Origin of the sequence: Paenibacillus sp. F411 (assembly GCF_017582705.1) — a bacterium.
Classification (GTDB): Bacteria; Bacillota; Bacilli; order Paenibacillales; family Paenibacillaceae; genus Paenibacillus_AQ; species Paenibacillus_AQ algicola.
Window position 1 is genome coordinate 1 of the sequence record NZ_JAGFIP010000023.1, and the last position, 57,671, is coordinate 57,671.

Sequence of the window (57,671 nt, forward strand, 5' to 3'; positions counted from 1 at the left end):
ACCCGAATTTCTTCTTAAAGCCCGCTGTTTTCAAGTGCTGCAGCACTTTTAGTTCTTTGAATGCCGATTTGATTTCATTAGGAAGTTGATTCTGATGGACGTTTTGCTCTATCATGTAGAGGACACCTCTTCTGTATGGTAGTGATTGCTCGACACTCTCACTTTACCAAATGAAGTGGTGTTTTTCTATTTTGCAACGATTATATTGAATACGCGATTTCTTCAGTTACACCATGCATTTAAGACGATTTTCGCTCTGCGAAAGTTGAGTTATTAATAAATAATATTTTAAAACCTTGATTGGCTAAATGGTCAAGCCCCCATGTAGTAGACACTGAATAATGGACTGTCAACAGTAAATCATACAACTTTTTTATGGGCCGCAGCTTTATACTGAACGGGCGTCATGTAACCTAGTGAACCATGAACCCGGTGTTTGTTAAACCAGTTCACATAATCATACAATTCTAGCTTTAAATGGTTAAGACTCTGGAACGACATCTGGTTAATGAATTCGGTTTTCATTACTTTGTAAGTCGCTTCAGCAACGGCGTTGTCGTAAGGACAGCCCTTCATACTGAGCGAACGACCGATGTCAAAGGTCTTTAACAACGTATCCATGACCTGGTTTTTAAACTCACTTCCACGATCCGTGTGGAAACACTGAATGTCGCTTAAATCGCCTTCTACTGTGGCAAAAGCGCGGGAAACTAGAGCAGCGTCCCTACGCGGACCTGCACTGTGCCCAATAATTTCTCTGTTAAATAAGTCGAGCAGTACACAAATGTAATGCCACTTGTGCCCGGCTTTAACATACGTCAGATCACTGACGACAAAGCGTTTTGCTTCTGTTTGATTGAACTCAAGTTTCAATACATTGGCTATGTTTGCATCATTACAAGCCGTTCTATGCGGCTTATACTGAGCCATTGTGTACGTGGACACAAGACCTTGCTCTTTCATAATCCGCTAGACTTATTTGGTAGAATTGTCCGTACAGGTAAAAATTAAAAAGGGGGCGATAGGATGCAGTTTTTGAAGATAGAATGGATACATGAGATTGCTGACGAACCGTATATTATTTATGCCGAGCTTGATGATGTAGGATATGAAAACAGAAAAATAGAGATATACAAAAATGGCAGGATTGGTTATGCTACACAATCCAGCGAATTTGGAGGCTCGATCTTGTCAGAGCAACCTTATCCAGCAGTTGAGGAGATTGCAGCAAATTCGGAGTTTATTCTAGTGCAGATAAGTAAAGAGGAATTTGAAAGTATATGGAATGAAAATGTAGAAGTGTAGATATATTAAAAAACCTTGATTGGCTATTAGCCTTTCAAGGTTTTTTCATTTTATAAGTTTTATGGTTAAACTTCCGTGTCGAGAAGATGTGTCAGGTTGGATTAAATAAAAGCAAAGAAAGCAGTTGCAAAATCGGGCACAACTTCAGTTGGCCACATGAATGAATTATAATCTCAAAATGCACAAGTTAGTCCTGCTTCAATTATTAATTATTCAGTGCCGTTCGAGATACATCACCAACCTTCGCGGAAATGACAACAGAAGTGAAGGCAAACAGCCCTGGTTTTTTACGACTAGTTAACTACGGATACACACCTGAAGGTCTCGATGCAGGACATCTGGTAAATCTGGTTGGATAATAATTGGGGTTCGACTGGAAAAGATATATATCTACTGCTAGGTCAGTATGGGTCAATAGCGGATATGTGGAAAATTAGGGATTAATCTATAAAAGACGCTTGGATCCCGTAATCTAAGCGTCTTTTATTTAAAAAAACCAGGATGAAACATTATTAACGGAGTATACGTTTAGATTACAAAGGGGGAGTTTGACTTATGAAGAAAAATATATTCGTCCCGTTCCTCATTATATCTTTGGTCGTTGCGATTTGTAACGGTTGCCAAAATAATGATCAAGTTAATTTAGAATCATCGAGTAGTACACCCAAAAAATTTGAAGCTTATTATTCCGGAGATATTACAAAAGTTGATTACATTGAAATGATTAGTGGGAGCTCTGGGGAAAAAAAGATTATCGATGATCAGGTGGAGATAAAAATGTGGATTGAAAATATTCGAGATTTAGAAATCGTTTCAGATCCAACTCAACAAGAATCAGTAGGTGTATTATTTCATGTTACTTTGTATGAAAATACAAAGAAAAAATTATATTTGACACCAACAACAATTAATCATATGCCCGTAAAACCAAATCTTGATTTAACTACACTTTTAAAAGAACTATATGCTGTGGAAAATAGTGGCCCTCAAAAGTAACCTCTTTCAGTTCCAATGGGAACCCTTAATTGTGTATCTTACTGTATCTTACTGTGTTAAATATTTAAAATTTGTAGACGTCACATACAGCGTTGTTAATTGGAGTCCACATCGTCATGACCACCCTATCTATATTCTTATCAGGCAGTATTGACATAATTTTTAGCAATCAGACTTCAGCCACTTAGTGTAGCGAGGAAGCCGGTATTCTTTACCCTGTTTTTTAGTGGTGAGATTGGATCAAACAAAGCGGTATCCTTCTTTATTACTTAATTGTGACTTTTTAGGATGGAATGCGTTTTTAATATTTAAAGGGATTATTTAGTTTAAATGTAATTGAATATATAGGGAGGTTTAAACATGGCTAAAAAAAGCATGGGGATAGCTTTAATAATCAGTTTAGCACTAATGTCTGGCTGTGAGAGCTCTACGAAGACCAAAGAAACAAATATTCAACCCAAAGATATTCAAACATATAATATGATTGTTAAAGAGGTCTACAACGATAATATTCCATTTGCACAGGATGGAATCTTTTACACAGATTCTGGAAAGATTATTGTAGGTTTAAAGGAAGAGAATGAAAATACTAAACAACTGAAAGAAAAACTTGAAACAAAGTTGAAAGATAAAGTGAAATTCATAGAGGTCGAATACTCAAGGTCAGATCTCAATCAGGCTTTAAATAAGTTGAAAACAAAATTGAAGGAAATTGATGATGCTGGTATAAAAATGACTCATATCGGAGTGGGAATTTCTGAACAAAAAGTCAATTTTGTTATTAATGAATTCGATAAACAACAGTTTAAAGACGTAAATGATGTTGAAAAATTCATTGAAAATTTAGTTACGAAACAAGAGAAAGAGATGCTTGATATTACTTACAATCCTGGCATGAAAACAGAAGTTGGAGGATAAAAATTTGCAATACATATTAAGGCTCATCCAACGTTTGCAGTGCCCAATCAGGGTTTGCTCGCTGGTACGATGCGCAATTGTAGGTTTTATCAATATGAATATATTAAAACCGCATAGTCAGGTCTGACACCGGACTACGCGGTTAGTTTGTTTAGAGCAATTTTTTTTTGCCGATGAAGACAATTCCTATATTTATTGCCAGAATAACGAAAAACGATATCCCGTAAATACCCGCTTGTACAAGCTGAGCGAGTCCATCAGGAGCACTGCTCCAGAGCCATATGAACCCTGCAAGCAGAATAACCCCGTTTAAAAGTGTAGCAGTCAATAGGGTTTTTAAGCTGCCGTGCTTAATACCTGGACTGTCAACAGTAAATCAGACAACTTTTTTAAGGGCCGCAGCTTTATACTGAACGGGTGTCATGTAACCTAGTGAACCATGAACCCGGTGTTTGTTAAACCAGTTCACATAATCATATAATTCTAGCTTTAGATGGTGGAGACTCTGGAACGACATCTGGTTAATGAATTCGGTTTTTATTACTTTGTAAGTCGCTTCAGCAACGGCGTTGTCGTAAGGACAGCCCTTCATGCTGAGCGAACGACCGATGTCAAAGGTCTTTAACAACGTATCCATGGCCTGGTTTTTAAACTCACTTCCACGATCCGTGTGGAACCACTGAATGTCGCTCAAATCGCCTTCTACTGTGGCAAAGGCGCGGGAATCTAGAGCAGCGTCCTTACGCGGACCTGCACTGTGCCCAATAATTTCTCTGTTGAATAAGTCGACCAGTACACAAATGTAATGCCACTTGTGCCCGACTTTAACATACGTCAGATCGCTGACGACAAAGCGTTTTGCTTCTGCTTGGTTGAACTCACGTTTCAATACATTGGCTGTGTTTGCATCATTACAAGCCGTTCTATGCGGCTTATACTGAGCAATCGTGTACGTGGACACAAGACCTTGCTCTTTCATAATCCGCCCAATACGGCGTCTGGAAACCGTGTATCCTTGCTCCTGGAGTTTCGTTTTAATCTTCCGTGTCCCATAGACTTTGCGGTTGCTTTGAAAGATCGCTACGATCGCTTTCGTAAGGATGCTCTCGTCTTCGCTTTCTTTCTCGCTTACTTCATAGTAAAAGGTGCTTTTAGCGATTTGTAGGACGTTACACATTGCTGATACCGATTATTTATCACTATTTTGTTTAATGATGTTTACTTTCGTCCCATGATCAGCGCGGCTTGCTTTAAAATGTCATTCTCCATTCGAAGTTGCTTCAGTTCTTTTCGAAGCGCAATAAGTTCATTCTCTTCAGCGCTTCTATTGTCTTTTTCAGAAAATGAGCCTGAGGTTTGGGATTGTTTGATCCAGCGATCTAGCGCAGATGGGCTGAGCTCATACTCATTTGCAATGGCTGCTCTTGTTTTCCCATTTGTATATAACTGAACCATTTGTCTCTTAAATTCTGCTGTAAATGTACGTCTTTCTCTTAGCATAGTAGATCCACTCCCCATGGTGTTGTTTTCATTCTACTAGCCCTTATTTTTTCTGTCCAACTAAGTGTAGCCGATTCAAGATTGTACTGTATATTGATGAGATTATTGATATCTCAAATCCTCAAACAGCTAAAATGATTCAAGAAATTAATAGTAAAGGTGTAAAAGTTGTGAATTCGCTCGAAGAGTTAGGGGGAGTATTGAAATAATGGGGATGTCATCTTTTTTATTATTTAAACGTGGGGAAAGTAATCCAGCAAATGATTTGCTGAGAGATCTTAATAAGATATGTGTAGAAGAGAATCTTTTCTTTGATAGTGATGAAGAAAGTTTCGATAGTGATGGGGCACTAAAATACACACGAGTATATATAAGTGACTTGCCATTTAGAGAGGATTATTCAAGAACTCTTAGTTTTAGTGTGTATGATGAACCATATGAATATCAATTAGTTAGTTTTAATTGGGATGATACTAATAATGAATATTTTAAAGCAGTAGTGTCTGACGATTTTGATGATAATGAAGATCTATTATTGCGATTTTTCCACGCTATACTTAAGATCTATCCGACATCAAAAATATGGATAGAGGAAGAATGGTTTTATACCCTAGAGGACTTAGATAATATTACTAATATGCCGTACATGAGTGATTGGTGTTATAAAGATCCAAGGGAATTAGCTCAAGGTTAGCTGTGATAGCAGATGATCTGCAAAAATGAGCTTCAAATGGGGCTGCCCAGCGCCCCAAGTGTTTGGATTAATTATCTAATTAAGTGCTTAGTAAACCAATAGATTGGCAGAGGAAGGTATGGAGTTGTCAAGAAAAGTGCAGTCTGAAAACACACTCATGAAGAAATCCTGTTGCTAAGCTGCGTGTGACAGCATTCTTTCACGGTAAATCGTTGGGGGCCAGCCCCCTGGATTCGTAGTGTAGATGCGCCGTCTATTGTAGTAGGTCATAATATATCTAAAGATGATCGATTTGATCTGCGCCATCGGGTGGTGTTCGGTTTTAATCTTATACAGCTTTTCTTTCTTTAACGTAGCAAAGAAGCTTTCCATTCTTGCGTTGTCATAGCAACGCCCTGTGCCGCTCATACTCTGAATGGCGCCGTGTTTAGCCAGACACGCGCGGAATGCCTGACTTGTGAATTGACTGCCGCGATCGCTGTGAACAATCATGCCGCGCGCGTTTCTTGCCTTGCACGCGTTCTCAAATGCTTGGATGCAGAGTTCCTTGCGCATGTTGTCGTCCATGGCAAGGCCGACGATCTCTCCGTTGTAACCATCCAGCACCGCGGACAGATAGAGTTTGCCATCCGAGCAAGGAACTTCGGTGATATCCGATAGCCACTTTTGGTTCGGTGACGAGGCGCTGAAGTCTCGTTGGATCAGATTTTCGCTCTTTTGAGCTGCGGCATCCTCACGTGTAATACCGTTCGGGTGACGCTTCGCTTTCTGCAGCAGCCCATGCTTCTTCATGAGGCGATAGACGGTGCTGTAGCTGGTGTGGATGTCTATTTGCGACAGCGCCAGCAGCATGCGCCGGGCACCGTAATTTCGATTGTCTTCATGTTCACTGATGATTGCTTTCATGTTGACCAGAAGCCGTTGCTGTCTCTCCTGCATGGGTGCAGGCTTTAGGCTACGATAATAGCCTGATTCGCTGACAGCAAGCGCTTCGCACATCTCCTTGACGGTCCATCGATCCCGTCGTTCACGGATGTAAGCATAGAGCTTGCATGCTTTTACCGCTTCCGGTCTTTTGCGAAAAAACCGAGTGCGTCCTTGAGAATTTCATTCGCGCGTCGCAACTCGCCTATTTCTCTTTCTAATTCGATTTCACGTGCCGTCTTATCGGCAGATGCATAAGCGCGTCCGCTCCCAATATGCGCTCCGTCGCCGTGCAAGGTTCTTTGCTTTCTCCATCCCTGCAAGGTGTGGTAGGCTACGCCCAATTGCTCAGCGGCTTTCTTTGGTCCAATTTCATCACTTCATCTTACCGCTTCTTCTTGAATGCTTTGTCGTTGGCAGCGCATCGTACCGGGCAGTGGAGTGCTACGAGTTGTGAATTTACTCGGGGAGTTAGGGGAGCATTAATATAATGAGGATGTTATCAGTACAATAGGGCCGAACACCGTCTGCGGAATGCCTTCTGGAGCGAGTGGAAGGACCTGGCTCACATTTCGAGTGGTTAATGGAGAAAGGAAGAATTATATCATGGTAGTGGATTTTTTAAGAGATTGCAAAAGGATAATCAGATTGAAAAACTTAGAAGCCTGGGATATTACGGTGAATTCAAAGAGCTGTAGAATCATTATTATCGATAAAAACAGACCTAGTGAAGATAGTGATTATCCGTGGATTCTAAATGGCATAGGAGAAGATAGAAGAAAAAACCATATAACTGTTAATGTTATCGCCATGAGTAAGCTATCTAATGATGAAGAAAACCTGTTATATCAGGTTTCTGAACACTTGATTGAACATGTAGCATTAGCCCATTGTAATGTAAGTGTTCTTTTCAAAGTGAAAGATCCGGAACAGTCTTTAGATGAGTTTTTAGCAGAAAACGTTAATTTGAATTATCGAGAGATTCCGTTTGATAAATTTATTCATTTTAGCCAAGATTAATTTAATGCGTAATCAACATGTAGAAGCAGCATTTTTATATTTGAGTCATTTTAGAAATGATAATAAAATTGTAAGTGACTATTCTGATTGCAAATCAATTCAGAAAAAGCTGATGCCGAGATTGAATCGACGTCAGCTTTTTTACTTATCCTAGCCAAAAACTTTTAAAAAAATCATACCTCCTTCAGCAGCTTGCTATACAGAGCTTTTCAACTTGAAGCGTATAGTCATGTGCATTAAATACATGGACATATTGGTTTAATGTTATTTTTCCGATATCATTGATCGTGTGAAATACAATTACAGGATGTCCACTGGAATTATAGTAAAAATAGGGCTCCCAATTCGCCGGAGTCTCTTTGACCAGGGTCCATTCATAGAGACTCAAAGGATCCTCTGCTGTATCAAGCGGCAGAAATACATCCCTTGCCCAGGAAATCTCATGTCCTTGAGATCCCAGATTGTGCAGTTCGTGGAATACAACGGCTGCCTGCAAATAAGACAAAGGCGTCTTATCCCCATCAATGGCTTTCATAAAATCGTCTAGGACACCCACGCTTCCATTAGCTCCGTCGCTATTTTGATAAGCGTCTAATGTGTAACCCTCTTTAATGCGGAGATGCGAATACCCTTTTACAATACGCTCTATACTCACAGCACTCATAAAGCAGCTGCTATTCGGTTTTATCTTAGTTTCTGCGGGTTCAAGGTCAGTCAAAAGATTCGGTTTGACCGCATGAACAGGAAACCGCTGTATGGAAGAAACGGATACAATTTGATTGTATTGCTGAATGAGATCGTCCACCATTTTAGGACGGTGGGTGGATATAAGAGGACATGGATGATAATAGTCGTCGAACCGGGTGTGCTTTTTCCCAAAGTACGGCACATTAGCCTCAGTAATTAGACTCAGCCACTCCTGCTTTATACGCTTTAGATTGACCCACTGGTTATGTTGTTCCACTCCCCATCCTAATAGAAACCAAGGGTGAAGCTGGACTTCACTAACCGGGACAATGGACTCCATGATATCATATTCACCGGATTGTACTAAAGATTCGAATTGATCTATAGCATGAATGGACTGGGTATTTCGCAGGTTGAACAAATTATAAATATGGAAACGTCCGGAGATTGAATCTTGCTTGCTATAGATCCCTTTTATGATAGCAATGAGCTGCTGCATGGTTGGATCCGGCGATTCAATAGATCCCGCAGCAGTTCCTGCTGTATTTAGTTGAAGCGTCAAATGCCGGTCAAGCTTAGCTGAGCCAGGATTGAGCATCAAACAGGCTCCTAGCGATTGTTCTGACTCTCCGAATTGAATATATGTCTTGGTTCTAAAGACCAAATCATTTCTTTTCTCAAAAGCTCCATACACTTTCGGCTGCTTCATAGTTAGCCCATTCCTCTCTATTCCATATCATGTAATACAGGTGTTTGCAGGGAGATATCCTCAAGGAAATCACCGATGTTCGTGTCGTGTATCACTGCATCTGCAAGGGAATCTAAGGGTGTAGGGTCATGGTTGACGATCACCAATCTAGCGCCATGCTCTTTGGCAATCTGGGGGAACAGGTTGGCAGGCGAAACGACCAGGGAAGAGCCCAAGACGATAAACAGATCAGCTTGAGCGGATTCTGATTCAGCATCAGCCAGAGACTGGTGATCCAGAGATTCGCCAAACAGTACGACAGAAGGTCGGATGAAGCCGCCGCAGCTGCAGTAAATTTGTTCATTGATGTAATATTCGGCGGGATATTTGGCCTTGCAGATCCGGCAGTGCAGCTGCTGAATGGTTCCGTGGAGAGTAATCACATTGCGGTTTGCAGACTTCTGATGCAGAAAATCTGTATTCTGAGTGATGATCGATTTGACATGAAGCTTTTCAGCCCAGGTGTTTAAGATGGCGTATCCCTTATGAGGCTGAATGTGCTGTAATGCCTCAATACGGCTGCGGTAAAAGGAAACAAAATCGCCAGTGTCCTGCTCCATAGCTTCTACGCTTGCTAAAGACTGCGAATGAGTTCCCCGCCATAACCCTTGGCTTGATCGGAAATCGGGCACTCCACTTTCCGTACTCATCCCAGCTCCGGTAAAAATAACGGTGTACCTGGATTCCATCAACCAACGTGCAATCATCTTCTCACCTTCCTCGACGATTAATTATTGTTTTGTATATCGTGATTACACCATACGAACTGTTCAAATTTTTGAGAGGGTAGTCTGATTGAATGTGTAGTTTTAAAGCAACATGCACTATGTATACAGCTGACTCATTTTCTCAGCTTCTTCTTTCATTCTGCTGACCAGCGAGCTTGGCGATATCACTTTAGCATCGCTTCCCCAGGTAAGCAGCCAACGCAACAGACCATCGCTGACCGCGGCTTTGATCTTAATGGAGAAAGTATCGGCATCGACTTTACGGATCAGCACATCTGTTCCGAACCGGTCAATGACGACATTCACAAGCTGATTACAAAACTGGATTTCTACATACTCCTCCTTGCCAGGATACATATTAAAGGATTGCTGCAAATGTTTCGCAATATTAAATTCCGTAGCTGCAAAAAGATCTTCAGAAATAGTAAGTCCCTTTATCCGATCTACACGATAATGCTTAATCTCATCTGACTGGGAGCTTCTGGCCACAAGGTAGTAATAGTCATGGTTCCAAATTAGGGCCAGAGGGATTACCGAATAGACTTTACCTTGATGGCGGAGAACAAATTCTTTCTGCACGTTGTAATTCCCGTATTGGAAGTTAAGCGTTCTTCGCTCGTTGATGGCAGTATGGATGTGATCAATAAAGTAACGGACTTGAGCATTTTGGGCTTTTGCAGAAGGGTTTACCGTAATTTGATGATGCAGCTTTCTGGCCTGGTGTCTGCTTGCTAACGTTTTGATTTTCTTTATTAGCTTGTGGGTCTCTTCGGCGGTGATACATCTAGCGGAAGAGACAGCATCCACCAGCATTCTGAGTTCGTGGACCTCAAACTTCCTGGCCTGATGGCGGTAATAGTCAGTCTGTGCTTCCTTGGCTTCTTCAATCTGAAATCCGCTGTTGTGAAGATCGACTAGGGTGGTTTTAATCGTGTTCCTAGAGACCTTATAATCGCTTCCAAAATGGATTTTGAGCTGGTTTGCGATTTCACTCAAAGACAGTTCATGGTCTTCATCTGTGTGATCAAGCAATATATCTCTGATCTTCATAGATCGCTGGAGATTTGTGATGTCAGGCATGGGGATCAGCTCCTTTTCAATAGCTTCTCTTCTATTCTATGATATGTATAGGGCTTAAGGGTATCCTGTGTTGAATATTTTGGAAAAAATGAGGGCGATGTACCTATTTCCGGTTAATGGTAGGATGGAATGACGCGGGAGCGATTCTATGGTGATTTCCAGCAAGCTGCCCGTGAGATGAATCTGACTGTAGAGCATATGCATCAGGTTCATGTTGAACTAAAACGTGCGGTGATCAAGTTCAGAACCTTGGATAACAGCATGGACCCAAGTGCTGTAGACTCGGGAACGCTCGCGAATTTTGGGGGGACATCAGCGGCGGGGAGAGATGGGTCGACAACAGCAGGAACTAAGGGCTCGGATCATACCCTGCTGTTTACAGATAAAGACGGTCAGACCGTCGCGGAATTTAGCAGCAGCTCGAAAGTGGAGAACCTGATCGGTGAGTATCAGGAAGATGAGGAAGGTAACGTTACGTTTGCTGGGCAGAATGGGTCCCAACTTTCCGTTAACACCGATAATTTGGACCATCTGCTGGAGCAGTATAAGGATGAGAAGGAGTTTATCACAAGACCTGAGGTTCTCTATGCTCCTCGGACTGGCACAGCCGATTTTTTACAGTATGCCGTGGACAAAGGCTATGACCCCATCACGTTCGAGCCCATGGATGAGACACCGAATCCCCATGCCCAGAATGTGGTGAACTTTAATCGGATGCGCAATGTGGTCAGCGATCAGCTGCACAACGAACCGATCCGCATCCAGATCCGGGATGCTGCAGATACCGGACTCAATGCCATTCCGGTGCTCGGCACGATAAAAGGAGCGGTGGAGCTATATACCGGTAGAAGTATGGTGACGAATGAAGAGCTGTCGACGGTGCAGAAAGGGTTTACCGTGGCCTCCATGATGCCCCTCACAGCCGCTTTCCGGCCTGTAGGTAAGATGTTTAAGGGAGCGGGTAAAAGTGTGGATGATGTGGTTGAGGGAATAGGTAATGCTCCAGTCCTGACAAGGCATTTTCAAACTGGCCAAACCCCAATAATCCGAATCCAAACCGAATAACAAAGTATTATAAAGAATTTGATGGAAACATCAGTACGCCTGATACTCCAACGGGAAGTCACAGAGTTTTTGAGCATCTAGATGACCCTACCAGAAGTTCACACTTCCCTTATGTGCCAAAAAATAAAGAATGAGTGGGTGAAAGAACGTGAGTTTATCATTGTATCATGCTTATTTACCTGAAAATCATGCGCATTTTGTTCCGGAAGAACAAGTTATGCAAGAAGGAATACAATCTTTTACAGAGTCTAATAATCGTTATAGCAACGGTGGTAGAGTGAAAATTGAAAAGACTGAAAGTTTGAGACCTGTAAACACCCCTAATTGGGTCAATTTTAAAGAAGCTATAGGTGTTGATATATCTAATCGTTTTTTCAAGTCATATTGTTTCCCGGTGTTTACGGATAAAATTCGTGTATTTGATGCTGATATTTCTATTTCTATTTATGACCAGGCATTCTACGATGATTTCAACGCTTTTGATGAGGAAGCATTAAATTTTGATACCGGAAAAAGTATTGAGTATTGGATAAAATTGTATTGGGACAGCATGATGACACTTCAAGAATACTTTTTGAAAAGACCTTATCCAAAACCAGAGATACTAGTTTTTGAGTCAATACCTAAAGAGATTATTCGAGTATGTGAAAAAAAATCATGACAATATGGATTGAACAAAGAATGCTTAATTCATAGAGCACACTTAGCCAGGATTTCGCAGACTTATTCTCACCCATCCACATACCCAGAACCTCTGTATTTCGCTTCGTCGCTATACCTTGTGGCTTAAAGTCTGAATCATAGAAAAATAGTCAGTACTGCTTGTATTACATTAATAGGAGCGGATTGACGATGTGGACTTCGTTAAGCAGCAATGAGAATAGTCATGGACATGTTTAAAGTAGCTTTGCAATTGGAAAAACCGTGGGAACTTACGCATATTGAGTTTAACGACCAAGATCAAGCGTGGTACTTGCACTTGGATTTTGAGCGAGGATCTGTTTTTGCATGTCCTCAGTGCGGAACGCAGTGTAAAGCATACGATAGCGCCATGAAGCACTGGAGGCATCTGGACTTTTGGGATTGGAAAACATATATGCACGCCAGAATGCCACGGGTGAAGTGCAACACTTGTAATAAGGTGACGCAAGTTTACGCTAAATGGGCCAGGCCTCTGTCTCACTTTACCTTGTTATTCGAAGCGTGGGCAATGCGTTTAATGGCCGAAATGCCCGTTAATGCAGCGGCCCGCGAATTGCGAGAGCACGATACTCGGATGTGGAGAATCTTTCACCACTACGTAGACAGCGCTATGTCGGAGTTGGATTTTTCAAGCGTAAGCGTATCGCTATTGATGAAACCTCCTCTAAACGCGGTCACCGTTACATCACCTTGTTTGTAGACGTAGACCGTAAGATCGTGCGTTACATTTGCTGGGCAGAATGGGTCACAACTTTCCGTTAACAACGACAATTTGGACCAGCTGCTAGAGCAGTATAAGAATCTTAAGGAATTTTTCACGAGATCAGAAATACTGTATAATCCTCGGAGGAATGCAGCCAGGGCTCGGCACAGCAAAAGGACTCATTGAACTCTTCACCGGCAAAAGTATGGTGACGAATGAAGAGCTGTCGACGGTTCAGAAAGGTTTTACCGTGGCCTCCATGATGCCTTACACAACCATTTTTGGACCGGTAGCTAAGATGTTTAAGGGATGGGGCAAGGGAGCGGACGTTGGTGAGGGAGTTGTTGCGCAGATAAGTTAAAGGGAATCCTACAAAGTTCAGACGCTATCAAATCTACTGTCACAGATATCGGTGGTGGTCAGTTCACTAGAACAGTGATTGTTGGAGAGATAATTGGTAACTCACCCTTGAAATATGGGGGTGAAGATACCGCTTGGATTAAAATTTTCACTGACAAAGCAGGTAATTTAATTACAACTTATCCTGTTCCAGCACCATGAGAATTAAGATTAGAAAAGGGTGATAGAAATGCAATACTTCGAAACAACATTGGATGATTACATTTGGGAAGATTTTAAAAGCTTAATGAGCAACCCTTTATTATTTAACAGCTACTCCGATTATTTTTCAATTTTGGTTGAGTGGATAAAAAAGTATAAGGACGATTTGGAAAATTCAGCGTATTGGAATAAGGTTGGAACTGTGATAGATGTAGATATAAAAGAATATATTTCAACAAGGCCAGAGATTTTGCTTAACCAAGAATCAAAAAGGATGTTTAGTTTGAAACCAGATACAGTAGATTCTTTTGTAATGAGGTTGGGTAACACACTGTGGGATTTGGTTAAATTTCGTTCAGGGAAAGATTGTCCTAGATGTAAAGATGATGAATTGAATTATGTTGTTGCTGAAGTTCTAAAGACAGCGGAGAAAAAATTAATTTTAGAATGTGATACATGCGGTCGGGCGTTGAATATTGATGGAACGGAATGGTCCGATGGAGTGGCTCTCATTCTTCATCCGGCAAATGAAACAGTTGTTAATAGATGTATAGATGCGAATTAGGCATGTACTATATTTTCCTTGATTGGTTTTATGCCTATCAAGGTTTCTTTTTATTGTCACTCCCCCACACATAAAATAATTTCTGCATTTTGTTTATTTTAACCGAATGCGTCTAGAGGTCAGCGATCAGTTGCACAACGAACCGATGCGTATGGCTATACGGGATACAGCAGATGCGGGGCTGAATATGGGCCTCTATGCTGCCGTTCACAGCCGCTTTCCGGCCGGTAGGTAAGATGTTTAAGGGAGCGGACATTGGCGAGGGAGTTGCTGCGCAAGCGAGTAAAAGTGTGGATGATGTGGTTGAGGGGACGAGTGTTGAATTAGCCAAGACAAATCATTAAAAAGAGTAATATTTCGGTATTTTGTTTGGTGCATTCAATCAGAACCAACTGCATCCCAATTACACACTTATTGATCGGGTAGTGATCGTACTGACGAAGTGAAGCAGGCGTCGCATCAGAGCGACGCCGCTTCCCTTACTACACAATTCTCAAGTCAAATACCTATAAAGCTTGCTATCCACAGACTGCTCCAGTACTAGGTTAAGATGCACAACAGAAATGGAGTTGCCGTTATTATCGAGCATAGACCCCTGGACCGCGCTTTGAGGATCGGGATGAGCTTTACCCAAATAATAGAACTCCGTTCCTTCCGCATCGTCCTTTTTGATGAATACATGCAAGTCGATTCCCCGCTCGTCTGCCTCAAGGATTGTTCGGACTTCTTCCGATTCCAGAGTTCGTCTGCTTCTTGTCGACCACTTCAACACCTCTGGAGAAATGAATTCCTCCTGATAGTTCGTGCTTGCTTCAACCCCTTCATGCTTATGATAGGTGACAAAGATGGGGCAGGTCTGATACTTCGTCTTGTACCCATACATGGTGGAGCTTTCATCACTCAGCCAATTGAGCAGCTTACAGGAATCCTTCCGGGAATACTTTTTATAGAGCGTAAGGTGTTCATGGCAATCATATTGCTCCGTGATATGTGAAGCGGCTTGGATGATGTCGGTAAGCATTTCCTTAAAATATTCATTGTTCTGCATGGACTGCGACAACACCGGATGAAATACAAACTGCTGCGCCTCCGTGAATACGACGACGGGGGTGTCACCATATTTCTTCCTTGTCGGCTCTGTGAAAAAGGACATGTCCAGCACACGTTTCACGGAATCCAGTGTTTGCGAATCCACAGAACATCTATGCTCACCAAGAGCGTGGACCCATTCCTGGGCTGTAACACGACACGCTGTGAGTAACTGGCTCAGCAAAACAATCTCATGCCTGCGTTTACCATTCAACACTTCCGCCGACAGCATAACCAAATACTTTTTCTCTTGATCGGTTAGCAGAGGAACTGGCTCTTTAATCTTTTGCAAAAAATGATAATAGCTCCCGTGCTCATCTGAGAAAATCAGCGGATCGATCGAGCCGTGCTCCAAGAAATCCAGGTGCGTAGGGATGCGGTTTAAACGATTTTTAAGCTGAATATATTCCTCTCTAAGGATCTTCAGCGCGGTTAAATTACTATTGCTGATGGATTGAAAGATCTGTTTCTTGGCAACTTCCTCGAAATTAATCGTCGAGATTCCGTTGATAAAGCTCGTGTCCTTCATATGACGGCGGATATTATCCTTGTTCTGCGACTTATCTCCAGAGAGCGCAATCGGAATCAGGTAGTTATTTTTATAATTTCCGATAAAATCAATGATCGTCACAAATTCCTTACCCGCATGTTTACGTAGGCCGCGTCCCAGTTGCTGAACAAATACGATGCTGGATTGTGTCTGGCGCAGCATGACCACCTGGTTAATGCACGGAATATCGATTCCTTCATTAAAGATATCCACGGTCAGGATGTAGTCCAGCTGCCCATTTTCCAAATCTGTGACACAGCGAGCCCGTTCTTCTTGACGGTCATCTCCTGTTAACGCTACGGTTCGATATCCTCGCATATTCAGCAGCTTAGAAAGCTCGAGCGCTTCTTCTTTCCGGCTGCAAAAGATAAGACCTTTTACCGTCTCGCCGGAATAACCGTAGTACTCCATCTTTTCTATTAGATAGGCTACCCGTTCATCCGAAACGAGCTGAGAGAGCATTACGGTATCGTCGATCACTTGGCCATTATATTCAAAATCGGTCACTCCAAAATAATGAAATGGACACAGCATATCTTCTTCCAGCGCTTCTTGCAGACGAATCTCATAAGCCACATTGTAGTCAAACAACTCATAGATGTTGAAGTCATCCGTCCGCTCCGGCGTAGCGGTCATCCCAAGCAGAAATGCAGGTTGAAAATAATTTATGATGTTAAGATACGAGCTGGCCCCGGCCTTGTGCACTTCGTCTATTAAAATGTAATCAAACGCTTCAGGATCGAAGCTGTTTAGATTGGAGGCTTTTGATATCGTCTGGACAGTAGCAAACAGATATTTGGCATCCGTCTCTCTGCTGCTTCCAGATAAAATGCCATAGTCTCGATCTTCACCACCAAGGATTCGCTGGTAATCGAGCATGGCTTTTTGCAAAATTTGCTCCCGGTGAACGACAAACAGCATACGTTTAGGGGCAAAGTTTCTGACGTCAAATGCGGACAAGTACGTCTTGCCTGTACCTGTTGCCGAAATTACGAGCCCTTTCTGCGCTCCGGTGGCGCGCAGATCCTGAAGATTTTTTAACGCGTTCATCTGCATCGTATTTGGCACAATAGAGCTGAACACCGTCTGCGGAATGCCTTCTGGAGCGAGCGGGAGCACCTGGCTCACATCTCGAGTGGCTTTTGTAACCTCTTCGTATAGAATCTGATAAGCATCAATCCACTGGCTGGACAAAGGGACGGATTCATCCCAGACCTTATTGAATTCACTTTGAAACTGCCCCAGGAGACCGCCATGCTTAAAAGAAGTCAGCTTCACGTTCCATTCATAGTTGGCTTTTAGGGCAGATGCTGTCAGATTGGAGCTTCCTGTAATAATGGTGGAGTATCCTTCATGGTGAAACAGATAACCCTTCGCATGAAACCCACTCAGGTCTGATAACCGGACCTCTACGTTGGTGATTTTCAGCAGCTCTTTATAGATTTTTGGCTGATTAAAGTTAAGATAGTTGGAGGTCAGAATTTTACCCGTAACCCCGCGCATGTTCAGGTCGAGCAAATGAGACTTCAGTGTAGCCAGTCCACTTTCAGTGATAAAGGCAACAGAGAACACGAAGGATTGACAGTGATCCAGTTCTTCCAGCAGTGGCGTCAGGACATAATCCTTGCTTCCTTTGTTATTCACCAGCAGCTTCGGCTTGTATTTGTCCAATGATTCCTGTTGGTGATTGATGAACGCCCAGCTTAGAGAATGGTTGAGCTGTTGAGTAGAGGTATCCATCTATGTAATCAAATCCTTTTGAATTCGGTGTACGGCAGGAATGTCTGCGGGTGCCCAATCCAAGGACATGAGCTCATCCGGATACAGCCAGGAGATGTCGACATGTTCAGTAAGCATAGGCTTTCCGTTTAGAAGGCGGCAATAAAAAGTAGACAAATGCACAATGCCAAAATCATATTCATACACGGTCGTTTCGATGTGCTCGCCAATCTCGATGCTGCAATGCATCTCTTCATCGATCTCGCGCTTCAATGCAGCCTGTGGCGTTTCGCCTTCCTCAATCTTGCCGCCGGGAAATTCCCACTTGTATGCTAAAGCTTTTGTAGCCCCGCGCTGGGCACAGAGAATTTTTCCATTCTCGATAATGACAGCTCCGACCACATGGATGTTCTTTTTCAATTCATTTCCCTCCGGTCTTGCATTCTGGTAAATACATGTAGCTTTTAGTCTATTCTATTATATTTATCGGTATTGGGGCTAGCTCGTGTGATTGAAAATTTTGGAATCGATGAGGACTTTATAACGATTTCTGGTTAATGGTAGATATAGTAAAAAGATAAGGGGTAAGGGGAAATGGATAAACAATTAAAAGATTTCCTTGGTGACTTAATTGTACTTATTCAGGAGAAATATAATGATACGTTGGATGTACCTGCAGATGAAAGTGATGAAGATAAATCTTACAGGTTGGGTTTGAATTTTGCTTATTACGATGTATTAGATTTAGTAGAGTCTCAATTATTATCACAAGGCATTGCTTCTGATTCTCTCAAGAAAATTTCACCAACACTAGGTGAAAAAATTCAAGCAGAGTCTGGACTCTGATCGGTAAAAAGGAGGAGCCTATGATCAAAATCTTGTTAGGGATCACGTCCATTATCTCATCCGTTATCGTCCTATGTGCAGGATTTATTGTTTCAGCATTAAGATCCGTTCACTATTCAGCAGGTATAAATCTTGGAGCCTTTGAGTACAGTCTGTTTAATATTAGCTTTTTGTGGATTTTAATACCCATTTTACTATTTATCCTGGGAGTATTTCTGCTCTACTTAAGCGCCAAAGATGCCGGTTAACATGCTACAATACAATTACACAACCAACCAGCAAAGGATGAATAACCCATGCCAGTATATAACAAGCTTGTCCGGGATCTGATCCCGGAGATTATACATAAGAGCGGCAAGGAATGCCGGACACGGATTTTGGATGATGAAGAGTACCAGAAAGAGCTGAACGTGAAGCTGAAGGAAGAATCAGAGGAATATTTTGCCACGTCGAAGTCAGAGGAAGCTTTAGAAGAGCTGGCAGATATGCTTGAAGTCATTCGGTCTCTGGCTGCTGTACATGGATCAAGCTGGGAGCAGCTTGAAGCGTTGAGAGAGCAGAAGGCGCAGGCCCGCGGCGGGTTTAAGGATAAGGTGTATCTCATCGATGTCGACGACAACGCTTAATGTTAAGCTGATCACGGAGAATCTGGCGGACGAGCTCATTGTCGGGATGCAGCATGCTTCCGGCATCTATATTATGACTTCTTTTGTAATGCAGTCGGGGGTTCGGTTGCTGGCTCCTCATCTGAAAAAAGCCATTGATCGCGGCGCCGAGGTCAAGCTGCTTGCCGGAGATTATTTGTTCGTAACACAGCCGGAAGGCCTGCAGGCCCTGCGTGATATTGACAGCCGGCTGGAGGCCAGATTGTGGCGGAGTATGGGAACCTCGTTTCATCCCAAAGCCTATCTTTTTGATTATGACAACGGAGAGGGTCTGCTGATCGTGGGCTCTTCGAACTTCTCGATGTCGGCCATGCGGATGGGGATGGAATGGAACCTGGCGATGAATGCCAAGGCCGAGCCGTACACTTTTCAAGTTGCATTGGACAAGTTCATGCAGAACTTTTATCACGACTCCACCCTGCCGCTGAACGACCATACGATTTCTCTATATGAGGAAGAGTATAGAGCTTACCACCGGGAGAATCCGGAGCTCATCCGCAGAATTACCGAAATGGAGGAAGAGGAGTATCGTTCGGATAGTGCCAGCAGCTCTGAGGCTGTCGTCATTCCGGACGGCGGGCAGGTACTGATTCAGCCCCGATTTGCCCAGCTGGATGCGTTGGATGCCCTGGAGCGTACTCTGGAAGAGGAATACGATAAAGCAATGGTGGTCATGGCGACAGGCCTGGGCAAAACCTACCTCGCTGGCTTTTTCGCTCAGCGGTTTCAGCGTGTGCTGTTCGTGGCGCATCGGGAGGAGATTTTGTTACAAGCGAAGCGGTCCTTTCAGCAGATCATGCCGGACAAAACCTTTGGTATCTATAACGGGCAGCTGAAAGAAGGAGACGCCAATTGTGTGTTTGCTTCTATTTATACACTTGGCATGAAGAAGCACCGGGAGGCTTTTGCTCAGAAGCATTTTGACCTGATTGTGGTGGATGAATTTCATCATGCGGCTGCCAGCTCGTATCAATCGGTGATTCAATATTTTGAACCGAAATTTCTGCTTGGCATTACGGCAACGCCGGACCGGATGGACGGTAAGGATGTGTATGCTCTTTGTGATGGAAACGTGGCGTACCAGATCCATTTTATCGAAGCGATTCGGCGGGGCTGGCTGTCTCCTTTTCAATATTACGGCGTCTATGATGATACCGATTATTCCTCCATCCGCTGGATGGGATCGCACTACGATGACGAACAGCTAACGGCTGCCCAGTTAAGAGGGAGTCTTGCGGACAAGATTTACGATTCCTGGATGGCGCATAAGCAGACGAGAACGATTGGCTTTTGTTCGTCGATCCGGCAGGCGGATTTTTTGGCGGGGTATTTTCAGGAGAAGGGCAACCCCGCCGTCAGTCTGCATTCCGGAACGGTTGGCATGACCAGAGCAGAAGCAATCCAGCGTCTTGCCGGTGGGGAGCTTGACATTATTTTTACAGTGGATTTGTTCAATGAAGGCGTGGATATTCCAAGTGTGGATACGCTGCTGTTCGTACGTCCGACGGAATCGTTAACGGTGTTCACCCAGCAGGTGGGCCGGGGCCTCAGGTTATATGAGCAGAAGACACACTGCACCATCATCGACCTGATCGGCAACTACCGGAATGCGGATGTGAAGCTGCGGCTGTTCGCGAATGACGAGGAGTTGAAAGGAACGGCTAAGGACAAGGTGATTCCTTCGGTGCCGGCCGGATGCGAGATCCAGCTGGAGACTGGGGTCATCAACCTGCTGGATGAATTAAGCCGCAAAAAGCTGCCTCACCGGGAACGTCTGCACCGCTCTTTTCTGGATCTTCAAGCGGAGCTTGGGCGGATCCCGACCTATCTGGAGCTTCACCTCTACGGCCGTGCCAACAGCTGGGAGTACCGGAATGAATTTAGTTCTTATGTTGGCTTTCTTCTATGGGCGGAGTGCCTGAGTGAGCAGGAAGAAGAAGTTTATTGGCGGCATGAGAACTGGCTGCGTGACGTAGAGAAGACGGCCATGAACAAAAGCTACAAAATGATCGTTCTTCTGTACATGCTGGAACGTGGTTCCAAGCAGTGGGCGGAGCCTGTGACTTCTCTGGAGGTCGCGCCATTCTTCCATAAGTACCTGACCGAGAAGGAGTACCGCAAACGGATTGATTTCTCGGATAACGATGCAAAAAAGCTGTGGGATTATGATGAGGTAAGGGTAGGCAAGCTGATTGAGAGGATGCCCATGACCAAGTGGAGCTCAGCCAGAGGAAGCATGACTCGCTTTGAGGATGGCGTGTTTAGCCTAGACATTGAAACTACTGCGGAGGATCTAGAAGTGCTGCACCGCTGGACGCAGGAGGTATGCCTGTATAGGCTGCATGTTCATTTTGAGCGTAAGGAACAGGGAGTGGTGCAGTAGGGGCTTTGATGATGAGTGGAAAGCCGATCGGATGTCAGGTGCTGTTCTGATGTTCGGGCGGTTTTTGTGCTTATCTCTGTATGATTGATGTCTTAGTTATAAATTGTTTGTACCTGAAATTGTTATATATCCAATTAGGCTTTTGATTATAGATGTACGGAAAATTCGTTAGAAGCATCTGTGCTAGCTAACCCGATATTCTGTTTTTTACGAGGTAACTTTGAAAACATGGAAATCAGCAGCAAATCAGCTTGAAATGCCACCTTCGCAATTAATTCGAGGGCGGTTCCTCTTTTTCGGTATTTTTATTGTATTGTTTAAGCGATTTCTCTAAAATTTTAAATATCATTGCTTCTGTGGGATAAATCCGTTTATCAGGAAAATTGTTCTGTACTGAGTTCCATTGATGAGTATAATAATCTGGAGACTGACGAATAACTCCATATAAATTTCTTCTAGAGGAATACTTGAGTTTTGAATATGCGTGACCTTCTTATTAAATATTTGTAATAAAGCAAGGCCGTGTTTTTTTGCGTATTCTGTCGCGCCCCTTTGGAAACCAGAAGTGGAAATTAAAATTCCCTTGTGCGCTCCTAGCTCCGAACCTTATCTGCTAGAACCAAGACTTTTCGCACAATGGTAATAGACCGCGCGAAGGGATGATCGTATATGGAACTGACGTCCAGAATGAACTGAAATTACCTGTTGCCGAATCTGGCATCACCCGAACCAATTCAAATCAGGAAGTATGGCATGTTGCGGAATACGTTTCTGAAGAATGAACGAAAGGGCTCCTACGCTAATCTGTTACTGTCGGAGCAATTAAGTTCACATCTGGCGGTAATCGACCAGACTGCGCGGGAGCAAGTGGAATGGACATTAACGCAATTGCTGGAACGTCATCCAGCTCCGGATAAAGCCGCTCATCCATTGGACTGGACAAGCCATATGAACGGCTTGAAGCAACAAGCGGAGGAATTGGTTTTAAGTGAACTCGTCTACAGCTAAATAAGTATGGATGGAAAACGGAAGGCTTCGGCCTTCCGTTTTCTCATGATCGAAACCGTGACGCTTTTTTTCTTACCCGCTTTACGATGCCCCCGGGCAGAAGGTGCCGGGTGTGGGTTGGCCTTCTTTTTTTCTGTCCTAAGCTGCAGCAAGCACTGAATTTGGCTGGCCACCCAATTTGCTTGTTAGGGGCTACGCCCCTAAGACCCCATTTCTCTCGCATCAATTAGCTTGATGGCAACGATAGCAATTAACGATGGTTGGATTTATGATGAATAGCTTGTTCCATCGAAAGGAGCGTTTCGATGTGCACACGAAATATTAAAATCATGGTTTGCTTAAATGAAAAGGAACGAAATCACTTGGTTCGGCAGGTGAACCAGTCCGGTCTTTCTCAGGAAGCTTTAGTCCGTGCCTTAATTATCAGCTATATTCCAAAACCACTGTCTCCCCTCGACTATCATACGCTAATCCGTGAGCTTCATACCATCGAAAATAACCTGAACCAGTTGGCAGTGAAGGCTCATACAACCGGACATCTGGAGAGAGAAGCCTTTCAACAAGAGGCGAATCAATTTCGCAATGCTGTGTTGCAGATTCAGAAGGCCGTAACAGAACCGGAGCTGAGGATTGAACATTAGACCGCTGGCTTTACCGAGCATCGTCCAATGGAAGGAGCGAGACACCCCGGTCTTGCCCTTCCTGAATTATTTTGCCTATGGATTTAACAGGCGCTGTACTATCAAGCATTGGAGCCATTCAAAGAAGCTGGATGGTGGCGTTCAAGAGCGTTTTTTGGCGCGGGGAGGATAAGGCGTTTTTTGATCCGTGCGGCCAAGCAAGTAATCAATGCTCGTTTGATGGAAGTCTGCCAATGCAATTAAGAGCGTTGTCGGAATATCCAACTTCCCTCGTTCGTAATCGCTGTAGGTTCGCTGCTTGATGTTCAGATGCTCGCACAGTTTCTCTTGTGATAAATCCTTGTCTTCACGCATGTTCCTTATTCGTTCATAAATCACAGGCACTCACCTCAAGATGAGTATAGTTCAGTGGAAAATCCACTATTTACTTTCAGTGTGCTATACACTAAAATTTCTTGTATATGACCTTTTTATACAGGAAAATCCTTTTAGAGTAAGAGCGAGTTGGGGCGATACGCCTGCCTTACGTAAAGCCGAGGACATCTGCCGCATTACTCGTTAGAATTTGAAGTTTCTTCAAAACGGTTTTTCGGAAAAGGACAAAGGAGATGGTTACAATGCATTCTACGAAAATGGCAGTCCTGACTGTCCTTTATCAGAAGCGGGAACGGTTAGGGCTGAGCTATGAAGATACGCTTGCCTTAGCAGATGAAATTGCGCGGTACATTTCGAATTTCGACGAATCGAAGCGGAGGTCATTCTGGAAGCTAATACAACACTATGGAACAAGGGCGGACGCAGAGCGCTTGGCCAATTATCAGTGCCGCAATTGCTGGACATTATGGAGGCCGCTCAGCGTGCGAGTGTAACGAGCCTTTTGCGAATGAGCTATACAAGGAATTCCGGGGCAAGCTAACGTAATAACAGGGCAAATAGCAGGTAAGCCTGTAAATAGGCTAGTGCGGCTCCTTGTTCGCTCGACCGGCTATGATCTTAACAAAGAGGCAACGTAACGAGGCGGCATGACCTGTAATCCGAAGGAGGACACTCATAGCATCATGAAAGGAGCAAACGAACTTCTAAAACATATTGAACGCGTCCGCAGAGAACTGAATGAGCAAGCACTGCGTTTTGGCCTTCAAAGTCATACGGTGCTTGAAAAATCAAGAGAATTGGATCAGCTCCTGAATGCTTATCAATCCGCAGAATCAGGAGAGAACATGGATTTAAGCCGGAGATCGCTATAAATAGTAGAGTGATTGCTACAGAGGTGCCCGATTCGGGTTCAAAAATAAAACGGTTAGTAGAAGGCTCCAATCAGGATGCCCTTCGACTAACCGTTTTATTTTGAGAGGAGAGCGATAACATGAAGCCGCCAGTTTTTCAAGATCCCGAGGATGAAGCCTTCTACTACCGAATGTTAGCGGAGCCTCGTTGTACCGACAGCTACCATCGCGCATTGTTTTACACATTGGGCTTGTCGAAGGATACCCCGCCCATATTCAGGAATTGTTTGGCTTTTCCGATGGCTGCATCAGGCCGGGAGGGCTGTCTGCTTCTTGGCAAACGGGAGGTTCCAACCGCATATGTCGATTGGCGTTCAATCTCTGGAATGGTTGGACCAGACAGCAGAGGAACCTCACTGCAGCTTTAACTTCAATAATCCCCAATCTGATTTCTTGAATAAAGGCAAACTTCTCTGACGCACTCCGCTCTATTTTCTGGACACAAAAAAATGCTCCCCCCACGAAACAGGCTTTTCTATTTCACCTGTCTACCGTAAAGGGAGCATATCAAAGTAGCAACATCTACTTTTGGGACAGCCTCTTTTTATGGTTTATATTAGTTCATGGTTCTAGCAGTTTAGATCGCGGAGAAACTTTGAACCAATTATCAGAACCGATTTGGCCTAAGATCTGCTTCTTATCGGTAGTATTCTGGAAAGCCTCACTATATTGAAACTCTTTAATATAATCATTACCCTCCAAATCAATAATGTACATATAGTACTTAGCGGTTGTAGTTCCGTTCTTTTCATAATCATACTGAAATACATAGATACGGTCGATTTGCTCTACTGAAGGAGGGATAATAGAAACGCTATCTTTTTTCCAATCATTAACATGCATTAAAATATCTTCATCACCCTGGACCGAAATTAGTTCGGGCTGTGGTTTTTTTGAGCCTGACTTGTAAATTGATATATAAACCGTAGTTGGAAACGACTTAGTTTCAGATAAACTTGACTTATTTTCAGGTAAATCCGAAAGAGTACTCGGAGTTTGGCTTTGGGTCTTAACCTCGGAACAAGCTGTTAATGTTGAAACTAGGATAGATACAATTAACAAAATTTTTGACAATTTCATAAGATAACCCCCGAAAATTATTAGAAAAAAAAGGATTTACTTAAAATATATTGAATTACTATTAAAGTAAATTATACTATAAAAAAAGGAAGGTGTAAGATATTTTTCAAAAAGTTCAAAAATCCTCTTATTGTGACTTGTTTGTCTGTTGTAATGTTGGTACCTCAAATCGCCGCTGCTACACCAAGCGCTGCTCCTAGTGCTGAGAAAGCTCAAGCTAAGTTCAAATTGAAAACTAAAAAGGAGATCAAGGAGTACGTTAAAGACAAAAAGGATGTAAACATTCTTTTATATGATGAGACCGGCAAGATTATTAACGAATTCCACAGCGATGGTAATGAAATTCAGTATTTTTATGATGCTCAAGGCAACATGGTAGAGTCTACTGACTCCTTCAACGGGAAGCAAGTATACGAAACGGATAAAGCAAAGAAAGATAAGCCTAAAAAAGTTAAAACTTATATCCATAATCAGCTGGTAGAAGAGAAGGAGTTTGTCGAAGACAGTGCAGACGTATCGGCTGAGGTAAGTTCTGGGCCTGAAGAATTGCTATTCGAAAAGAATCACAGCAATAACCTCATTACTCCATTGTCAGCCACAGTTTACGAAGATACAGTTATTGATGGAATTAATATGAATCAACTCATTTCCGATACTCAGTTCACCAATTCAACCACTATGACCTCGGACGCTATTCAGGACTTTTTTGTATCCAAGGGGTCTATTCTAAAAGACACGGTACTGATCTACTATTTAACGAGTAGCGGCACGACGTATTTTAAGGGCGACACCATAAACGCAGCGTCATCAATTGCTAGTAACGCGAAGAGTTATGGAATAAACCCAAAAGTTATTCTGGCCACATTACAAAAAGAATCGGCACTGGTTACGGCAAAACCTGGGGATGTATCCTATTCCAGTCGGCGTTTTTATTACGCTATGGGCTATGGGGCAACTGATAGCGGGGACGATTATACAAAAGCAGGTTTTAACGTTCAGATTTCCGGAGGCACAGCTACTTTGAAAAAACGTTATGATGAAGCTCCAGCAACGGGATATCCTAGAAAGTTACCAGATGGCACTGTTACAAGTATTAATTATGGCAAGACAGTAACATCAAATGGCGTAACATATAATAACTATGTTTGGGTAAAGAATAAAGCTACTTATTCTTTGTACAGATATACTCCTCATACAGTAGATAACAAGCTTTTGCCCACTATCGGAGGAGGTAATTACCTCTTTGTCAGCATCGCTAAAGGCTGGTGGGGTTCTACTTTGTGGAACTAAGTTAGTATTGCGGTATAATTTCAATCCTTATAGAACTAAAACAAGCGGTCCCTGAATGGGAACGCTTTTTTTTTAAGCTCGCCAGTATGGATGAAACTCGGTTATATCGGACGAATCCGGGTCATTAGATAATGATGCATATTGGAGAGTGTTTTTTGCAAGTGAAAAATGCTGAGTTTTGCTGCGAAAAGTGCCGAGGTCACTTGCCAGCATAATCGTTACTGCGGAATTCGGTCCATGGCCTGTTTCAGCCGGAAGCTCTCGCCAGTGAAAGAAAGAATATGAGCATGGTGTACCAGGCGGTCCACTAAAGCAGAAGTGAGCTTCGTGTCACCAAAGATCGAGGTCCATTGTCCAAATTCGAGATTGGAAGTCACAATCACACTCTGCTGCTCGTAGCAATCGGCAGTCACGTTAAAGAGCAGCTCGGATCCAGTCTGGCTAAAGGGCACATAACCAACCTCATCTAGAATCAGAAGGTCCAGTTTTCTCAGCTTTTCCCGGAAACGGGTCAGTGTACCGGCTGCAAACTTTTCCTGCAGCACAGCGACCAGATTGATCGAGGACCCGATTGGAACGGCAGAAGATATGCTGTACAATGCCACTATTGGCACGGCAGAAGAAATTATAGATACTACCGTTTGGGGAGCCAAGATGGCTTTCGACGTGGGAGACACCCGGGAGAAGTTTGATGAGAGTGTGAATGCTGCAGGAGGAAGAGACCAATTTATTGGGCAGCAGGGAGTTGCAATTGCGAGTAATTTCCTTCTTCGCAGGCTCGGTCTCAAGGATCACGATGATTCAGGCGGTGGTGGTGGCGGCTCTAAGAAGGCTGAGGGTACGGATAACACTGTAGGAAACTTTGCAGGTAACATTATTGCTGAAAACATTCCTAACATGTCAAAACAAGAAATCTTAGATAGCTTGCCGAAGGATTGGAAGTATACTGATAACAATGGTTTCATTCACATTAGAGATGCTAATGGAAACGTTCGAATGAAAATTGACCCACCTGATAAGGTTACAAAGTATGACCATGTTCATTTGTTTGATGAAAGTGGTAATCCGATTGATGTAAACTTGAATGTTGTTGACAGAAAAAGCTCTGAAGCTCATATCCCATACAAAAAGTGAGGTAATTAGCGTGAAGGCTGAAAAAATTCTATCCCAGATTGAGTCCATGCACTACTGGGATGCTAGAGTGTTAAGGTTTGATTCAAGTTATTTTGGTGATGAAATAACCCTTGTGTTTGAGGACACAGAGTTCAACGTCAAGTTATCCTTTATTGGTTGTTCTAGTTTTTCCTTTGTTACAAATGTCGATGATCGGATAAAACCCTTAAGAGAGTTGACTAGACCACAGATCCCTTATTTTCTTCAAGATATTGAAGTAACTGATGTTCAAAGGGATGGTCATAGTTTGCTAAATTGCAAAATTTTAATTCCCCCTCTTAACTCAGAGATACTTTGCACCTCAATTTCAATTAAAAAGATATAGTGAGTTAACCTAGTTAGGACTCGTGTTTTTCAAGGCGAAGTGACATTCAATGGCAGTATTCGTATTAATGCTGAAGGATTATGAAAACGAACAAAAAGTAGTGTATAGTTATGGACCAAATGAAGAAACGGTCGGTAAGATTGAATATGATAAAAAGAACGGTGTCATTAATCAAATCTCTGCAATTGTTTCTGACAGTTATACCGATGATTTCTTTTTTAAAAGAGCTGGAAGAAGATTGGCAAGAATAATCATTAAAGAAAATGGTAATTTTGTTGAAGGAACAACTATTGAATCATAGAACTGTTAGCTGGGATTACTTTATTAGGTGTGAATCATATTGGTATAGCTGCAAAAGCTGCCGGATGTCAGGCTTTGTCCTGATGTTTAGGCGGCTTTTTTATTACTTTGGAAAAATCAGTATACAAGAGTGCGCCCTACCGGTCGATACAAAACAAAAACACCCAACCCACAGAACGGAGCCTTCACATGTTAAAAAAGTTACTGTCACTGTTCAAATCAAGTACCCCAGCTTCCATCTGGACCACTGGATTCCGTACGAACATCAATAGCGGCTCCACCAGTAGAGTTAACACGTAAACCAGCATTTACATACGAGTTTTTTTTAACTTGAGATGCTGTTTCACCACGTGAATCATTAATGTTGTTTCCAGGAACAGTCAGGCTATAAGTCACCCAAGTAGTACCCTGAATTTCAAAATCATTCTCTTGATATGTTTCTGCTAGAGCTGCGGTAACACCACCTGATAGCAACAAAACAGCTGTTAAACTACCAATCAGAATTTTTCTTCTAATCATCTAATCATCTCCTTTTTGTGGAAATTTAATTACATTAAATAACATATAATACTTTAAAGTATAATTAAATTCTTTATTTTGTATTTTTTTGTGTTATTATATTTTTTGTTAATCAATAGATATATATTTCCATATACATCATTGAAAGGGTGAAACCATGCTGAGCGAAATTTCAAAGGAAGTTAAGAGTAAGTTCACACCAATGCTTATTCTTCTTTGGATTGCGGTAATGAGCATTCTTATTGGAATGGCTGTTTATAGGAGCAGCAGTTATCAACTAAGGGATTCATTAGAGTTGTTTACATTTACAATAAAAGATATCCTGCCTCTTCTGTTTCCGATTTTGGCTGTAATAGTATATGTATCATCTTTTTCACTAGAAATTGATAATCGTTTTTTAACGTATACTCGTATGCGTCGACCCATTATAAATATTTTGAAGATTAAACTTGCAGCAAATACGATCTTATCCGGCGCTTTCTTTTTCCTGATTATCTTGGGATGTTTTGTCTTTGCATATTATATTGAACCCATGTTCGAAATTGCTCATTATGATCCAGCAGGTTTTGGTCTGACAGAGGACAATATTGCCCATGATACATACACTAGATTTACTTTTACGCAAGTTCTTGAATATGGAATATGGACGTACGCCATCTTGTATTCATTATGGATCGGGATGAATGCGTCATTATATGCTGCAATTGCACTTTATTTAGTTATTTTGGTCAGAAATCGATTCTTAGCTTTGAGCTTACCGTTTATTATCTATATCATTTCAAGCTTTACATTAAGTGCGCTTGGAGTTGAAACCTACCGGCCCAATCATGTGCTGTTTCCTTTTGACAGAGTGCAAAGTCCAATATGGACTGCGTTCGTTCCATTTGTAATTCTTTTATTTGTGCTGTTCGGCTTAGTCGTCTATGTAAAAAGGAATATCGCGAAGATAGGCAGTTTGACATGAGTTTTCTTAGAAAGCTTGTATTACAGCTTTTTAGTTGGAAGTGGTCCGTTTTCTTTATTCTTGTATTTATTTTTGGTTGGAGTAGACGAAAGTTATTGATGGACTACTCGATTCTGCTGCGTTCAAGGCTAAATCAATGGGATATTGTGATTGGAGTGCTCAGTGACCCGTTTGTTCTGCTATATCTCTTTTTTCCAATCCTGCTTCTCTTGTCTTGTTTGAACATTAAGCAGTTATGGAACGAGACACATCTGATACGAGTTAAAACTTGGTCACGGTGGACCGTGTACTCTATGATCCAATTCTTGCCTATAACCGTTGCCGCTGTATTCATCATGCTGGTCGTGTCCATTGTGTTATCGTTTGGCCTGCCTGTTGAAGCAAACTGGAGTGAATTTAGTAAAGCGCCGACTTCAACATTTAATCATGTGAGTGCCTTAGTACAGCAATCAGGTCTATTTCCGTGGGCGGTTATTATATTACAGCTAGTACTGATCATTTTATTTATGTTAACGATACATGTATTAATAGCCAGTATATTTCTTTATTTTCCTTCTAACCTGTACTTAAGTGTGATGATATTTTTATTGTTGTCGTATACTTTGGTTACCTTCAGATATTTTTCATTTTCTCCTCGGTTCATTATTTACAACTATATGACCATACCCACAATACTGGGGATTTATTACAGGCTACTCCCTGCCTTTTTAATTTTAACTTCATTCATTTTATTGAGTATATCGGTAATCCCACTAGCGAAGAAATGGCGGTGAATACTTTGGGAGGGATCTTTAATTTAAAAACGGCAGCTTATACTTTATTCTGTCTGATTGGAATAATTAGTCCTTTTTTAAACTCGTGGGGACAGTCTGTAACGATTTGGGATAGTCTATTTCTAAAATTCTATGGCGTTTCCCCGGTGGGCGGTTATACATTTTTATCCTATATATATTACATTGTTGTATTCATCGGTTTTTTGTATCTCATTCAGTTATATATAACGGACCTTCTAGCTGTGCGCTTCTATTATGTCTCGATACGGTATCGATCCCTTTACCATTGGTTCTTCAAGATAGTTCTGCGAGTAGCGATCGTTACCATGTTATGGCTGATCTCATTGATCCTGATCAATTCTTTTGTTGGTGTATTATCTGGTCAGGAAATCACGCCCCAAATGGTTCTCATAAAGGATGTAGATATTAAACAAGTCATTTTTCAATTTGTACTAAATGGATGGCTGCATTCGATGAATGGATTGCTCATCATTTTTATTGTAGCTTGGTTTTTTAAAGAAAGAACTGTTAGCTTGCTATTGCTAGGATTCATGGTCATTGCAGTGTTCCCGACTATCAATATGGGAGGCTGGCTGCCTTTAGGGCTGAACAGCATGGGTTATATTACCGGTCATTGGAGAGATTTATATAAGATTACTGGAATCCTCAGCTTTTATATTTTCGTGGAAGTCATCGTCATACTCTACTTATTTAGAAGAAAAAATATGAATTTTTATTAATAGGATTCTGAATAGATATTTATAAGAAGAGGAGAAAATACCCATGAACCTGATTGAAATTGTAAACGTCAGCAAGTCCTATAAAGGGAATTTGTTGTTGGATCATGTGAATGTTTCGTTTGAACAAGGAAAAGCATATGGAATCTTAGGTCCGAATGGCTCAGGGAAATCCGTTTTATTTAAATTGATTTGCGGCTTCATTAGACCAGATCAAGGTGAAATAAAGATCAGCCCGCAATATAGACGTAAGGGCTCTGACTTTCCTGAAAATTTTGGAGTTATTATTGATCGACCCGGATATTTAGCTGGTCAAACCGGATATGAGAATCTGAAAGCACTAGCCGATATTCAAGGAAACATTGATGACCATCAAATTAAAACTACGATGCGCATTCTTGGATTAGATCCTGAATTGAAACAAAAGATGAGGAATTATTCATTAGGTATGAAACAGAAGATTGCTCTTGCTCAAGCCATAATGGAAGATCAAGAGGTGCTCATACTGGATGAGCCATTTAATGCTTTGGATTCAGACAGCGTAAAGAATGTAAGAGATATGCTATTAAAATATAAAGAGGATGGAAAAACGATCATCTTAACAAGCCATAATCAAGATGATATCGATATCCTTTGCGATTCAGTATATGAAATTAGAAACAAGAAGCTATGCGAAGTGAAATAGAACATTGCTTAGTTACTCATTAACTTCCGTCAAATCTATAATCTCCCTTATTTCGTCGATGCCAAGTGCATCGGCGATTTTTTCAATATGTGAGAAGTTGATGTTTTCTCTCTTCCCATTTGATAATTCGCTTAACGCGGCATGCCGTATGTCGGCTAAACGAGAAAGCTCACGCAGTGAGATGCCTTGGCGCTGATGACTTGGGCATACAGGATATAGAGACAAAGTACAGGCAGCAGCATCTATTGTCCCAGATATATATGCAGCATACACTCCATTTCCTAAATCATAATCTTCATAAGCCTTGCTATATCCTATGTAGCCAATCCTTAGATTCGATGCTCTAAGCCATATATATCAAGGAGAAGGGTAAAGAGGGGCCGACATATATTACAATTGAAGATGTGCTCAGCCTCACGTACGATGTATCGGATTTTCCCATAGAATTATTGAATCTAATTGAGGCTATAAAGATTATAGCTGCTAATTCCTCACCATATTACACACCTATCTTGAATCCGTCTTACCTTCAGAAGCTGGTCCGCCAAGTAGATCTGTTGTTATCTTGTCTTTCCCCTAAAATGATTCCCTCTTCCGGCCAACAGTACAAGTCCATCTTCTAATCCTAAACTCAAGGAATCTGTCAGCGCAGAATTACAGGCAATAGTGCCAAGGTGTAATTTTCTGGACGAAGAAACACTCACATTATCCCATCCAGCAATAAGCCCGAATCAAAGACCTGGCAGGATCAGATCACGCAGAAGATCTGTGGGAAGGTGTGAAGATGGGCGGCAAGAATATCGCATGTAAAATAGATTGTGTAGTGCGGCCGGGCAAAGTTGCTAATTCAAGTGGGTGAGAGTCCCATCAGGGTAAAGCCTGACCAGCCATCCTGTAGCTAGTTCTTGAAGGCGATTCGGTAACTAAGGTTACTTTTGAAAATGGTCAAAATTATCATTTAGATTTAACAAATGATACGGTAGAACTGCTTCAATCTTGAAGATCCGTTGTACGGATGTGGACTCATAAAATAACAAAAAATCCGAGATTAGAGCATTGATCTCATTCTCGGATTTGTTTGTTATTTATTTTTCATAATGTATTACTAAATCTTCGGGATTATCGGTCTTTAAAACAAGTTCTTTGTCTTCAAATAAAACAATTTGAGGTAAATCTTCTAAATTAAAAATATGTCTGTAATCATATGACTTATCGTTTCCTATATCAATAAATGAGACATTGGTTATAGGCTTATCCGGTCTTAAGTTATTGTTAATGTAATCTACATTCTTTTGGATTTCCCTTGTAAAAGAATTTTCTAACAATTGATTAGTAAACACGACTATTGTTACTTCGTTGGTTTGGTTCTTTGTTAAGTCACTAATAGCTTTTTGGTTAACGTTATCACTGCATCCCGCCATAACGAACATCAACAATAAGCATATCATTGTTTTTTTCATGACATGAATCCCTCCAATGTTGAATTAAATTTTCGTATAGCTCTATTCCGATTAGAAAGCAATTAAATCTATGATCAGAATGAAACATTTTATGTTCAATCGAAATATTCTCATGAGCTAAATGTGGGTACGTACAAACCATACATTTAAATGTTGTTGAATACAATACCTATTAAGGAAAATGGTGGATTATACCTAATTGGGTCCATCATGTTTTGATGAATCCATTCAAGTTTAGCCGCCTGTATTTACTTCAAAAGCTGAGTAAAAGAGAATTCCTATAAAATCTTGTCCCAACAGTTTCACCTAGCTTCCCTGCAATTGGAGTGGACCGTGAACCAACTGAATCGTCAAATGGACACGATGCTGCTATGGGAAGGAACGACACGGCAGCGGTTTTATGCGGATTTTGATCGAGCTCGACTGGATCTGAAACGGGTTATTGAACTTATGGAGTCTGTGAGTGTAGAGCTAAAGGGGATATCGATCAAGTTCCGTCTCTTGGATGAGGAAGTGTCCTCGAAAATTGCTTCAAGTGGTAGATCTGAAGCGCCTCCCGAGCCCAAAACCTGGAAGGATCACGCAGAGGGTCTATGGGAAGGTGTAAAGACAGGCGGTAAAAACATAGCGAATTCCATAGTGGATACGGGAGAAGCTCTCATTGAAGATCCACTTGGAACCATAGGAGACATGGCGTACAATGCCACGATCGGAACGGTAGAGGAAGTCATTGACACTACGTTCTGGGGAACTAAAATGGCTTTTGATGTGGGGGATACCCGCGAGAAATTTGAAGAGAGTGTAAATGCTGCGGGAGGAACCAGCCAATTTATCGGACAACAGGGTGCGATGATTGCCAGTAATTTAATTTTTGGCAGGATCGGCCTTAAGAACCGTCACGATTCAGGTGCGGAGGGCGGTGATGACTCCAAGGCGACTGAACACTCTTTACCAGATGAAAATAAACCAAAAGGAAATTACACAAGGGGAGACTCTCATGGTGTTAAGAAAGAGAATGAATCGGCGGATCTATTAGCAGCTCAAGGTTATAATATTGAAATGTTAGATGAAGTAAATGGAGGAAATGGATATGGCATAAAAGAAACGTCAAATCCAGATTTTCTAATTGAAGGCAAGGTGTATGACTGTTATGCACCTACAACCGATGCGAACGTTGATAATATTCTAAGAAATATTAGAACAAAGACTAAGACACAGGTAGAGAATATTGTACTTAATCTGGATAATTTTACAGAAGAAAGAATAAATGAGATAACTGAAGGAATTGCAAGGAAATCTGATGGAGATCTAAAAAATCTGCAAGAGTTATTAATCGTGGTGGACGGTAGAATCACACATGTGGTTGGGGGAAAATAGATATGGATTTCGAATTGTTTCTAGGTTTTAATGTAAGCCATACAAAACTAGCTGAAGTTATTGAGGAAACAATGGTAGAAATATTGAAGCAAAAGGCATCATTGCATATTAATGAAGATGAAATAATGCTCGGTACAGAATGTTTCTCTTTAGCTATAGAAATTGAAGATATCTCAGATATAAATTTCGTTAGAAATCATTATGATTTAGAAGTGAGTATATGCATAAGGGTCCAATTGTACGGTAAAACATCTAAAAAAGGGCTAGAAGCTCTTTTTATAATTATGGGGAATTTAATGAAACAGTTTGAAGGCAATCTATTGCTTCTAGAAAATGGTTCGGCTCAGTTACTTCGAAAAGAGAACGGTAAATTGTTTGTTAATAATGATCTGGATCAATACCAGATAAAGTACTTTAATGCAGATATAATTAGTTTGCTTGATCATTCCTACACCGAAAAAAAATTAAAAAAATAATGACTCCACGATCAGGAGAGAGTCTACCCGCATACTGAAATGGGAGGGTATTTCCTTGATGTTAAAATATAAACTAAAATATATGGATGAATTTAATATCGTAGTGCTGGATTTTGACGAGGAAAAATCTCTAGAATTCGCCAACATTATAAGCGATCCATTAGGATCTGATATCCCTTGGAGATTCAAGGATCTGAAAAAAGATATCTAGAGTAAATGGAATCATTGGGCTGCAGGTTCATTTTGAGCGTAAAAAGTAAAGGCTGGTGCAGTAGAGCTGTGCTTAGGAGTGACGGATTTCACACTTTGACCGAAGTGCATAGCATGATAAGCGAAAAGAAAAATAAAAAGAGAGTAAAGCACAGGAGAGGAATAGGATCAAAACTGTGCATAATGATCATAGGTCCCATGAGTCCTGCCATGATTCCGCTTGAAATGCCTGTGACGACGGTTTGGTAGTCGACTAACGCACCAAAGAGCATCCCGATTGTCATTGCTGCTAAGGTGACGATCATGGTGATCCAGCTGGAATGATGGTGAAACTGAAATGCCCATAATGGGCCTAAAGACAATGCGCTTACGGTACTGATCGTCATTGAAATATTCATCCCCAGATGATAGCCAATGAGGTTCTTCAGTTTTTTTAGATAGACATAAGTTGTTACCAATCCAGCGGCCATCAAAGCATTGATGCAAATAAATAAAATAAGGTTCATTAGGTACCCTCCTGTCATTGCATACGAATCGTACTCACTACATAAAATGGCTTATGATTAATTAGGGGGGATTAAATGATGGTTTCTGTAACGTCCAATTTCAGTTCTTCCTCAAGTCCTTTGCCTCTGCATGAATTGAAAGTTCTCCAGGAATACATTCACCAACAGAATATCCAGATCATTGGCAATGTCAATCCAAAACGGAGAAAGGATATTATGCTTTCCCAGTTTTTTAAAACTCATAAAACTCAAACGGTAAAGGTCATTAGAAAAAGCTCGCTCCTTGGAGATCAGGAGCTGATCGCGAAAACGGAAGCTGTAGGGAGAGATTTTGTCATCCTGACAACCTTGCTCAGGAGATACTGGCTCCCATTCCAAGCGATCGTCTCCGCTGAGCAGCCGTTCGACCAAGCGAATGTTCCCCATCAGCCACATCAGCAGGTAGTGTATGATGACGAGTTGAAGCAAAAAATTATGCTTTGCTTTGGGAAGACGGTAGGGCAGAAAGAGTTTCTAAAGCAGCAATTTTTTGATCAAACCTTCGCCGGACATCTTAAAGTATTGTTGAACAACCGACTGACGGTGGAAACAGATACTCAACGAGAGAAAGTTAAATTGACGGAAGTAGGTACAAAGGGAATTACAATGTTACATCAGGGAAAAGAGTCATTTGCCCCATGGAAGGATATCGTCAGTATAGAGAAACAAAGATTTAGTTAGCAGCTCTTTCATTTTATGTAGAAGACACCCGCTCAAAGTGAAGGTGTCTTCTTTGTATTCCTAGAATGAATTTATATGTTCTTTAATAGGAGTGGTGCTAATTCGGGGCTCATTTTCTCCAATACTCTGAAAATCCCCCATACTCCCAGCTCGATATCCCAACGTATATTTCCTGAACGGTATAAATAATCACCGGGTTTTCCCAGAAAGCCGCCTGCACCATACTGAATAGGAAAGTCATCCGTATGACCGACACTTATCTGTCCTTGGAAGGATACAAGCTGTGAATTAATATCATCATCGCTTCGCAGCCATTGATGCCCATGCAAGACAAAAGTGTGTGCACGAGCACGATCGGACATAAAAATAAAGCGAATGACGACCGGATCTCCCGGGTAAGCCAAAAATAGCGGAGTAGCTGGATCCCCATGAACAGTGGAGCTGAACACTAATGAAATATCGGGGTTGGCAATAAGACGGTTCTTGAATCGTTCAGCTCTATAATTAAAGCCTCGAGAGCCCTGGTCTTCAAAATCCTCCGTCTCTTCCTCCGCGTCCACTCGAATAACCGGCTCAGGATCAAGGATGAGCACACCGTCTTTATTATAAAGCCGCACACCATCGTGCATCAGGATACAGTATTCCCTGAAGCTGTTTCCGCCGTTGAGAATAATCGCTTGACTCCCTGTGCTGAGAGGTTCCCTGGTAACATGGTGGAGGTAGGTAGAACCCCGGGGCTCGGTGATTAGCATGCCAAAAGCTCCATGATGACGATGGTTTCGAATGTCTGCCATATCAACAAGCCCTACGGCACCAATCTGCTGGTCAATATACCACCGATACGTAATTTGTTCACCAGGTGCAATCGTTTGATCTGGATTAAAACCAACCGTGGCACCATCAGAAAAACGAACGTCGTATTGGAGCAATTGGGTATGGAGCGATATTCGTTTGGACGGTCTATGAAGTACGTTAATCGGGACACCTGGGTACAGCTGATCATCAGGTGGAAACTTTAAATCATCCAGTGTATTAAATAAAGTAACCTCAATGATCTCACCTACGTTTCCTCTAATGATCAGCGGCTCCGGATTAAGGCTGCTGTCAATAATCTCTTCGACATTTTCCTTTAAAGCGAATATGATGCTGAACGGATCCTGATCGCCGAAATCGTTATAAATAACTGGCGTTTGTAAGGCGACAACTTCATATTTGCGGACCGGTGCTCCTGGTGGCGCAGGTACATTTTCTTCACCTGATGGTTTAGGTGGTCGTTTTCCATTCGGTTCGGGCAAGGCTTTCGTTCGTCGTCTAGGCATTTGGCGATCAGGCAAAGGAATAAGATGGGGAACGCGTTCTTCGAACGTGCGCAGAATTCCCCAATTTCCGAGCCAAATGTCATCGATGGAGCCAAAATGATATAACATATCAAAGTCGCCAATTCCTTCAATGGAAAACTCCAGGGTAAAAGATTCTGATATTCCGATATGCTGCTGATCTACAAGATCGGAATCCAGGTCGCCTCTTTCCATTCTCCACCGCTGGCGATGCAAATTAAAAGAATGAGATTCCTCATGAGATCCTTGGAGCAGCCGAATACGGACGGGATCCCCATTATACGTATTAAGCATCGGCGTTGCGGGATCTCCATGCACCCAAGAACTAAAGACATATGCGGGGTCGCTGTCGGGATGGGTCAGCCGGAACTGAAGGGGTTCGTTACTGTAATTAATCCCCATAGCCCCTGGGTCATCATGAGAGCTAGGGAACGGAGGCTGATTTAATGGATCTCCATCTTTATCAAACAAGAAGGCAAAATCATGAACGAGCAGAGTGAATTCTCTAAAGTCAGGGATAAACGGATTGACAATAGTAGCCTGTGTGCCTGCCTTAATTTCTTTACCTGTTTCTGAAGATAAAAACAGAGATCCTCTAGGCTCTATGTTTATAGCTGCAAACAAACCGTGATTCTGATGTTGATTAGCAAAAAGATGATCATGAAAAAACGTCGCCTTAAGCTCCGCATCCGCAAACCATTGATATTGAATAGTCTGGCCGGGTAATATACCGGAATCATAGTTCCAGCCTACATTGGCACCATCTGAAACGAGAGGATCGAACTTGACGAAGTGAACATGAAGGCCGGCTTCATAGGTCCGATTTACCAGTTGAAAAGCATTGCCTCCGATGACCTCCGGTAATTTATTTGTAAATTTCAATCGGATACAGTCACCGGCGTTTGCTCTAATAGTTAGCGGCTCAGGCTTTTTACGCCCCGAGCATACAGCTTCTTCATCTTCGGCCAGCACAAAAATGCGGGCTTGTGGATCATGCCAGCCATGAGTGTTGTAAACGACAGGGAGCTGAACAGCGACAATATGAAATTCCCGGTCAGGGTTTATGTCAGGCTCGCACGGATTTACAAATACGGCTCCTGGCACTGCATTGGGAGCAAACTGGTTGATTTCGAGTCGCGTTGATGGACGGCCGCCTTCAATTCCAAGGGGGGGTCTGGGAGCTTTCTTGCCCACAATCCCGGGAATAAAATTAGGAAAACCAGGCTTTGCTTTTGTCGGTTCAGGGGGTCTTGGGCGGTCCGGGAGTGGTTTCAGTGCTTTAATCGGTTTCCCGTTAGGATATTTGCCCCTTCCGTCCTGAAGTGTATTAAATATGCGCTGCATCCCCCACATTCCCTCATCGAAGTGAGGGTACAAATGGCAGTGAATAATAACATCCCCAAAAGCCTCTTGCAGACTGCCTGCTCCATAAAGTGGAGAGATGGTGTAGGAAGCCTGAGGCGATATCGCTTGCGAGTCTTTAATTTCAGATTCGACGTCGGTGGGTTCAAACAACCACTGGTGAACATGGTAGTGGAAAACATGAGTTTCTTGGACTCCGCCGTGAATGAGCCTGATTTTTACTGGATCTCCCACATAGGCACGCAATACGGGCGTAGCTGGATCTCCGAACATCCACGAATCGTGATGAACCTCTTCGCCCTCCGTATCGGGAGAAACCACTCCGTTCAGAATAAGTCGTTGACGGTTTCGCATCGGTTCTCCCCGATAATTTACCGTGTGGGTTGCTTCAGGCTGTAACGTGTGAGGACTGAAAGGTGTATCCCCGGTCAGATCATTAATCTCCATTTCATCATGAAAAACCCAGGCATATTCACGAAATGAGGGAAGAAAAGGATTATGTACATCCGCGTAAATCCCGGAATCTATAAATTTTCCCGTCTCGGGGTCGGTCCAGCTGGAGCCTCGGGGTTCAACGATGAGTGCGCCGAAAAGACCATGAACCTGCGTTCCCAGCTCACTGGAAAGCGTGTTGCCAAAATCATTAAACAGGCAGATACTCTCACGGGTGGCATGCCATGAGTAGGTTATGGTATCTCCCGGCTGGACCGTAGTGTTGCTGTTAAATCCAACAGCTGCTCCATCTGAGGTCATGACATTGTATTCGACATCCTGAATATGCATGGAGGCGGGAGCGTTCAGCCTGTTTTCAAATAATATTTCAATATCATCTCCGGCGTTGGCCCGAATGATCAAGGGTTGAACCAAATCAACGGTAGTGAAGGGGTTTTTGGCTATCAGCCTTCTGACCTTGTCTTCATTCTCTTTCAGGACATACATTTTGCCTTCAGGGTCGTGATCTCCGAAGTCGTTGATGACGATCCGGACGGAGATCGCTACAATATGAAATCGTCTTTTCACGGTTCACCTCTTATAGTCGTATTTCAGGAATCGGAGTGCCGGGAGCCTCAATAAAATACACCTGAATATTATCAATATGTGTGCGCAGTATAACGTTGTCGAGCACAGGGACGTTAGAAAACTCTGATTGTACAAAGACTGTATCCGATTCAACATCTACAAGCTCACCCACATAGAAAAAAGGGAACGACGCGATCAACACAAGGATGCGGTTTCCAATGTTCCGTCTAAACTCAGCGACAAGTGATTGATGGCGAAGATCATTTAAGCTTTGTTGATCCGCAGATGGTGGCATGATTTTTCATCCTCCTCAGGTAAGTGTAAGTTTCGTATTAAGATCAAAAGGTGCAAAGATGGCAATTTGCTCGATCGGGAAGCTTAACGGTGTCGGAAATACAAAATTGGGCGCATTGGGCATCTTGATAATGGCGGGATTAAGCTGCACGGATCCACCTCTCACTTCTTCCAGCGTCCCGGTGAAAATGGGTCTGAAGGTTTGACCCAAAATGTTGAGCTGGGAAGCGTTTAGAACAAGGATAATGTCCTGTCCGAGCAGATCAGTAAAGATACCATTTATATTTGCCTCATCGGATGATGGATAATGAGAATGTTGGACGTTCAATGGAATCACCCCTCCTTGACGATTGTGATATCACTTAACATATTCCGATGCTATATATATGCTGCCAAAGAGGGTATTCATGCTATTGATCCACGCAAACAATCTCTATCTTCTCAAAAGGGACCCGTTCGATGGTTCTTCTCTTCTTTGCCGTTCGAATGACAATCGCTTGCTCTGTCGTATCTAACAAAATTCCAGACACTTCAACATTCGGGGCATGACGCACTCTGATTTTCCTGCCGACTTGCTCCAGCAGAGCGACGCTTAATGGAATGCCATAAAACCGATTCAGCAATCTCACACTTCCAGAAACCGTGTCTGAGTAATTGTATAAAATTTGGCAATTTAGCTTGTTACTTAAATAAGGGTTATCCGTATGATGAGGAAATTTAGAGCTGCGTAGACTCGTGGTGACCGAAATCAGGTCATCAAACATGACATATCGTTGATGACTCCCCGTACATAACTGCACATAATTACGCCCCGCCTGAACGAGTATACCTTGCAAAGATTTGAACATTCCTTGATAAGCAATGTTCAATTTCACATGCTTGTTTATTAATGAAGCCAGCTTTAACTGCAGCTGTCTTGGATTTTCAGGTTGTTTTGGATTGCCAAGAGACCGCAGAATATGATTGGCTTCTTCTATGCATGCTCGAAGTTCAATAAATTGTTGTTCAGGTAAAGACGTCGTTGGCGAACTAATCCCAATTCTTTCACGTGTTTTTAATTTTTGCACCGATCGGGAACCTCCTAGAAGAGTTTAGAACAGTATATGGGTTTTCGCCTTTATGGGTCTGGTTGCATGCCTATGTTTTAAGGATTTAAATGTTTAGGCCCTAGGCATTTGACTCAAGCACACCTCTTTGTATAGGCATATACATACCGTAAATACAAAAATGATGCGGAGGTTTAACATGAATAGGACCCCAAAGAGGTCGAAAGCGTGGGTAAAAAAAGACTGTCACCTCAAAGTCATAAAGCATCCGAAGGATTGTGCCTGTCATAAGCCTGTTTCCAGGCATAAATTCAATCGTAACCGTTGTTTCAAAATCATTAAAGGAGTAAAACCGCTAATTCAGCTTCGGCTGGCCGGGATCAACAGTAATCTGAATTTTGAGTTGTTCCGGCACAAAGGCAGCAAGGTTATCATTGAAGTTGTGTCCGGGGAGAAGTCTGAGAACATCCGAGGGCTTTTAAGTCAGGTAGGAACAGACTACGTAGATATTAAAAAGTCTGATGGAAAAGTGGTTACGATTCTACAGAGTCAAATTCTCAAAATAGTATGGCTTGACCGAAAAAAAGCATCTCCGCTTGATCGTGCAAAATATGTAGGAGATTTTCACAGCGAGGAAGACGGAGACTTTCTGGAGGATTTTGAGGAGTAGACGCCGCGAATAGCGCCATCTCCACATGTGCATACTGACCAAGGGCAGATCCGGTCATAATCAAGAGTAAAGGAAGTGTGCACACGTGGATGTCATGGAGGCTATGAAAAAGCGTTATTCCGCCAAAGAGTTTGATCCGTCAAAAAGCATTTCAAGTGAGAATATGAGGAACATTGAGGCTTTGCTGCAGCTGGCCCCGTCATCGACCAATTTGCAGCCGTGGCATTTTATCATTGCTCAAACCGACGAGGGCAAGAAAAGAATGGCTCGTGCAGCAGAGGGGCTGTTCATTTTTAACAAATCCAAGGTGTTGAATGCTGCGGCAGTGGTGGTGTTCGCAACCAAAACAGATATTTCAGAAGAGTATCTGCAGCATCTTACAGATCGAGAAGATCAGGACGGTCGCTTTGCTCAAGGGAATTTCAAGACGGATAACCATAACGGCCGAAAAATGTTCGTGGACTTCCATAAATTTGACTACAAGGATGTTCAGCAGTGGGCGGAGAAGCAGGTATACCTCAATCTGGGCAGCTTCCTGCTCGGGGTGGCGGCACTGGACATTGATGCTGTCGCAATGGAAGGTATGGATCTTCAGGCGCTCGACGATGAATTCAGCCTGCATGAAAAAGGATTCAGCTCCTGTGTCGTGGTTGCGCTGGGCTACCGGGCACCATCCGATTTTAACGCAGCACTGCCGAAATCCAGACTGGATGTGGCTGAAATTATCGAGCATGTCTAGTGAATAAGAGTCAACCGACAGAGGCGCCGGCTGGAACGGGCCTCTGTCTTTTTATTTTTCGATTTGTCCACAGATTTGATTATTCGATTTCATCAATCGGGTAAAGCCAATACATCCGTAACCCATCCAAACTTGAACACTAAATTATGAAATACATACAAGGAGGGGCACATGTCTGACATACAAGCTTTGCGTATCGAGCAGCAAGAGGGCATCCGCATCCTGTTCGCTTGTGAATCCGGCAGCCGAGTCGTTTCGCCTTCAAGGACAGCCACTACGATATGAAGCTTCTCTACCTCCGCCCGGTACAGTGGTACCTGTCGCTTGACAAGAAGCGGGAAGCTGTTTCGTAAAATCCAATCCCCCGCTGCCGGAGGAGGTGAAGGTATCTTTTCTACCAGAGAATGATATAATGATATGAAATGCTTTCATTTGTAAACATATGACAATAATCTACTGGAATACCCTATTATTTAGACATCATGGATTTCAGCGCTGCACCCGGTACATACAAATGTCTGGCTAAGACGAAGGGAGAACATGTATGAAGAAGAAGTTGTATCATGCCTTAGCTGCGCTTGCAGTTGTGGTTGCGCTCAATCCGCTAGAGGATGTGTTGGCGGCCAGCTCGTTTAAGGATATTGATCGGGTACCATGGGCGGAAAAAGAAATTTCAAAGATGGCACTGATGGGTGTGGTAACAGGAGAGCCGTCAGGAGCTTTTAAGCCTAACGAAAGTGTGACGAAACAGGAAACCATCGCGCAGGTCATTCGTCTTTTGGGCTGGGACAACTCAGAGACCGAAAACCAGACTGACCCTCTCTCAGTAGACACTTGGGCCAAACCTTATGTGGCACTGGCGATTGAGAAAGGCTTGATTGACCCTGCCGAGGAAAAGCAGCTTTCTGCATGGGGCAGACAGGCCGCGAGCCGGGAGTGGGCCTCCAGGCTGATCATTCGGGCGACAAAACGTGAGGGAGATGCATTGGCACTCACAGGAGTTGCTTCGACATTCCGGGACGCTGCTCAAGTTTCCCCGGAATATAAAGGTTATGTCAACGCGGCAGTTCGCCTCGAGATTATGCAGGGTTTCACTGACCGTACATTTAAGCCGGATGTAGAAGTTACCCGCGCTCAGATGACGGTACTGCTTGCCAATGCACTGCCTTATATGGATGGAAAGAGCAAGGCAGTCAGTGGAATTGTCAGCAGTATTACAAAAGATACTATCACAATTAAGCAATCTGGAGAAACGCTCTCTTTCGATATTACTGATGAGAGTTTGTTCTATGGAAAAGGAAGCAAGAAACCTATACCAAGATCCAATCTGCTGCCTGGCACGCCTGTAACGCTTACAGCATCGGGCGGCAGCGGACTTGTAATTGAGGCGGTTGATCAGGTGCGGACGATCAAGCCTCCAGTAGCAGAACATGGAGAACAAGGACCGATTGGACCGGCCGGGCCACCAGGGCCTGCGGGACCTCAAGGGCCGCAGGGACCATCGGGCTCCTCAGGTTCTCCAGGCTCTCCAGGCTCACAAGGACCGGCAGGCCCAGCAGGTCCAGTAGGTCCACAGGGACCGGCAGGAACAGGGGCGCCAGGTCCAGTCGGACCACAGGGCCCAGCAGGCAACGATGGAGCACCAGGTGCCACAGGACCGCAAGGTCCAGCGGGACCAGCCGGACCACAGGGCCCAGCAGGCAATGATGGAGCACCAGGTGCCACAGGTCCAGCCGGTCCAGTGGGACCAGCCGGATCACAGGGGCTTCCTGGAGCGGACGGAATGGATTACGGTCCATATACCGGTTTTGCTGCTAACACGAGTGGATATGTTATGGCGGTTGTTATGAACGGTACTGACATACCACTGCCGGATGCACAAAATATGGGTTCGTATATATCTTCTTCAAGAACTACTACATTCATCGTCAATGAAGCAGGAAGATATAAGCTGAGTTATAGCATTAACTTAACGGAACCACTGTTAGTCAGCACGCGAATCAATGTGAGCGGCGTGCAGGTTAGGGCATCAACGATCGAGCCCAATAACCCCCAAAGCCAATTCAGTGCAAGTGTAATTGTAAATCTTTCGGCGGGAGACACGGTAAGTCTGCAGATGTACGGCATAAACAGAGCTATAAACTTACTGCCAGCTAGTCAAGGCGCATCGCTGATGATTGAGAGAATTGGATAAACGTTTGCAATCGCAGAAAAAACCGATGGAAGCACAGGATAATCTCCTGAGCCTTCATCGGTTTTTTGAAGTGTTCAAATTATATTAAAGGGGCTGATATGGCTGGCAGCTCCGGGAGATGTCGCAGCAAGCTTAAGCCAGGCAGGACCCACGTTACAAGTTGGTCCCGCAGCTTTTTTTACTTTTCAATAATTTATGGCAAAAGGGGAGATTTTATAGGGCAATTCCAATACAATAAGGAGAGTGGTGTTTTCGTGCAAGGAATCGAAGGCGCTTTCAGCTTGGCATACTTATTACAACGGAGGTTTTGCAGATGACACAGTTATCACTTTCCATTGAACAGGCAGACGGCACGGTAAAGGCAGAGCACCAGGGTGAGGACAAGGCGGTACTGGTGTACAAGCAGGCTTATGAAGAAGGCGATGTCATTGTATTGAACAGCTCGGAGTCTGGCGTCTATCTCGTTATTCAGCTGGAGGATACGATTCCACCGGCGTATGTTTACCTGAAAGGGAATACATATCGTTATCCTGTACCTCCAAGTGAGAAGCGGGTATCCTATTCGCCGAAATCCTTTACCGGCAGTGTGCATGTGCTTCAGGCGCGGCTGGCTACTGAGGACGAGCGGTCTGCGACCAAGAACCTCGCGTACAACAGCTTTGATCAATCGGACAATGAGCAGTGCTTCCCGCATGCTTCAGCGAATGTGCAGACCCGGGGCGAGTCCGTATTTGCTCCACGAAACGCGATTAACGGCAATACCATTTCCCACTCTCATGGATCTTGGCCGTTCGAATCCTGGGGCATCAATCAGCGGGCGGATGCAGCGATTACTGTGCATTTTGGCCGAACGGTGGAGGTGGAGAGCGTAGCTTTGACCCTTCGTGCAGATTTCCCGCATGATAACTATTGGACACAAGCGACACTGACCTTCTCCGATGGCAGCAAGCAGGTGGTTCATCTGGAAAAGAGCGGGGAGCCGCAGTCCTTTGCCGTAGAGCCCAAAAGCATTGAGTGGGTAACCTTGAGCGAGCTAATCCCCTCGGACGATCCGTCTCCGTTCCCGGCATTAACACAAATTGAGGTATACGGGCGGGATTAAAGAAAGAGAAGTCGTACGCAAGGCTATACACAGAATGGAAGGAACGCCTTTCGCTGCCCTCAAGGGGGAGCGAAAGGCGTTTTTTTGCATGAACAATAAAAGATGAACAAAGGTGGATAACCATTGCACTTATATTTAGGTAATATTAACTTTAAATAATATAATATATAAGGTTATTATTAAGATAATAAATATAATTTTTAGCTAAAAATTATTGACAAGTAAGCGTTAACAAACTATATTATTTAATGAAGTTAACGATAACCTAAAAAGGTGGGTAAAAGAATGAGAAAATTACTTTCAGTATCCTTGGTTTGGATTCTTATGCTGTCGATGCTGGCTGCATGCGGGTCGGGAGATCAAGAAGGTACGGAGCAGCCTGCGGCCAAGCCTAACGGCTCAGAAGCATCTTCAGAAAGTAGTGTAAGCGGTGAAATCACGGTCCTGACGAATCGTACTGACATTGTCGATGACGTGTTCAAGAAGCAGTATGTTCCGAAGTTCAACGAGAAGTATCCGGATGTCACTGTTAATTTTGAGGCATTGTCCGATTATGAGGGACAAGTGAAGATGCGGCTGAACACAGAGGATTACGGGGACGTGCTATTGATCCCGAATGATATCATTCCTTCCGATCTTCCACAGTTTTTTGAACCGCTGGGCACCATTGAGGAATTGAGCGGCAAATATATGTATCCGCAAGAAAAAAGCCATGAAGGAACCTCATACGGAATTCCTATGATTGTCAATGCACAGGGCATTGTCTACAACAGAGCCGTATTTGAACAAGCTGGCATCAGTGAGCTTCCGAAGTCCACCGATGAGTTTATGGCAGCTATGAGACAGATCAAAGAGAAAACGGATGCGATCCCTTATTACACAAACTACGCGGCCGGCTGGACCTTAAATCAGTGGGAGAACAACCGTCTCTCGATCGCTGGAGACCCTGAATTTACAAACATTCAGCTTCCTAATTCCCAAGATCCTTTTGCTCCTGGCAAGCCGCATCACACGCTGTATAAGCTGATGTACGATCTGGCTAAGGAAGGCCTTATTGAAGAAGATCCTACGACAACCGATTGGGAGTCTTCCAAGGCGATGATGGGCCGAGGTGAGATTGGTGCGATGGTTCTTGGATCCTGGGCAATTACTCAAATGCAGGGTGCTGCAGAAAATCCAGATGATATTGCCTACATGCCCTTCCCTTCTCAAGCGAACGGGAAAATGTACTCTGCTAGCGGCGGAGACTACAAGCTTGCGATTAGCAAGCACTCCAAGAATAAAGAAGCGGCAAAGGCCTGGTTCTACTGGTTCCTTGAAGAGTCCGGATTTTCAGAGCAGCAGGGCGCGATTTCACCAATCAAAGGCCAGCCAATGCCGGAAACCTTGAGTGCGTTTGATGAACTGGGTGTAGAGCTGATTGCAGAAGTGCCTGCGAAGGAAGGGCAGGAAGGGTGGCTGGACCAGATTGATCAGAAGGCGGAAATCGGATTCTGGCAGCCAAACTTCAAACAGCGGATCATTGAAGCGGCTCTGGATTTAAGGGATGAGTCCTTCGAGGATATCATCGCAGATTTGAACAGCAAGTGGAATGAAGCACAGAAGCAAGTGACCGGACAATAAAAACCCGCAGCGGGAGAAGCGAAAATTCCTTTCGTTTCCCCGCTCGCTTATATACAAAATGTCCGTCTAGAGCGCCGAGAGCGGAGGGAACCCTATGAGCAGTAAACTTTCATTTTCAAATTTAAGCTATAAAGCACAAAGAAGGGTTATTATTATCTCTTTTTCGTTGCTGCCAATGATTTTATTGATCACCTTCTCGTACTATCCATTATATCGCATGGTGTTTTTTAGTTTTTTTAACTGGAATGGCTTCAGTGCGAATAGAGAATTTATCGGCCTGGATAACTATGTCAAGGTATTCAGCACACCTGAGTATTTTTCTGTTTTCCGCGTAAGCCTGTATTATTTTTTCGCTACATTTCTTCAAATGGCGATTGCCTTGTACTTCGCAACCCTGCTTACATTTAAAGTGCGGGCCAAGAATGTGTTCAAAGGGGCGCTGTTTTTCCCTTTTCTGTTGAACGGTGTAGCGATCGGCTTTATTTTTTTGTTTTTCTTCCGTCCTGCAGGCACGCTGGATTCCCTGTTGCTGCTATTCGGACTCGAATCGATAACCCAAAAGTGGCTGCTCAATCCCGACATTAACAATATATCGTTGGCCATGACGTCGGTTTGGAGATACGTAGGCTTCAACTTTATTATTTTCCTGGGAGCGATCCAGTCGATACCTAGTGACATTTACGAGGCGGCTGAGATTGACGGAGCGAGCAGGTGGCAGCAGTTCAAGCATATTATTTTGCCGAGCATCCGTAAAATTGTAGAGCTCAATATCATCTTATCCGTAAGCGGAGCGATCAGCGTATTTGAAATTCCGTATATTATGACGGGTGGGGCGAACGGAACCAAGACCTTTGTTATTCAAACCGTAGAAACCGCCTTTAAATTCAACAAGTTCGGCTTAGCATCTGCGATGGCTGTGATCCTGCTGATTATCGTCATTTTGGTTACTTTACTGCAGAAGCGTCTGTTTGGCGAGAAGGAGGACCACTAATGTATTCGACAAAAAGAATGCTGGGCCAGGGTATAAAATACGGCTCACTGATCCTGGGTGCCTTTGTTGCGCTCGTTCCGATCGTTATCGTATTCTTTACTTCGTTTAAAACGCCGGAGGAATACCGATTGAGTAATTCGTTGGCGCCTCCCGCTGATTTTTTTAACTTTGAAAATTATCGGAGAGCATTTGTAGAAGGAAATATGCTGATCGGTTTCTTAAATACAGCGTTTATTCTGTTGGCGTCCATTATCGGGGCGATCTTGATCGGTACCATGATTGCCTACGTCCTGAGCCGGTTTCAATTCCGTGGCAGTAAGCTGATTATGGGCGCATTTCTCATTGCGACGCTCATTCCAAGCGTTACCACTCAGGTGGCTACATTCCAGATTATTAATCAGCTTGGACTATTTAACACCCGAATGTCGGTTATTTTGCTGAACCTGGGAACAGATATCATCTCAGTCTATATCTTTCTTCAGTTTCTAAGAACCATCTCCATTCAACTTGATGAGTCCGCCATGCTGGATGGAGCCTCGTACTTTACAATTTTCAGCAGAATTATTCTGCCGCTGCTTATGCCTGCTATTGTGACTGTTTTCATCGTCAAGGGCGTGAACATTTATAACGATTTCTATCTGCCGTTCTTGTACATGCCGAAGGAAGGCCTGGAGGTCATATCCACTGCCTTGTTCAAGTTTAAAGGGCCTTACGGATCTCAATGGGAAGTCATCAGTGCCGCCATTATGATTGCGATCATTCCTACGCTGATTACTTTTCTGTCGTTACAGAAGTACATCTACAATGGCTTTACGCAAGGCTCAGTAAAATAAATAACATGGACTGAAGGAGATATCGACATGACACAATCTGCTGAACAACAAGTTCGCCTCATCGGGGAGAGCCTGCCTCACATCCCCTGGCAAAAGAAACCGGAGGGCTTTCACGGGCCGGTATGGCGTTATACCAGCAATCCGGTCATCGGGCGTAACCCGGTTAAAGGGGTTTCCCGAATTTTTAACAGCGCGCTGGTGCCGTTTGAAGACACATTTGTTGGCGTGTTTCGCGCTGAAACCGTGAATGGAAGACCGCATCTTCATTTAGGGTGGAGTGATGATGCCATTCACTGGAGGATTGAAGAGCAAGGCATTCATTTTGTCGATGAGAAGGGGGAGCCGTTTCAGCCGAGATATGCATATGACCCCCGGTTGGTAAAAGTGGAGGATGCCTATTACATCATCTGGTGCACGGATTTTCATGGGGCTGCGATCGGCCTTGCAAGAACGACGGATTTCAAGACCTTTGTCCGACTAGAGAATCCGTTTCTGCCATTTAACCGGAACGGCGTTCTTTTCCCTAAGAAGCTAAACGGCAACTTTGTGATGCTCTCTAGACCCAGTGACAGCGGGCACACTCCATTCGGTGATATTTTCTTGAGTGAAAGCCCGGATCTCCTGTATTGGGGCCGGCATCGCCATGTTATGAGCAAGGGCGGACAGGGGTGGTGGCAGTCCCTCAAAATCGGCGGAGGCCCCGCACCTATTGAAACGAGCGAGGGCTGGCTGATGTTTTATCACGGCGTGTCACAGACCTGCAATGGCTATGTTTACAGCATGGGAGCGGTTCTTCTTGACGCAGAGGAGCCTTCCAGAGTGAAATACCGCTGTGGAAATTTCGTGCTGACGCCGGAAATGTGGTACGAGGAAAAGGGATTTGTCGATAATGTCATTTTCCCTTGCGCTGCTCTTGCAGACGCAGAAACCGGCAGGATTACGATTTATTACGGGGCTGCCGATACCTATGTAGGCATTTGTTTCACCACGGTCGAAGAGATTGTGTCCTATATTAAAGAGCATGACGAGGTAGTCGGTGAGGATCGCGCCATCGGTAACATTTAATTCGCATTGTGAGAGGCATGCCTGCTTAATGGGGAGGACTGGAACGTGAAAAGACCTAATGTGTTGTTCATTTATACGGATCAGCAGCGGTGGGATGCACTTGGAGCCAATGGAAATCCAGAGATTCATACCCCAAATCTAGACCGCCTCGCTGCTGAGGGAGTGAACCTGGATCATTATTTTGTGCAAAATCCGATCTGTATGCCAAGCCGAATCAGCTTTCTAAGCGGCCGCTATCCTTCTTCACTGGGGATTACCCATATGGCAGTGCCCGTTCCTGAAGATACGGTCATTCTGCCCAAGCTGTTAAGAAACTATGGTTATGTTACCGGGAACATAGGAAAGCTGCACTTTCTTCCTCATTCCAACAGGGATCACCGCGAGATTCACCCGGATTATGGCTTCGATCATCTGGAAATTTCAGATGAGCCGGGCTGTTACGAGGATGCCTATCGGGCCTGGGTGAGGATGAAGGCACCGGAAGAGCTGGAGCATATCAGCTTGGGCATTCCACCGGCGGCAGAGGACTGGAATCGGATCATGGCGGTGGAGGATCACATTACTCATCCGGAGCGGGAACCGAAACGTGCAGCGGCTTTCCCGGGGAGAGAGGATGTGACGCATGCTGCTTTCGTTGCAGAGCAGACGGAGCAGTTCATTGAAAGTCATCAGCATGAATCATGGATGTGTATTGCGGGCTTTTATTCACCGCATACGCCTTGGGTGGCACCCCAGCGCTTTCTGGATCTGTATGATCCGGATCAATTGTCGGTGCCGAACTACCCGCCGCATCTGGAATCCCAGCGCAGCGACAGCTACTTTAGCGACCGGGAGCTTCGATCGGTAAAGCAGGGCTACTATGCGATGGTGAGCGAAGTGGATGAATATGTCGGCAAGCTGCTGGACCGTTTGGACGCCCTGGGTCTGTCTGAGAACACGATCGTAGTGTTTACATCGGATCACGGAGAGTACCTGGGTGAACATCTTCGCTATCAAAAAGGATATCCGGGTGAGGATTGCATCAGCCGGGTGCCCTGCATCATCCGCTGGCCTGCCGGCATCCAAAAGCCGGGACGGGTATTTAGCGGTATTACCGAGGCGGTAGATATTCTGCCGACGGTGCTGGAATGCTGCGGGATTCCGGTTCCTGCGTCATTACAGGGCAAGTCCCTTCGCCCTCTGCTGTACAATGAATGTTTTGCAGGTAAAGAAGAAGCGCTGATGGAATTTAAAGGCTGGAAGAACATCCGGACCAAGGATTACCGGTATGTGTGTGAAGAAAACGGCCGAGAGTCGCTTTATTATTTACCGAACGATCCTATGCAATATGACAACCTCGCAGACCACCCGGCGCATCAAGATGCCTTATATGATATGAGAAAAAGAATGCTGCTCAAAGTGCTGCAGGTGGAGCAGCCGCTGCAGCGCACATGGGTGTATTAACGTTCTCTGGTGAAACCCCCTCCTATTGTGTATAATGCTATCAACGAGGGATTACAAAAGAGGGTGTTCATGATACGTAACAATGTTACAATGAGGGATATTGCTGAGAAGCTCAATGTAAGCGTGGTGACCGTCTCCAAGGCTCTGAATGACAAAGAAGGGGTCAGTGACCAGCTGAAATACAAGATTAAGGAAACGGCTTCCGAGTTAGGCTACCGGTTCAATCTGGCCGCCAAGTCAATGAAGGAGGGCTTCTCCTACAATATCGGAGTCGTCATTCCAGCAAGATTTGCGGGACCGAATCAATCCTTTTATCTGCAATTTTATCAGACGATCGCTCGTGCGCTTGGCGACTTCAATTATTACGGCATCCTGTATGTGCTGAGCCTCGAGGAAGAGCAGGAGCTCCTGCTGCCTCGGCTTTACCACGAAAGAAAAGTGGACGGCTTCATCATTCTGGGCCAGATCAGCAGTGAATATATTGAATTGCTCAAGACGATGGAGACACCATACGTATTTCTTGATTTCTACACAGATGAAACAGAAGTGGACTCTGTGATTACCGATAATTACTACGCGATGTACGAGATGACGAATTATCTGATCAAAAATGGCCATAGGGACATTGCCTTTGTAGGCAGTATTCATTCTACCAGCAGTATACAAGACCGCTTTTTGGGCTATTACAAATCGCTGCTGGAGCACCGCATTCCATTGGTCGATGAATATGTGATTCCGGACCGTGATGAATCGGGTAACTATATCCAAATTCAGCTGCCGAAGCAAATGCCAACTGCATTCGTGTGCAACTGCGATCAAGTGGCCTATAACGTCATTGGCGTTTTGGTGAAGAACGGGTACAGTGTGCCTGATGACTGTTCGGTGGCCGGCTTTGATAATGATCTGTACGCTACAATCTCCAAACCGAATTTGACCACGATTGAAGTAGATATGGAGAAGATGTCGGAAACAGCGATCCGTGCCGTAGTAAGCCAGATTAAAGATGATCAGGCTGCTCAAGGGAGGATTTTGGTCAAGGGACGTATTGTTTACAGGGACTCGGTTAAGCCTTTAATTTCCCGAGAGATGGGGGCAGAGCCAAGCAAGATCTAAACGTTTATGAATGCGCCAGGTTGTCACCTGGTGCTTTTTTGTGTTCTTATTTTTGATGATCTACCTTTTATTAAAGTAAATATTGATTTTAATTAAGTTTAATATTAAAGTAATAATTAGAAATTATAAGTTAAATATTAGGTTATAGAAGGAGGCGAAAGGATGAGAAAATGGCGATGGAAGCCTTTGATTTCCTCGGTGTTAATGTCAGCCATGGTCATGAGCAGTGCAGGCGGAGTGGCTGCGGGTGAACCCGTGTCTTCACAGTCCACGGAGAAGGGCTTACTCACGTTTCATTTTGAAGAGAATCACCAGGGCTTTAGCAAGAAATGGGGGAGCTACTTTGCGGCAGAGCCTGTTTCGGCAGTGGAGCATAGCCGAGATTTACAGCGTCCGGAAAATGAAGGCGCTTTAAAGGTAAACCTGAGCTTTAGCGGGGGAGATTATGAAAGCGCTACAATAGGGGTTGGCATTCACAATATTTCTTCTTACTCTAAAGTAGAGTATGACATTTATGTGCCCATCGAGGGCTGGGAGGCATCGAGTCAATTCAAAGTCGAAACCGGGTTAAATACCCCCTGGAAGTCACTGGGGACCATGCAAAGCTACTTCGTGCTGCAGGAAACAAGGCAACGGATTAACGGTCTGGAATATGCAGTAATTCATAAGGAGGATCTCATCACCGAGGCAGGACAGCAGGGGGATCTCATCCTGCAATTTGCAGCATATAAGAGCAGCTTTAAAGGCGCTGTCTATGTAGATGATGTAGTGCTTACAGCTGCTGTCTCGGATGATTCCGGATCAGGTGCTGGGCCGGGCCAAGCACATGCGGAGACGACCTTCAATCAAAGCTTGGAGGGGTGGAGCACGGACGCTTCACATGCTTACCAGGCTGCCTTCGGATCTCTCCCTCTTGAGCACACCTCAGATCTTGGAGGAGCACTGCAAATCAATGCTGTATTGACGGATCCCTCCAAGGATTGGCAGGAGCTTCGTGTAGGCGGGGAGCTGCCAGAGCTTCATCAGGCCAAGAAAGTCACCTTTGACATGTATATATCTCTGGACGATCTGGCGCAGCCGTATCACTCCACGCAGCTCAAGCCTTATCTGGTGCTGGACCCCGGCTGGGTCAAAGAAGGTCTCGGAACGAATGACCGGAGTATCTCTGATCTGGAGGTTGTAACTGAAGAAATTGACGGTATACAGAAGAAGCTAGCTAAGATGGAAGCCAGCTTCCTGATTTCGGGAATGGGAAAGAGCAAGCTGCATATTGGCTTTGTTGCAGGCGGTATCGTGTATGACGGTCCCGTGTTCATTGATAACATCAGGCTTTGGGAGGCTTCATTTAACGGAGGTGTGAAACCGGTGATTGACCCTAAACCGCAAGCTGTCATCCAAACCGAAGGCTTTGGCAAAGAGGATCTCACTCTCGTTGATTCTCAAGCCTCAGACCCGGTGAAATCACTCTTTGCCTTTATGCAGGGCATTCGCGGCAAGTCGATGCTGTTCGGGCAACAGCATGCTACAACGCAGGGCCTTACTATGGAGGTGTTCGACGGTACTCAATCGGATGTGTTGAATGCCGTGGGTGCGTTCCCGGCTGTGTATGGGTGGGATACGCTGTCTCTTGAGGGTAAAGAGGAGCCGGGGCTGCCTTCCAGTACCCGGGAGCAGAACGGAACAGCGTTGGCTGAGGTCATGAAAATGGCTTATGAACGTAATGGCATCTTAACCCTAAGCATGCATGCTCCCAACTTTGTCACTGGCGGGGGTTCCTGGGATACAACGCCGGCGGTTAGCCGCGTTCTGCCTGGGGGAGATCAGAACGAGGACTACAATCAGTATTTGGATATGATTGCTGAATTTGCCCTGAAGATGAAGGATGGCCAGGGTCGCGATATCCCTGTTATATTCAGGCCCTTGCATGAAAATACCGGGAGCTGGTTCTGGTGGGGAGCGGCATTCTCATCTCCGGAGGAGTATAAAAATTTGTTTCGATACACGGTGGAGTATCTGAGAGATGTAAGAGGAGTGCATAACTTCCTGTACTCTTATTCTCCGAATAACGGCTTCCACGGAGAGGCGGGCTATTTAAGCCGTTATCCTGGCGATGCTTACGTCGATATTTTAGGTATGGATGCCTATGACAGCGCTCATACAGAAGCTTGGATGGACGGCCTGGTTGCAGATACCGCTGTCATTGCCAAGATGGCGAAAGAGAGAGGAAAGGTAGCCGCACTCACAGAGGTCGGATTAAAGCAGAAATCTGGCAACAGCGGCGATAGTGGGATGCTGCTGACGAACAATGCCCGCAAAGAATGGTTCACACAGCTGCTGGGCAAGATCAAAGCCAATCCTGCAGCCCGAGAAGTCACCTACTTACTAACCTGGCGGAACGGAAACAGCGAGCATTTCTGGGTCCCTTATCGTGACCACCCGCTGTATGGAAGCCATGAGATGCTGGATGACTTTACCGCTTTTTATAACGACGATTACACGGCCTTCAATGATTCTCTTCAAGGCGCTAATGTCTATGGCATGCAGGTAAGCAGCAAAAGCAAACAGCCGCACTTCTATCTGCTGACTCCGACACCCGGACAAACTGTTAGAGGGGACATTACTCTTCGTGCCGGCGCCTATAATGGAACGGTTACAGCAGTAACCTACTCCATGGACGGGGAATCGGAGCGAATGATGCAGTATAATCCGTTGAGTGGCTATTATGAAGCTGTATGGAGCCCGGGACCTGAGCATAATGGACAGAAGGTAACGATTGAAGCCAAGGCCGTCTTTACAGACGGGACCATTCAAGTGCAAAAGGCGGCGGTCCAGGTATATGCTGAACTATTGCTGCACGCATATACGTTTGATCAGGATCTAGCCGGAGCTGTTTATGAAGGGGCCTGGACGGCAGAAGATGCCAGCGTAACCGGCAGTGTGTACCATGCAGCGGAAGTCGGAGGCGGGTCTATTGGTCTCCAGGCTCAATTTACGGATGCGCCGAATGGGAAGTCCGGGACCTACCAAGAGGTTAAGATCAAGCTGCCTCATCTGCATCACCAAGTGGATATGTCTAGAGTGAACAGGATTGAATATGATATTTTGATTCCGGAATCTGCACCGGACAGTGTATTCAAGCCCTATCTCATCATGAATTTAACAGACGGCGGTTATGTCAAGGTGGGTGAGGGCCTGACAGAGCTGACCAAGCAAGACTTTGTAAAAGAAGATGGGCGGCTGAAATATACTGTCTCTCTGGAGGTTTACGAGCCGGAAGCCCGAGATCTGGTACTTGTTTTTGCTGCTACAGACTGGAACTATACCGGACCGATCTATGTGGATCAGGTTCGATTACTAAATGTTGAAGCTGAGCCGCATGAGGATCCGGCGATTGTGGACACCTTTGAGAACTACGGTGGTGATCAAAGCGCACTGGACAATGTATACAGCTCCAACGGCGATCCTGTTGTGCTAAGCCTGAGTGGTGAGGGCGCGCGGGAGGGAGAGTATGGCTTACAGTATGATTATTCCCTTGCCAGCAATGGCTATGGAGGTCGAATCAAGCTGTTGTCCTCCGAAGGACGGGACTGGTCAGCGTGGAATGAGCTGCATTTCTGGATGACACCTGATGGAAAGAAGCAAAAGCTGGTCATTCAGCTCAAGGCGAATGGCGTTACTTTTGAAGCTTATCCGTCTCTTGGAAACAAGGTGTCGAGGAAGGTTGAAATTGCTTTTAAGGATTTTACAACCGCCAGCTGGGATCGCGCCAATGCCGGCAAAAAACTCGATGCTCAGCATCTGCCTAAGGTACAGCAATTTGCCATTTACGTAAATGCGGTGGATGGCGAGCAGCTGCAGAGC

General features: G+C 44.0%; 54 protein-coding genes and 5 pseudogenes (1 of these 59 running past the window's edge). 40 read left to right on the top strand and 19 right to left on the bottom strand.

The window, feature by feature from the left end; genetic code table 11:
• Window positions 1-360: 360 nt before the first annotated feature.
• Window positions 361-969 (bottom strand): annotated as a pseudogene (locus JJQ72_RS18545) (IS3 family transposase); the annotation flags it as partial.
• Between the two features lie 57 nt (window positions 970-1,026).
• Here JJQ72_RS18545 and JJQ72_RS18550 point away from each other — a divergent pair.
• The 3 genes from JJQ72_RS18550 to JJQ72_RS18560 all read left to right on the top strand — a co-directional run bounded on the left by JJQ72_RS18550 (window position 1,027) and on the right by JJQ72_RS18560 (window position 3,219).
• Complete coding sequence (locus tag JJQ72_RS18550) at window positions 1,027-1,305, top strand: DUF6881 domain-containing protein (protein WP_208204560.1); 279 nt, start codon at window positions 1,027-1,029, stop codon at window positions 1,303-1,305.
• 555 nt (window positions 1,306-1,860) lie between these two features.
• Window positions 1,861-2,301, top strand: coding sequence for a hypothetical protein (locus tag JJQ72_RS18555; protein WP_208204561.1), 441 nt, complete (start codon window positions 1,861-1,863; stop codon window positions 2,299-2,301).
• A gap of 360 nt (window positions 2,302-2,661) precedes the next feature.
• Window positions 2,662-3,219: a hypothetical protein gene (locus JJQ72_RS18560; protein WP_208204562.1), complete on the top strand. Its 558-nt coding sequence runs from the start codon at window positions 2,662-2,664 to the stop codon at window positions 3,217-3,219.
• A gap of 376 nt (window positions 3,220-3,595) precedes the next feature.
• Here the strand turns inward: JJQ72_RS18560 and JJQ72_RS18565 are convergent.
• A pseudogene (locus JJQ72_RS18565) lies at window positions 3,596-4,719 on the bottom strand (IS3 family transposase).
• A 208-nt stretch (window positions 4,720-4,927) separates the two neighbouring features.
• On the opposite strand from JJQ72_RS18565, the gene JJQ72_RS18570 reads away from it, so the two are divergent.
• Complete coding sequence (locus JJQ72_RS18570; RefSeq protein WP_208204563.1) at window positions 4,928-5,413, top strand: hypothetical protein; 486 nt, start codon at window positions 4,928-4,930, stop codon at window positions 5,411-5,413.
• Between the two features lie 174 nt (window positions 5,414-5,587).
• On the opposite strand, the pseudogene JJQ72_RS18575 reads toward JJQ72_RS18570, so the two are convergent.
• Window positions 5,588-6,460: pseudogene (locus JJQ72_RS18575) on the bottom strand (IS3 family transposase); the annotation flags it as partial.
• 483 nt (window positions 6,461-6,943) lie between these two features.
• On the opposite strand from JJQ72_RS18575, the gene JJQ72_RS18580 reads away from it, so the two are divergent.
• On the top strand, window positions 6,944-7,357 hold the full coding sequence (locus tag JJQ72_RS18580; protein WP_208204564.1) for a hypothetical protein: 414 nt from the start codon (window positions 6,944-6,946) through the stop codon (window positions 7,355-7,357).
• 184 nt (window positions 7,358-7,541) lie between these two features.
• Here the strand turns inward: JJQ72_RS18580 and JJQ72_RS18585 are convergent, their stop codons facing one another.
• The 3 genes from JJQ72_RS18585 to JJQ72_RS18595 all read right to left on the bottom strand — a co-directional run bounded on the left by JJQ72_RS18585 (window position 7,542) and on the right by JJQ72_RS18595 (window position 10,600).
• Entirely contained in the window at window positions 7,542-8,753 is a 1,212-nt protein-coding gene (locus tag JJQ72_RS18585) for a hypothetical protein (RefSeq protein ID WP_208204565.1), read from the bottom strand.
• Between the two features lie 17 nt (window positions 8,754-8,770).
• A complete protein-coding gene (locus JJQ72_RS18590) occupies window positions 8,771-9,499 on the bottom strand; it encodes an NAD-dependent protein deacylase (RefSeq protein ID WP_208204566.1) in 729 nt (242 codons plus the stop codon).
• Window positions 9,500-9,616: 117 nt separating this feature from the next.
• Window positions 9,617-10,600, bottom strand: coding sequence for a helix-turn-helix transcriptional regulator (locus JJQ72_RS18595; RefSeq protein WP_208204567.1), 984 nt, complete (start codon window positions 10,598-10,600; stop codon window positions 9,617-9,619).
• A gap of 129 nt (window positions 10,601-10,729) precedes the next feature.
• Here JJQ72_RS18595 and JJQ72_RS18600 point away from each other — a divergent pair, with 129 nt between their 5' ends.
• The 5 genes from JJQ72_RS18600 to JJQ72_RS18620 all read left to right on the top strand — a co-directional run bounded on the left by JJQ72_RS18600 (window position 10,730) and on the right by JJQ72_RS18620 (window position 14,196).
• Window positions 10,730-11,665, top strand: a complete 936-nt coding sequence (locus tag JJQ72_RS18600) for a pre-toxin TG domain-containing protein (protein WP_208204568.1) — start codon at window positions 10,730-10,732, stop codon at window positions 11,663-11,665.
• Between the two features lie 148 nt (window positions 11,666-11,813).
• Window positions 11,814-12,326 carry a DNA polymerase III gene (locus JJQ72_RS18605; protein ID WP_208204569.1) on the top strand — a complete coding sequence of 171 codons (513 nt, stop codon included), beginning with the start codon at window positions 11,814-11,816 and terminating at the stop codon, window positions 12,324-12,326.
• Window positions 12,327-12,557: 231 nt separating this feature from the next.
• The gene (locus JJQ72_RS20930) at window positions 12,558-13,067 is read left to right on the top strand and encodes a helix-turn-helix domain-containing protein (RefSeq protein ID WP_481856869.1); all 510 of its coding nucleotides are present in this window, start codon (window positions 12,558-12,560) and stop codon (window positions 13,065-13,067) included.
• 151 nt (window positions 13,068-13,218) lie between these two features.
• On the top strand, window positions 13,219-13,431 hold the full coding sequence (locus JJQ72_RS18615) for a pre-toxin TG domain-containing protein (RefSeq protein WP_208204571.1): 213 nt from the start codon (window positions 13,219-13,221) through the stop codon (window positions 13,429-13,431).
• 228 nt (window positions 13,432-13,659) lie between these two features.
• Complete coding sequence (locus JJQ72_RS18620) at window positions 13,660-14,196, top strand: hypothetical protein (RefSeq protein ID WP_208204572.1); 537 nt, start codon at window positions 13,660-13,662, stop codon at window positions 14,194-14,196.
• Window positions 14,197-14,689: 493 nt separating this feature from the next.
• Here JJQ72_RS18620 and JJQ72_RS18625 read toward each other — a convergent pair whose 3' ends face one another.
• Window positions 14,690-17,575 (bottom strand): DEAD/DEAH box helicase, encoded by a 2,886-nt coding sequence (locus JJQ72_RS18625; RefSeq protein WP_208204573.1) that lies wholly within the window; start codon window positions 17,573-17,575, stop codon window positions 14,690-14,692.
• Complete coding sequence (locus tag JJQ72_RS18630; RefSeq protein ID WP_138224768.1) at window positions 17,576-17,974, bottom strand: (deoxy)nucleoside triphosphate pyrophosphohydrolase; 399 nt, start codon at window positions 17,972-17,974, stop codon at window positions 17,576-17,578.
• Window positions 17,975-18,148: 174 nt separating this feature from the next.
• Here JJQ72_RS18630 and JJQ72_RS18635 point away from each other — a divergent pair, with 174 nt between their 5' ends.
• From JJQ72_RS18635 to JJQ72_RS18655, 5 genes are all read left to right on the top strand, one after another.
• Window positions 18,149-18,400, top strand: coding sequence for a hypothetical protein (locus tag JJQ72_RS18635; protein ID WP_208204574.1), 252 nt, complete (start codon window positions 18,149-18,151; stop codon window positions 18,398-18,400).
• A 296-nt stretch (window positions 18,401-18,696) separates the two neighbouring features.
• Window positions 18,697-19,026, top strand: coding sequence for a nucleoside triphosphate pyrophosphohydrolase (locus tag JJQ72_RS18640; protein WP_208204575.1), 330 nt, complete (start codon window positions 18,697-18,699; stop codon window positions 19,024-19,026).
• Window positions 19,007-21,448, top strand: coding sequence for a DEAD/DEAH box helicase family protein (locus JJQ72_RS18645; protein WP_208204576.1), 2,442 nt, complete (start codon window positions 19,007-19,009; stop codon window positions 21,446-21,448). Before JJQ72_RS18640 ends, JJQ72_RS18645 begins: the two co-directional genes overlap by 20 nt.
• Window positions 21,449-22,153: 705 nt before the next feature.
• On the top strand, window positions 22,154-22,456 hold the full coding sequence (locus tag JJQ72_RS18650; RefSeq protein ID WP_208204577.1) for a TnpV protein: 303 nt from the start codon (window positions 22,154-22,156) through the stop codon (window positions 22,454-22,456).
• A 305-nt stretch (window positions 22,457-22,761) separates the two neighbouring features.
• Complete coding sequence (locus JJQ72_RS18655; protein WP_208204578.1) at window positions 22,762-23,097, top strand: plasmid mobilization protein; 336 nt, start codon at window positions 22,762-22,764, stop codon at window positions 23,095-23,097.
• A gap of 141 nt (window positions 23,098-23,238) precedes the next feature.
• Here JJQ72_RS18655 and JJQ72_RS18660 read toward each other — a convergent pair whose 3' ends face one another.
• Window positions 23,239-23,472: a helix-turn-helix domain-containing protein gene (locus tag JJQ72_RS18660; protein WP_208204606.1), complete on the bottom strand. Its 234-nt coding sequence runs from the start codon at window positions 23,470-23,472 to the stop codon at window positions 23,239-23,241.
• A gap of 242 nt (window positions 23,473-23,714) precedes the next feature.
• Here JJQ72_RS18660 and JJQ72_RS18665 point away from each other — a divergent pair, with 242 nt between their 5' ends.
• The 3 genes and pseudogenes from JJQ72_RS18665 to JJQ72_RS18675 all read left to right on the top strand — a co-directional run bounded on the left by JJQ72_RS18665 (window position 23,715) and on the right by JJQ72_RS18675 (window position 24,780).
• A complete protein-coding gene (locus JJQ72_RS18665; RefSeq protein WP_208204579.1) occupies window positions 23,715-23,966 on the top strand; it encodes a hypothetical protein in 252 nt (83 codons plus the stop codon).
• A 189-nt stretch (window positions 23,967-24,155) separates the two neighbouring features.
• Window positions 24,156-24,344 carry an aspartyl-phosphate phosphatase Spo0E family protein gene (locus JJQ72_RS18670; protein ID WP_208204580.1) on the top strand — a complete coding sequence of 63 codons (189 nt, stop codon included), beginning with the start codon at window positions 24,156-24,158 and terminating at the stop codon, window positions 24,342-24,344.
• A gap of 170 nt (window positions 24,345-24,514) precedes the next feature.
• A pseudogene (locus JJQ72_RS18675) lies at window positions 24,515-24,780 on the top strand (DUF6075 family protein).
• Window positions 24,781-24,944: 164 nt separating this feature from the next.
• Here the strand turns inward: JJQ72_RS18675 and JJQ72_RS18680 are convergent.
• Entirely contained in the window at window positions 24,945-25,463 is a 519-nt protein-coding gene (locus JJQ72_RS18680) for a hypothetical protein (RefSeq protein ID WP_208204582.1), read from the bottom strand.
• A gap of 132 nt (window positions 25,464-25,595) precedes the next feature.
• On the opposite strand from JJQ72_RS18680, the gene JJQ72_RS18685 reads away from it, so the two are divergent.
• Complete coding sequence (locus tag JJQ72_RS18685) at window positions 25,596-26,753, top strand: RHS repeat domain-containing protein (protein ID WP_347880774.1); 1,158 nt, start codon at window positions 25,596-25,598, stop codon at window positions 26,751-26,753.
• A gap of 218 nt (window positions 26,754-26,971) precedes the next feature.
• On the opposite strand, the pseudogene JJQ72_RS18690 reads toward JJQ72_RS18685, so the two are convergent.
• Window positions 26,972-27,310, bottom strand: a pseudogene (locus JJQ72_RS18690) (ATP-binding protein); the annotation flags it as partial.
• Window positions 27,311-27,341: 31 nt separating this feature from the next.
• Between JJQ72_RS18690 and JJQ72_RS20570 the strand changes: the two are divergent.
• From JJQ72_RS20570 to JJQ72_RS18705, 3 genes are read left to right on the top strand one after another with little or no spacing between them, the layout of a single operon-like run.
• Window positions 27,342-27,887 (top strand): hypothetical protein, encoded by a 546-nt coding sequence (locus JJQ72_RS20570; RefSeq protein WP_243896235.1) that lies wholly within the window; start codon window positions 27,342-27,344, stop codon window positions 27,885-27,887.
• A gap of 10 nt (window positions 27,888-27,897) precedes the next feature.
• Window positions 27,898-28,251 carry a hypothetical protein gene (locus JJQ72_RS18700; RefSeq protein ID WP_138224772.1) on the top strand — a complete coding sequence of 118 codons (354 nt, stop codon included), beginning with the start codon at window positions 27,898-27,900 and terminating at the stop codon, window positions 28,249-28,251.
• Between the two features lie 49 nt (window positions 28,252-28,300).
• The gene (locus tag JJQ72_RS18705; RefSeq protein ID WP_208204583.1) at window positions 28,301-28,552 is read left to right on the top strand and encodes a hypothetical protein; all 252 of its coding nucleotides are present in this window, start codon (window positions 28,301-28,303) and stop codon (window positions 28,550-28,552) included.
• 218 nt (window positions 28,553-28,770) lie between these two features.
• Here the strand turns inward: JJQ72_RS18705 and JJQ72_RS18710 are convergent, their stop codons facing one another.
• Entirely contained in the window at window positions 28,771-29,070 is a 300-nt protein-coding gene (locus JJQ72_RS18710) for a hypothetical protein (RefSeq protein WP_208204584.1), read from the bottom strand.
• 157 nt (window positions 29,071-29,227) lie between these two features.
• Here JJQ72_RS18710 and JJQ72_RS18715 point away from each other — a divergent pair, with 157 nt between their 5' ends.
• From JJQ72_RS18715 to JJQ72_RS18725, 3 genes are all read left to right on the top strand, one after another.
• Window positions 29,228-30,034 carry a hypothetical protein gene (locus JJQ72_RS18715; RefSeq protein WP_208204585.1) on the top strand — a complete coding sequence of 269 codons (807 nt, stop codon included), beginning with the start codon at window positions 29,228-29,230 and terminating at the stop codon, window positions 30,032-30,034.
• Between the two features lie 1,099 nt (window positions 30,035-31,133).
• A complete protein-coding gene (locus tag JJQ72_RS18720; protein WP_208204586.1) occupies window positions 31,134-31,547 on the top strand; it encodes a hypothetical protein in 414 nt (137 codons plus the stop codon).
• Window positions 31,548-31,590: 43 nt separating this feature from the next.
• Window positions 31,591-32,229: an ABC transporter ATP-binding protein gene (locus JJQ72_RS18725; protein WP_208204587.1), complete on the top strand. Its 639-nt coding sequence runs from the start codon at window positions 31,591-31,593 to the stop codon at window positions 32,227-32,229.
• Window positions 32,230-32,241: 12 nt separating this feature from the next.
• Here JJQ72_RS18725 and JJQ72_RS18730 read toward each other — a convergent pair whose 3' ends face one another.
• Both JJQ72_RS18730 and JJQ72_RS18735 read right to left on the bottom strand, forming a co-directional pair.
• Window positions 32,242-32,454, bottom strand: coding sequence for a helix-turn-helix domain-containing protein (locus tag JJQ72_RS18730; RefSeq protein WP_208204609.1), 213 nt, complete (start codon window positions 32,452-32,454; stop codon window positions 32,242-32,244).
• 860 nt (window positions 32,455-33,314) lie between these two features.
• Window positions 33,315-33,689 (bottom strand): hypothetical protein, encoded by a 375-nt coding sequence (locus JJQ72_RS18735; protein WP_208204588.1) that lies wholly within the window; start codon window positions 33,687-33,689, stop codon window positions 33,315-33,317.
• Window positions 33,690-34,022: 333 nt separating this feature from the next.
• Between JJQ72_RS18735 and JJQ72_RS18740 the strand changes: the two genes are divergently transcribed.
• The 3 genes from JJQ72_RS18740 to JJQ72_RS18750 are packed head-to-tail and all read left to right on the top strand — an operon-like array spanning window position 34,023 to window position 35,753.
• Window positions 34,023-35,066, top strand: a complete 1,044-nt coding sequence (locus JJQ72_RS18740; RefSeq protein ID WP_347880775.1) for a CdiA C-terminal domain-containing protein — start codon at window positions 34,023-34,025, stop codon at window positions 35,064-35,066.
• A gap of 2 nt (window positions 35,067-35,068) precedes the next feature.
• Window positions 35,069-35,542: a hypothetical protein gene (locus JJQ72_RS18745; RefSeq protein WP_208204589.1), complete on the top strand. Its 474-nt coding sequence runs from the start codon at window positions 35,069-35,071 to the stop codon at window positions 35,540-35,542.
• A gap of 58 nt (window positions 35,543-35,600) precedes the next feature.
• A complete protein-coding gene (locus JJQ72_RS18750) occupies window positions 35,601-35,753 on the top strand; it encodes a hypothetical protein (RefSeq protein WP_208204611.1) in 153 nt (50 codons plus the stop codon).
• Window positions 35,754-35,841: 88 nt separating this feature from the next.
• On the opposite strand, the gene JJQ72_RS18755 is transcribed toward JJQ72_RS18750, so the two are convergent.
• A complete protein-coding gene (locus JJQ72_RS18755) occupies window positions 35,842-36,258 on the bottom strand; it encodes a hypothetical protein (protein WP_138224779.1) in 417 nt (138 codons plus the stop codon).
• A gap of 75 nt (window positions 36,259-36,333) precedes the next feature.
• On the opposite strand from JJQ72_RS18755, the gene JJQ72_RS18760 reads away from it, so the two are divergent.
• Complete coding sequence (locus tag JJQ72_RS18760; RefSeq protein ID WP_138224780.1) at window positions 36,334-36,978, top strand: hypothetical protein; 645 nt, start codon at window positions 36,334-36,336, stop codon at window positions 36,976-36,978.
• 71 nt (window positions 36,979-37,049) lie between these two features.
• On the opposite strand, the gene JJQ72_RS18765 is transcribed toward JJQ72_RS18760, so the two are convergent.
• The 4 genes from JJQ72_RS18765 to JJQ72_RS18780 form a co-directional block, all read right to left on the bottom strand.
• A complete protein-coding gene (locus JJQ72_RS18765) occupies window positions 37,050-40,697 on the bottom strand; it encodes a multicopper oxidase domain-containing protein (RefSeq protein WP_208204590.1) in 3,648 nt (1,215 codons plus the stop codon).
• A gap of 10 nt (window positions 40,698-40,707) precedes the next feature.
• Complete coding sequence (locus JJQ72_RS18770) at window positions 40,708-40,992, bottom strand: hypothetical protein (protein WP_208204591.1); 285 nt, start codon at window positions 40,990-40,992, stop codon at window positions 40,708-40,710.
• A gap of 15 nt (window positions 40,993-41,007) precedes the next feature.
• A complete protein-coding gene (locus tag JJQ72_RS18775; RefSeq protein WP_233281145.1) occupies window positions 41,008-41,319 on the bottom strand; it encodes a hypothetical protein in 312 nt (103 codons plus the stop codon).
• 82 nt (window positions 41,320-41,401) lie between these two features.
• Complete coding sequence (locus tag JJQ72_RS18780) at window positions 41,402-42,058, bottom strand: hypothetical protein (RefSeq protein ID WP_208204592.1); 657 nt, start codon at window positions 42,056-42,058, stop codon at window positions 41,402-41,404.
• 743 nt (window positions 42,059-42,801) lie between these two features.
• On the opposite strand from JJQ72_RS18780, the gene nfsB reads away from it, so the two are divergent.
• The 11 genes from nfsB to JJQ72_RS18830 all read left to right on the top strand — a co-directional run.
• Window positions 42,802-43,446 carry an oxygen-insensitive NAD(P)H nitroreductase gene (nfsB, locus tag JJQ72_RS18785; protein WP_279591747.1) on the top strand — a complete coding sequence of 215 codons (645 nt, stop codon included), beginning with the start codon at window positions 42,802-42,804 and terminating at the stop codon, window positions 43,444-43,446.
• A 171-nt stretch (window positions 43,447-43,617) separates the two neighbouring features.
• Window positions 43,618-43,731: a nucleotidyltransferase domain-containing protein gene (locus JJQ72_RS20575; RefSeq protein ID WP_217496384.1), complete on the top strand. Its 114-nt coding sequence runs from the start codon at window positions 43,618-43,620 to the stop codon at window positions 43,729-43,731.
• A 259-nt stretch (window positions 43,732-43,990) separates the two neighbouring features.
• Window positions 43,991-45,640, top strand: a complete 1,650-nt coding sequence (locus tag JJQ72_RS18790; protein ID WP_208204594.1) for a BclA C-terminal domain-containing protein — start codon at window positions 43,991-43,993, stop codon at window positions 45,638-45,640.
• 313 nt (window positions 45,641-45,953) lie between these two features.
• A complete protein-coding gene (locus JJQ72_RS18795; protein WP_208204595.1) occupies window positions 45,954-46,742 on the top strand; it encodes a carbohydrate-binding protein in 789 nt (262 codons plus the stop codon).
• 285 nt (window positions 46,743-47,027) lie between these two features.
• Entirely contained in the window at window positions 47,028-48,365 is a 1,338-nt protein-coding gene (locus tag JJQ72_RS18800) for an ABC transporter substrate-binding protein (RefSeq protein ID WP_208204596.1), read from the top strand.
• A 94-nt stretch (window positions 48,366-48,459) separates the two neighbouring features.
• The gene (locus tag JJQ72_RS18805) at window positions 48,460-49,356 is read left to right on the top strand and encodes a carbohydrate ABC transporter permease (protein WP_208204597.1); all 897 of its coding nucleotides are present in this window, start codon (window positions 48,460-48,462) and stop codon (window positions 49,354-49,356) included.
• Entirely contained in the window at window positions 49,356-50,189 is an 834-nt protein-coding gene (locus tag JJQ72_RS18810) for a carbohydrate ABC transporter permease (protein ID WP_208204598.1), read from the top strand. Before JJQ72_RS18805 ends, JJQ72_RS18810 begins: the two co-directional genes overlap by 1 nt.
• Before the next feature lie 27 nt (window positions 50,190-50,216).
• A complete protein-coding gene (locus JJQ72_RS18815) occupies window positions 50,217-51,254 on the top strand; it encodes a glycoside hydrolase family 130 protein (RefSeq protein WP_208204599.1) in 1,038 nt (345 codons plus the stop codon).
• 45 nt (window positions 51,255-51,299) lie between these two features.
• The gene (locus JJQ72_RS18820) at window positions 51,300-52,697 is read left to right on the top strand and encodes a sulfatase family protein (protein ID WP_208204600.1); all 1,398 of its coding nucleotides are present in this window, start codon (window positions 51,300-51,302) and stop codon (window positions 52,695-52,697) included.
• A 69-nt stretch (window positions 52,698-52,766) separates the two neighbouring features.
• On the top strand, window positions 52,767-53,810 hold the full coding sequence (locus JJQ72_RS18825; RefSeq protein ID WP_208204601.1) for a substrate-binding domain-containing protein: 1,044 nt from the start codon (window positions 52,767-52,769) through the stop codon (window positions 53,808-53,810).
• A gap of 162 nt (window positions 53,811-53,972) precedes the next feature.
• Window positions 53,973-57,671: the 5' portion of a glycosyl hydrolase gene (locus tag JJQ72_RS18830; RefSeq protein ID WP_208204602.1), read on the top strand. The gene runs 1,323 nt beyond the window's last position; only the first 3,699 of its 5,022 coding nucleotides appear in the window; the start codon lies at window positions 53,973-53,975; its stop codon lies off the right edge, out of view.

Coding starts and splice junctions, on each gene's coding strand:
- JJQ72_RS18645 (WP_208204576.1), top strand. CDS start 19,007: ATGTCGACGACAACGCTTAATGTTAAGCTGATCACGGAGAATCTGGCG.
- JJQ72_RS18620 (WP_208204572.1), top strand. CDS start 13,660: ATGCAATACTTCGAAACAACATTGGATGATTACATTTGGGAAGATTTT.
- JJQ72_RS18755 (WP_138224779.1), bottom strand. CDS start 36,258: ATGAACCTTATTTTATTTATTTGCATCAATGCTTTGATGGCCGCTGGA.
- JJQ72_RS18725 (WP_208204587.1), top strand. CDS start 31,591: ATGAACCTGATTGAAATTGTAAACGTCAGCAAGTCCTATAAAGGGAAT.
- JJQ72_RS18635 (WP_208204574.1), top strand. CDS start 18,149: ATGGATAAACAATTAAAAGATTTCCTTGGTGACTTAATTGTACTTATT.
- JJQ72_RS18560 (WP_208204562.1), top strand. CDS start 2,662: ATGGCTAAAAAAAGCATGGGGATAGCTTTAATAATCAGTTTAGCACTA.
- JJQ72_RS18670 (WP_208204580.1), top strand. CDS start 24,156: ATGAAAGGAGCAAACGAACTTCTAAAACATATTGAACGCGTCCGCAGA.
- JJQ72_RS18735 (WP_208204588.1), bottom strand. CDS start 33,689: ATGAAAAAAACAATGATATGCTTATTGTTGATGTTCGTTATGGCGGGA.
- JJQ72_RS18640 (WP_208204575.1), top strand. CDS start 18,697: ATGCCAGTATATAACAAGCTTGTCCGGGATCTGATCCCGGAGATTATA.
- JJQ72_RS20570 (WP_243896235.1), top strand. CDS start 27,342: ATGCTGTACAATGCCACTATTGGCACGGCAGAAGAAATTATAGATACT.
- JJQ72_RS18715 (WP_208204585.1), top strand. CDS start 29,228: ATGCTGAGCGAAATTTCAAAGGAAGTTAAGAGTAAGTTCACACCAATG.
- JJQ72_RS18710 (WP_208204584.1), bottom strand. CDS start 29,070: ATGATTAGAAGAAAAATTCTGATTGGTAGTTTAACAGCTGTTTTGTTG.
- JJQ72_RS18815 (WP_208204599.1), top strand. CDS start 50,217: ATGACACAATCTGCTGAACAACAAGTTCGCCTCATCGGGGAGAGCCTG.
- JJQ72_RS18680 (WP_208204582.1), bottom strand. CDS start 25,463: ATGAAATTGTCAAAAATTTTGTTAATTGTATCTATCCTAGTTTCAACA.
- JJQ72_RS18600 (WP_208204568.1), top strand. CDS start 10,730: ATGACGCGGGAGCGATTCTATGGTGATTTCCAGCAAGCTGCCCGTGAG.
- nfsB (WP_279591747.1), top strand. CDS start 42,802: ATGGAGGCTATGAAAAAGCGTTATTCCGCCAAAGAGTTTGATCCGTCA.
- JJQ72_RS18760 (WP_138224780.1), top strand. CDS start 36,334: ATGATGGTTTCTGTAACGTCCAATTTCAGTTCTTCCTCAAGTCCTTTG.
- JJQ72_RS18550 (WP_208204560.1), top strand. CDS start 1,027: ATGCAGTTTTTGAAGATAGAATGGATACATGAGATTGCTGACGAACCG.
- JJQ72_RS18825 (WP_208204601.1), top strand. CDS start 52,767: ATGATACGTAACAATGTTACAATGAGGGATATTGCTGAGAAGCTCAAT.
- JJQ72_RS18570 (WP_208204563.1), top strand. CDS start 4,928: ATGGGGATGTCATCTTTTTTATTATTTAAACGTGGGGAAAGTAATCCA.
- JJQ72_RS18585 (WP_208204565.1), bottom strand. CDS start 8,753: ATGAAGCAGCCGAAAGTGTATGGAGCTTTTGAGAAAAGAAATGATTTG.
- JJQ72_RS18590 (WP_208204566.1), bottom strand. CDS start 9,499: ATGATTGCACGTTGGTTGATGGAATCCAGGTACACCGTTATTTTTACC.
- JJQ72_RS18795 (WP_208204595.1), top strand. CDS start 45,954: ATGACACAGTTATCACTTTCCATTGAACAGGCAGACGGCACGGTAAAG.
- JJQ72_RS20930 (WP_481856869.1), top strand. CDS start 12,558: ATGTTTAAAGTAGCTTTGCAATTGGAAAAACCGTGGGAACTTACGCAT.
- JJQ72_RS18580 (WP_208204564.1), top strand. CDS start 6,944: ATGGTAGTGGATTTTTTAAGAGATTGCAAAAGGATAATCAGATTGAAA.
- JJQ72_RS18750 (WP_208204611.1), top strand. CDS start 35,601: ATGTTAAAATATAAACTAAAATATATGGATGAATTTAATATCGTAGTG.
- JJQ72_RS18615 (WP_208204571.1), top strand. CDS start 13,219: ATGCAGCCAGGGCTCGGCACAGCAAAAGGACTCATTGAACTCTTCACC.
- JJQ72_RS18655 (WP_208204578.1), top strand. CDS start 22,762: ATGTGCACACGAAATATTAAAATCATGGTTTGCTTAAATGAAAAGGAA.
- JJQ72_RS18810 (WP_208204598.1), top strand. CDS start 49,356: ATGTATTCGACAAAAAGAATGCTGGGCCAGGGTATAAAATACGGCTCA.
- JJQ72_RS18770 (WP_208204591.1), bottom strand. CDS start 40,992: ATGCCACCATCTGCGGATCAACAAAGCTTAAATGATCTTCGCCATCAA.
- JJQ72_RS18790 (WP_208204594.1), top strand. CDS start 43,991: ATGAAGAAGAAGTTGTATCATGCCTTAGCTGCGCTTGCAGTTGTGGTT.
- JJQ72_RS18800 (WP_208204596.1), top strand. CDS start 47,028: ATGAGAAAATTACTTTCAGTATCCTTGGTTTGGATTCTTATGCTGTCG.
- JJQ72_RS18805 (WP_208204597.1), top strand. CDS start 48,460: ATGAGCAGTAAACTTTCATTTTCAAATTTAAGCTATAAAGCACAAAGA.
- JJQ72_RS18745 (WP_208204589.1), top strand. CDS start 35,069: ATGGATTTCGAATTGTTTCTAGGTTTTAATGTAAGCCATACAAAACTA.
- JJQ72_RS18665 (WP_208204579.1), top strand. CDS start 23,715: ATGCATTCTACGAAAATGGCAGTCCTGACTGTCCTTTATCAGAAGCGG.
- JJQ72_RS18625 (WP_208204573.1), bottom strand. CDS start 17,575: ATGGATACCTCTACTCAACAGCTCAACCATTCTCTAAGCTGGGCGTTC.
- JJQ72_RS20575 (WP_217496384.1), top strand. CDS start 43,618: ATGTCTGACATACAAGCTTTGCGTATCGAGCAGCAAGAGGGCATCCGC.
- JJQ72_RS18595 (WP_208204567.1), bottom strand. CDS start 10,600: ATGCCTGACATCACAAATCTCCAGCGATCTATGAAGATCAGAGATATA.
- JJQ72_RS18720 (WP_208204586.1), top strand. CDS start 31,134: ATGTTATGGCTGATCTCATTGATCCTGATCAATTCTTTTGTTGGTGTA.
- JJQ72_RS18555 (WP_208204561.1), top strand. CDS start 1,861: ATGAAGAAAAATATATTCGTCCCGTTCCTCATTATATCTTTGGTCGTT.
- JJQ72_RS18705 (WP_208204583.1), top strand. CDS start 28,301: ATGGCAGTATTCGTATTAATGCTGAAGGATTATGAAAACGAACAAAAA.